Genomic DNA, 57,671 nt, shown 5'->3' with positions numbered 1-57,671 from the left:
ACCTTTCACTATAAGTAATGTAACTCCAACTATAACCAATATCATAAACGCACTTAATTTTTTCATATAACTTTCGATTCTCCACTTCTCTGTTTTATTAGTCAATGTCCCCCTGAATGATGGAATAAGACTCCCTCTAAATCAATAGCAACACTATCACTCATTCTTCCCTAATTAGAAGGTAACCGATATTTTTAATGCCCTTCTAATTAAATTGGCAATAAGATAATAAATTGAATAACCCCATTTTCATATTCCGCTCGAATTTCTCCTTTGTGCAATTCAACAATGCTTTTTGCAATTGCAAGCCCCAAGCCTGAACCTTCTACAGCTCTACTTCTCGATTGATCTTTTTTATAAAAACGCTCAAACAAATTCTCCAATTCTGTTTTTGTAAATTCTTCACTATGATTCGCTATAGAAATTTTGATATGCTGTTCTTCTCTTTGAAGTGAAACTTGAATTTCTGCTTTATCTATACTGTATTTAATTGCATTTATTAAGAGGTTTTCAAACACACGCACCATTTTTTCCGAGTCCACAACGGCATATATACGATCTTCCTGAAATTTTTTCACGAATGAAAGATTATGTTCCTCCGCTTGTGGTACTAGCTCTTCTATTAACTGATCAAGTAGTTCATTCATACACACTTCTTGTGAATCTAACACCATATTTTCATCTGTTAGTTTTGTATACTCAAACAAATCCTCTATTAACATCTTCAACTGCTCTGATTTTGAAAAAGCAATTTTTATATACTCATCATGCTGTTCTTTATTTTCATATTTCGCATCACCTAGTAAGCGTAAATACCCCATAATAGAAGTAAGTGGTGTTCTTAAATCATGTGATACATTTGTAATCAATTCACTTTTTTGTTTCTCTATTTGTTTTTCTTTTTCTATATTAGCCAAAAGCTTTTCTGCCATTTGATTAATATTTGAAGTTAATACACCTATTTCATCTTGACCTGCCTGTTTGATTTTGTATTGTAAGTTCCCTTTCGAAAACTCTCTTACTCCTTCTGCCATTGCTTCAATCTGATTCATCTTCCTTTTCGTTATATAAAAGAAAGAAAGTAGAAAAGTAATAAAACCTAGTAAAGATGGGAATGGACTACTACCGTTCACTACATACTTTACATTTCCTTGTGGTATACCACTTGCAATGATATACATATTTTTCGTATTAACAGTAACTGGATAAAAGGTTGTAAACTCCTTACGCTTTTGTTCAGCTCTATCTTGAATTAAATTCTGTGCCTCTACATATCGTACTTGATCCATTTTAAAATCCATTACATTACGCATCGTCTCATGAAGATTAATCTGTTCTTCCGGTGCTCCCTTTGTTTTATAAACCACTTTCCCATTCTCATCTATTATTAAAACCTTCAATTGATTTTGATGATTCAATTGATCAAGCAGTTCTTGTATATTAATTTCCTTACCCTCTTCTGTCATACTTTCAACAAGCCTTTGTGTCTGTCCATCAATGGCTTCCATACCTGATGCATAATCAATGATAGAAATTTTATTCGTATCCTCGAAAAAGGAAGATGAAGACCACCCTACTAATACACCAAGTAATGTACAGAAAGTAAATGTAGTAATTAGCTGTACACGTATACTCTTTTGCAAATAACTAACTGTTTTACCTATCATTTTTTTTAAAACTTGATTCATCCATATTATCGGTTCAAATATCTTTCTCAATCTTGTAGCCAACTCCCCATATTGTTTTAATGTAACGAGGCTTCCTTGGAATTGCCTCTATCTTTTCACGTATTTTCCGAATATGTACCATCACAGTATTATCGGATTGGAAAGCTTGCTCTTTCCATACTCTTTCATAAATTTGCTCTGCATTTAATACCATTCCTTGATTTCGTGCAAGCAATTCTAATACCTCAAACTCTCTCGGTGTCAATTTCACCTCTTCATTTGCAATAATGACCTGCCGGGTTGCTATATTTATCTTTATATCTCCAACTTCAAATACATTTTCATCTTTTACACTTGCCCCGCTCATTTTCATATATCTCCGAAGTTGTGATTTAATACGAGCAATGAGTTCAAGTGGATTAAATGGTTTTGCTACGTAATCGTCTGCTCCAGTTGTTAACCCTAAAATCTTGTCCATATCTTGCGTTTTTGCCGACAGCATAATAATGGGCATTTCCGCTATTTCTCTCACTTTCATACACATATGAATACCATCTATTTTCGGCATCATAATATCAAGTACAATTAGATGCACGTCTCTTTTCCTTACTATTTCTAACCCCTCTTCACCATCTCTAGCTTGTAATACTTCGTAACCTTCATTCTTCAAATAGATGGCGATAAGTTTTCTAATTTCCTTCTCATCGTCCACGATAAGTATCGTTCCTTTACTCACAAAATCTCCTCCAGCATCATTTACCAAACTATGAATGTTGCTTTATTTCACTCACTACCGCATTCTTCTTATGCATATACACATAAGAAATACTAGAAACTATGATAACGATGCCACCAAAATATATACCATACTCGGTCACAAGGGTTACTATCATTTCTATATGCTTTCCAAATATAGAGCCTAGCACAAAGTAAACTAACGTCCAAATAAATCCTGTTACATATGAATAAATCGCATACGTTTTAAATGACATGTTATTCATTCCTACTAAATACGGTACGATATGTCTCACAACGGGGATAAAATAACTTATTACTAATGCATAATGACCATATTTCCCTACTATCTCTTGTGATTTTAAAAGGTACTTCGCCTTCTTCTTTTTCATCAATTTTTCAAGCACTCTTATGCCAAATATTTTCCCTAGTATGTAACCTAAAGAAAGCCCAGATACAACGCCTAAATATGTTAATAAAAACGCAGGAATGACACTTAATACGCCTAATGAAGATACAAATCCACCACTCATTACAATCATTTCATCTGGAATCGGCATACCGATAATACCAAGCCATAAACAAAAAAATAGTGCCCAATAACCATACTGCTCAATGTATGATATTAATTCATGTAGCTCCATTATGCATATGCTCCCCTTAGCTCTTTTTTACAGCTAAAGACGTAGGCTGGCGGGAAATTAAACCAAACTTTTTCTAGTGTAATTTCAGGGAAGAAATGCTGTATAAATCCTTTTTTTACAAGTGAATATTGAAATGTAATGAATTCACCACTCTCATGTATCGCTTCCATTGCGTTGTTTAAAATGCGTTTTGAAACCTCTTCTGGTAAAGATGTGAAAGGCAATCCTGATAAGACGTAATCAATGCATTCTATATTGAGCTCTTCCATATACGTCTTTATATTTTCAGCTGAACCATGTACAACAATGACATTCTGCTCATCTTTAAATTTTCTCTTTAGCTCTTTGAAAAACACTTCATTAATTTCGATAAGAAGAAACATTGTCTCCTTCTTCTTTCGCTTCATAATTTCTTTCGTAAAGACTCCTGTACCAGGACCTAATTCCACAATGCACTTCGCTCTATTAAAATCAATTACATCTACCATTTTCTTTGCTAATATTTTTGAACTTGGCGCAATCGCACCAGTATGTTTCGGGTGTTTAATAAATTCATGTAAGAATGTTATGAGTTGCATGTAAATCTCTCCCCATTCGTTCAATAGTTTTTAACTTGTGTTTAAGTATAACTATCGTTTCTTAATAAAAATTGAGGAGATTTCTTAAGATTTTATGAAGAAATCAAAAAACAGCTACCGCTTATAGCGATAGCTGCCCCTTTATTACTTCGCGCTCACAATCTTATAATAAGAACGAACTGTTAAGAAGTAATATCCGATATAAATGACACCGTATACTCCGATACTAATTAGGAGCGGAATCATAATTTCAAACGGTAGTATGTTCCCTAAACCTTTTAATGCAAACAAGCTGTGTAGAATTCCGATTACTAACGGAATCGCAAAGATAAAGCTTACTTGTTTTGCGATAGCTTTTTTCATTTCCTGTTTCGTTACCCCGACTTTACGAAGTACAACATAACGCTCACGATCAGCATTTGCTTCTGTTAATTGTTTAAAGTAAATGATAGAACCTGTTGCTAGTAAGAATACAAGTCCTAAGAACATTCCGATGAACATCATTAGTCCAGTTGCTTCAAGTCCCATATGGAAACCAGTATAGAAGTCTCTAAATGGTGGTGCCATTTCTGATTCACCAGCTGGCATCACTTTTGTTAATTTTTCTGTTAATACTTTACTGTTTCTTTCATCTTTTACATCAATATTTTTCACAACACGTGTTCCAAATGCTTGCTTCGCTTGTTCATACATTTCATCTGGAACGACAACAACTAATTCACCTAAGTTCGTAATTGCATTATTATTTGCACCTTGGATCGTCAATGTCTTCGTTTCATTTCCAATTTGGAATACCGCTTTATTTCCTTTATATTCAGGGCTAAACTCATACCCTTCAATATAAGAACTATCATATATAAAGGCTTCACCGGCAGCTATATTCACTGTTTCTACATCGATTTTTTTAGCAAGTTTATTAAATTCAGATTGAGATATAAATTGATATTTCTCTGAGATACTGTAGTTCATATTAAAGATGAAATCGACTTTAACTCCTTCAAACTTTCCTTTTACAGGAACCATCTCAGCTTCAAATTGATCTTTTACAGGATGATTCTCTTTTTCCTCAGCAAAAATCGCATTTACTTTCTTATCTAGTTCTGCATCTTTCTTCTCATAAGAGTAGCTGTATGGTGCAACTGCTTTTGATTGTGTAAATGTATTGTAATACATCGTAACTGACGTACCAACCGCTGTTAATGTTACCGCACTTAAAATAGAAATTGTCGCAAGTGACTTTGCATTCCCTTTAATACGATATAGTAGCTGTGACGTCGTTACCATATTCATACCGTTATAAAACGATGATTTATTATTTCTTGCACGTTTCAATACGAATACAGTAAAGAACATAAATAGTAAGTACGTACCTAATACTGTCGCAAGTAAAATATAAAGTGCAACTGCCATAAAGTTTGCATACATAATTGCCTTCATAAACATTAACGCTAAGAAATAACCTGAACCGATTAAGAAAACTGAAATTAATGCCATAATGACAGATCCTTTTGGCATTGCTTCTCCTTCACGTTCTGCGCGGAAAAGTTCAATTAACTTAAAGCGATAAATTAAACGATACCCTTGGAGTGATGTATATAAAATAATCACAAAGAAAATAATTGCTGTATCAATAATGGCAGCCATCGGTACTTCAAAATGAACGTTTAAGTTTAATCCCATCATACTTACTAATAACTCAAGGAATAATTTTGAAAGGACACTACCAATCGCAATCCCGATTACTAATGACATTAATCCCATTAACATATTTTCATAAAAGAGCATTTTACCAATTTGTCTTTTACGAATACCTAATAAAGAATATAAGCCAACTTCTTTTTTACGTTTACGTGTAAAGAATCCGTTCGAATATATAATGAACACTGCTACGAAAATGATAAGCATCACACTGGAAACTTGAAACGCACCGCTAATCTTTTTAGAGGCTTCCGCTGCTTTTTCCATTTGTGAATTATATTGCAGTGCTTTAAATGTAAAGTAAATGACGATACTAAAAATCATAGATGCAAAATATACAAAGTAGTCTTTAAAGTTCCGCTGTATGTTGCGGAGGGCAATGCTAGATAAGGTCATCAGCCATACCTCCAGAAATGGAAGACATTACGTCAACGACTTTTTGGAAGAACTGTTTACGTGTTGATTCACCGCGGTGCAATTCTTTATATAACTCACCATCTTTAATGAAAATAACTCGTTTACAATAACTCGCCGCAAATGCATCATGCGTTACCATTAAAATTGTAGAGTTATCATATTCATTTAACGACTTCATACTTTCTAATAAATCTGTCGCTGATTTAGAATCAAGTGCTCCAGTCGGCTCGTCCCCAAATATCATACTAGGACTTGTAACGATCGCACGCGATGCTGCGCAGCGCTGCTTCTGCCCACCAGATACTTGATATGGGAACTGACTTAAAATATGATCAATACCGAATTTCTTTGAGATTTCAAGAACGCGGCGATCAATCTCATTCGCTTTCACCTTCGATAACGCAAGAGGTAACGCAATGTTTTCTTTTACCGTTAACGTATCTAATAAGTTATAATCTTGGAAGATGAAACCTAAATGATCACGGCGGAACAACGCCAGCTTATCATCATTCATCTTCACGATATCTTTTCCATCAATTAAAATCTCACCGTCCGTCGCATTATCAATTGTAGAAAGGACATTTAAAAGAGTCGTCTTCCCAGAACCAGAAGGCCCCATAATTCCAACGAACTCCCCTTCTTTTACTTGTAAGTTAATACCTTTTAAAGCTGCAAATTTATTCCCACCTGTGTCATACACTTTTTCAATATTTTTTGCTTCTAACACTGTTTTCATCTCGACATCCCTCATTTCTTCTATTCTCTATTTTCAACTATATACACTCTCTACTCTTGCCACTATCGATGTTTCTTACACAAACATGACAGTTATGTAAGGCACATAAGTAAAGACATAAAAATTTAACCTACTGAATGAAAGTACTTTGTTACTATAGCATTGGGATATCATGCCATCCATTCATTCTCCTTACAGGAACATTACATTTTTGTAAGGTTAAAAATGCACCCTACAAAGTTGTGCATGAAATGTCGGATGGAGCTATTTCATTCCTGCTATTCTAATTGCAAGGGAGGTCATATAATGGATTCACTTAAAAACATGAATGCGGCAATGCGCTATATTGAAGACAACCTTACACACGAAATTAATTTTAAAGAAGTCGCCAAAATAGCTTTCTGCTCCGAATATCATTTCAAAAGAATGTTTTCTTTTTTAGCTGGCATATCACTATCAGAATATATTCGCTGTAGACGCCTTACTCTCGCTGCCTTTGAACTAAAAAACAGCAATATAAAAGTCATTGATGTCGCTATAAAATATGGCTACAATTCACCAGATTCATTTGCTCGTGCATTTCAAAATTTGCACGGCATAACACCTTCAGAAGCTCGGAATAGTAGTCATTCTTTGAAAGCTTATTCACCGATGACCTTCCAACTATCCATTCAAGGAGGAACTGAAATGAACTATCGAATTGAAGAAAAAGACTCATTTCGAATTATAGGTATTACAAAACGAGTACCAATCGTTTTCAATGGTGTAAATGAAGAAATTGCTTCTATGTGGAAAAGTTTAAACCCAGAGTCTATTCAAACATTAAAGTCCCTTTCAAACATTGAACCTACTGAAATTATTAGTGCTTCTACTAATTTTTCTGAAGGAAGAATGGAGGAAAAAGGAGAACTTGATCACTATATTGGAGTAGCCACAACAAAGGATTGTCCAGAGCAGTTTAAACAGCTTGAAGTTGCTGCTTCAACATGGGCTATATTCGAAGCTGTCGGTCCATTTCCTGATGCATTACAAAATGTGTGGGGGCGTATTTATTCTGAATGGTTCCCTTCTTCGAACTATGAACTAGCGGAAGGCCCAGAAATTTTATGGAATGAAAGTAAAGAGGTGTCCTCACCGAATTTCAGAAGCGAAATATGGGTACCTGTTTTGAAAAAGTAATATAAGGGTCTAAACCTTTTCAAAATAAAGAAGCTGCTCTTCCCTCTTTAAAGGAAAAGCAGCTTTTTATTTTATCCCGCTATTTGTGGGCAGTAAGACTCCCACCTCAAAATTCAGCAAATGCGAGGAAGTTAGGTGGGAGATAACTGCCCGTAAACGCCCGATTGGTGAGGGCTAATAATCAGTGGGGGATGGACAAAACCCCCACTGATTAAAGTTTCACTTTATACTTCTTCTCGACTCATTCTTATACAAGAAAATAGTAATAATCGTAAGTACTATAACAACTCCAAAAGTAAACACTCTGTAATTCGAGATCGTAGCAGTACCGATTAACAAAGCAGGTATAACAGCCATAATTAATCCACCAAACATACCGACAAACGATCCTACACTTTGCTTTACTACTTGAGTTTCTGATACCCAGTCATAATAACCAAATCGATTATTAATAAAAATTCCCCATACTGCCGAAAATAATGAATATGTTATCGGTGTTATTACGATTAAAATAGAACTCCAAACATCTAGTTTTAACCCTATTATCAGTAGTACGGCACTAATAAGTGATGCAGGTATACTTAATGAAAGATTCATAAGAATTTTACTGTCATAAATCATCTTTGGCGCTATAGGCAACGACTTAATAATCCATACATTTTTCCCTTCTAATGACAATGACACACATGTTGTACACGTCATCGAAATCGCTGCTGCAATAGCAAATGGCGCAACCTTTTGCAACAGGGTCTCAATTCCAGGGTACGCTATTAATTGACTTGGTCCTACTACAACTATAGCTAGCGAGAAAGCTATCGCCATCACGACTCCCATTCCACTATTTATGACATACACTGTAGAAGAGAAGAAACGTTTCAGCTCTTTTTTATACAATGCGACCAATACACTTTCTTTTCTCATGCTATGAATCTCATAATTTGAAAGCATATGATAAGTGGTAATCTCTGTATTTATTTGCTTATATTTTAACGAAAGTATTTTTACAAAAAGATAATACCAAATAACTGATATCCCAACGAATAGGATGAAAGCTACAATATCAGCATGAACAATTGCTTTTTGAAACATGTTAGCTAGTGGATACACTTTAGTTAATTGCTCCGAAACAATTGCACCAATCCCGTTCATATCATTAAGGCTATATTGAGCATTTCCGTTTTTTAGCATAAAGAAACCGAATGTAATAATTACTATGAAACTTAAAATCGTAGTTATTTTATTCGTATTTTTAAATTTAGAAGCGATTGCCGTAATCGCAGCTCCAAAGACCGCTGCGATTGTTGTTGGAATTAAAGATGCTATAAACATACTGATGAACCACATAAAGTAGAAAGAAACTGATGGCTTCTCATGTATGCCATAAACAACTCCCATTGGTAGCATGATTATGATTGAAAAGATCGTATTCAGCAAATATAAATACAAAAACCTACTTGTAATAACAGTACTTACACGAATCGGTAATGACATTAAAAGGTCGTAGTCCTTAAAAGCAAAAATCTCTCCGTTTGCCTTAAATATAGTGAAAAACAACGTCAATACACTGCTAATAACTAATGCATAAACTGGGATAATTTCACTTATTCCCAAGCTCACCAACCCATATGCTGAGGCACCACAATATAGCATTAACATGACACCCACCAAGGCAATAGACACTGACAACAAAATCTTATTCTGCTTCTTCTTTTTATCTTTTTCGTATTTAAAAGTATTTAAACCAAGCTGTGTTATCAAGCGGATTTTTAAAAGATCTAGACTACTAATATTCATTAGCAAGCTCCTTCATAAAGAGCTCTTCCAATGAACCTTCCTTTATTAAAGAATTCACTTCCCCTGAAAGTGCTAATTTCCCTCTATTAATCATCGCTATTTTATTACATAACTTCTCCGCCACATCTAAAACATGCGTAGAAAAGAAAATCGCACTTCCCTTTTCACAAAGCTCCTTCATAATACCTTTCAACACTACAGCAGCCTTTGGATCAAGACCAACGAAAGGTTCATCTAAAACTAATAATTTCGGTTTATGTAAAACCGCCGATATAATCGCTACTTTTTGTTTCATACCGTGTGAATAAGAAGAAATTAAGTCTCCTAAGTAAGGTGTAATCTCAAAGGCATCCCCATACTTCTGTATCTGTTCTTCCCGATCCTTCGCAGACACTTTAAACACGTCAGCAACAAAGTTCAAATATTGAATTCCTGTCAATTGCTCATATAAATCTGGATTATCAGGAATATACGCCATTACTCTTTTACATGCAATCGGATCCTTTTTTACTGAATGTCCATCAACAAAAATTTCACCCTCTTCAAAATCTATAACTCCTACTAACGACTTAATCGTGGTGCTTTTCCCCGCACCGTTATGTCCAATAAATCCAAAGATATCTCCTGCTTGAACAGTAATATTTAACTGATCTACTGCTTTTTTTCCACCTTTGTATGTCTTACTAAAATTTATAATTTCTAACATGTGATTTCCCCCAAACTATCCTTTTTAACTGAATTTTCAGACCTAAAAGCAAAAAATTTACTCAGCGAGCTTTTTCATTATCCCCACTGAGTATTTAAATCTCTTAACACATAGAAACTATAAAATTTGACTAATACAGCTCACAATTGCATTTCTTTTTTATAAACTACATATGAATATATCATCGTACCAACAACCAGTACAACGACAACGCTTAACAAACAAATCATCTTCCACATTCCCGGAAGAAACGAGGAAAATATGATTACAATACCACCAATCATCATAATCTTTGATCCTATCCTATGCGTTTTTCTCCATACATTTTCACTACTTAAAGTCCATGGTGTCTTAATACCTATGAAGAAATTTGGTTTACATTGCTGCATATAATTGCCGAGTACAACGAAAAGGATACCGACCATTATGTTCACAACAATTCCAATTGGAACGTTATATCCTAAACCATTTGCTAGTGTCATCATATTAATAGTAAATAAGAAAAATAAAATTGCTCCATTTATCCTTCCAAGTGCTTTAGGAAATTTTTTATAGTTATCGTACTTCGGATCGATCTTAGGTAATACAGTCACTAATACATATATAAAAAGCATAATTGCTACATCAAAAATCATCATTCCCATTTTTGACATATATCCATCTACTTCACCAGCAATGTTCCAATGACTCGGAACTTCTTCTGGCAAATGTGGCCAAGCAAACGCCCATGCAATACAAGTTATAAGAATTAATATAATTGCGATAAGATGCTTCCTCATTTCCCCTCTTCCCCCTTATTCGTAAACGTAAACACCCAAGTCAATAAATCCTGAAATACAGTTGTGTTCAAAGAATACACAACGAATTGCCCTTTCTTTTCATCTTGAATAAGTTCAGCATTTTTAAGCGCACTTAAATGATGTGAAATACTTGGCTTTGTCATATTGAACTGTTCAGCAATCTCACCAGCAGTTAAATCGCCTTCTTTTAATAAATCTAAAATTTTTCGCCTTGTTGGGTCTGCTAATGCTTTGAATGCTTGGTTCAATGTCTTTCTTCCTTTCGATAATTAGACATTTAGATATTTATCTAAATGTTAAAATAATTTCAGTTAATTGTCAATTATATATACGGCCCTTATTACTTTTTCCACTTTTGACCTATACTGTTTACTAGCTTATATTTCAACATAATGAAAAGACGTGAAACACATGGTACACTATAGCTACAATTGTTTTCTTGAGGAGGAATATACATATGTATAAAATTTTAATCGTTGAAGACGATCCAAATATTTCATCATTACTGCAATCTCACATTCAAAAATACGGCTATGATGCTGTTGTTGCAGAGAACTTCGATGATATTATGGAATCGTTTAATGCCGTGAAACCACATCTTGTTTTACTTGATGTAAACTTACCGAAATTTGATGGATTCTACTGGTGCCGTCAAATTCGTCATGAATCTACTTGTCCGATTATTTTCATTTCAGCACGTGCTGGTGAAATGGAGCAAATTATGGCGATTGAAAGCGGTGCGGACGATTATATTACGAAACCGTTCCACTACGACGTTGTAATGGCGAAAATCAAAGGTCAATTACGCCGTATTTACGGTGATTATGCACCAAATATTTCTGAACGTATCGTTGAGGTTGAAGGACTAAAACTATTCCCTGAGCGTCCAGAAATTCATTTTGGAGCTGAGCAAGTTCTTTTAACAAAGAAAGAAGCTATTTTAGCAGAAATGCTATTATCTAAATTCCCACGTACAGCGAGCCGTGAAGATTTACTAGCCGCTCTTTGGGATGACGAAAGCTTCGTTGAGGAAAATACATTAAACGTAAACATCACGCGTCTTCGTAAAAAGTTCAATGAGCTTGGTATTGAAAATGCTATTGAAACAGTACGTGGACTTGGGTATCGTTTTAACGCAACTTGGAGTGAATAAACATGAAGCTATTTTTACGTGATCATTTTGCATTTTTCCTACTATATGTATTAAACTTCGGAATCATTTTCGTTCTTTATGATGCAGTAGACGGATTTCAAAATAATAAGTTTTACTTCATCGTTTTAAGCTTATACTTATTCATCTGTTTCCTCGCTTATCGTTACGTTCGTAACCGTAGAATGTACCACAGATTAAGTGAACCACCAGAGAAAATGGAAGATGCGTTTATTGAAAGAGCGACTGCTCCTATGCCCCACAGTGTAAACGAGCTCGTTCGTACGCAATATCGCCTATTCCAAAAAGACCTACAAACATTCGAAGTAAAACAGCAAGAACACCAATTATTTATTAACCATTGGGTACATCAAATGAAAACGCCTGTTTCTGTTATGCAACTTATGGTGCTTGAAATGGAAGATGAACATTTAATCCCGCAATTTAAAAAAGAGTTAGAGCGACTAAATCAAGGACTCGATATGGCTTTATACATGGCAAGATTGAACAACTTCCATGAAGACTTCCATGTTGAGACTGTTTCATTAAAAGATGCTGTAACAAAAAATATTAACGGATTAAAAGAACTATTCATTCGAAACGGAGTCTTCCCCGTTTTAGAAGTTCATTCAGATTTAAAAGTTGCTTCTGATGCGAAATGGCTAAAGTTCATTATCTATCAGTTAATGACAAATGCAGTTCGCTACTCTGGTGAGCGCGGAAAGAAAGTTTTCTTATCAGCTTATCGCAATGGTAAAGATATTATTTTGGAAGTTCGTGACGAAGGCGTTGGTATTCCGCAAGAAGATATTCGAAGAGTATTTGAACCTTTTTACACTGGAAAAAACGGTCGTGCATTCGGAGAATCTACTGGTATGGGACTTTATATTGTAAGTAAAATTTGTGATTATTTAGGTCACTCTGTGAAACTAGACTCTGAAGTTGGTAAAGGAACGACGATTAAAATCATCTTCCACAACGCTGCCAATAACCAAGCTGAAAACACGGAGAAGGTGACCGAAGCATGACCATAACATATGCTAGCAAAATGTATGAGAATTTACTCTCATACATTTTTTGCAATAAAACTACATATTTGCCTTCTAACGGGAGGTACATATTATGACATTTTGGCAGTTTGCATTTAAAAATGTAACACGTAATTCCAAAGCTTATTTCGCTTATTTCGTAAGCAGTTCCTTTTCCATTGCTGTTTTCTTTTCGTTTGCTGTTTATTTATTTCATCCGAAATTACAAAACTCCAATATGATCTCTGAAGTTTCAGGGTTAATGATATTTTCAGAAGTTGTTATTGTTTTGTTCTCGTTCTTTTTTTTACTCTATTCAATCGGATCGTTTTTAAAGGTTCGTAAAAAGCAATTTGGGATTTTAACTGTTTTAGGTATATCAAAAAAGCAATTACATCGACTCGTTTTCACTGAAAATATGCTAATTGGTATTTTATCTATCTTTTTCGGGATGCAATTTGGTTTTGTATTTTCACAGTTTTTCTTATTAGTTACAGCGAAAATTACACACCTACCAGGGATATATTTATATTTGCCTACGAGTGCTTTCATTTTAACAACAATTGTTTTTCTTGGTCTTTTTATCGTTGTATCTACATTTACACCGATGCTCATTCGAACGAAAAAATCAGTACATCTCTTAAAAGCAAATGGCGGAAAACAAAAAGAACGAAAGCCATCCATACTCATTTCTCTATTTGGTGCTATATGTTTAATAGGTGGCTACGCTTTAGCGAGCAAACCAATATATTTCGTATCAATAAGCCCACAAATAGGAATAGTTTATATGCTTTCAAGTATTTTCGTCATTCCGGCACTCGTTTCAATCGGAACGTATTTCTTCTTTTCGCAAATTAGTTTCTTGCTCATTCACCTGTTGAAAAAGAGACGGAATTTTTATATGAAGCGTATTAATATGCTCTGGATTTCTGATTTAGCTAGCCGCATTCGATCAAATATTAATATGCTTTTCGTTGTGGCAATGCTATCTACAATTGCTTTTACGATGATTACATTTTTATATGGGTTCGGGAAATTTATGAAACTTGATGTTGAACGAAATTCACCATTCGCATTTTCATATTTCTCATTTGATGAGAATCCATTTACTTCCCAGCACTTAAATTGGCTAGAAAAACAATTAGAAGATGGGCAATTCTCTTACGACAAAATTAAAGTAGATTTATACGCTACGCCTGTAGAAGCGAAAAATAATACAGAAATTTATTATGACACATATGCCATAAAGCAAAGTGACTATAATAAGCTCGCTACGTCATTACAATTACAAAAACTATTTATAAATGAGAATGAAACATATGTATTATCTAGAGCAGCATATGTCCCACTATTTACTTCACTCGATCCAAATTACAATAGAACACATATTACACTCGCTAATACAAATTATAAGCTACAAATAAAAGGGATCAAAATAGATAATACCCTCCCGTCTACTTTTGCTTATGAAACATTAGTATTATCTGATTCTGTCGTTAACAATTTGCCAACTAACACTAAACATGTGACAGTCTATAATTACAACGTAGAAAACTGGGAGAATACATATGCTATTGCTGATGAGTTTGTAAAACGAGCAGATAAAGACCGCGCGAGTATCAAGCACGAAGGATCTCTCGTTCGTATTTTTGAATCAGGCAACTCTTTATACAGAATCAAATCCGGAAGTGCTTCCTACTTCCTCATTGGTACATTCCTTGGGATCATTTTCTTTATTGGAGCTGGTAGTGTACTGTACTTCCGTATGTATACAGATTTAACAAACGAGCAAGAAAAATATGCAACGATTACGAAGATTGGCTTAACAGAATCAGAAATGAAGCGTTCAGCGACCATTCAACTTGGAATCTTATTTTTCGTTCCATACATTATGGCTTCTATTCATACGATGTTTGCGACAAAGATGTTGCAAGATATTATTAACTTATCATTGTTCGCTGAAATTACGGTTGTACTTGTGATTTTTGGAACGGTTGAGATTATCTTTTTCCTATTAATTCGTTCACTTTATATGCAAAAATTATCGCAACATATTAAGTTTTAAATAAGAAAAAGGTGAGCTTTATGAAAAGAGTATGCGGAAAAATCCCCCATGCTCCTTTCACATTAACTCTATTAGGAGGTCTAGGCGCATGACATTTTGGCAGTTTGCATTTAAAAACGTGACGCGGAACGCCAGAGCTTATTTCGCCTATTTTATAAGCAGTGCGTTTTCCATTGCAATTTTCTTCTCGTTTGCAGTTTATTTATTTCATCCTAAATTGCATATGACAGGCGTGAATGCTGCTCTGAACATATTAATGACAATCTCAGAAGTTGTCATTGTATTCTTTTCATTTTTCTTTTTACTATATTCAATCGGTACTTTCTTAAAAGTACGAAAAAAACAGTTCGGGATTTTAACAGTACTTGGCATATCTCCAAAGCAGTTAAAGAGGCTTGTATTTCTAGAAAACATGTTAATTGGTGGCCTATCCATATTTTTCGGCATTCAATTTGGCCTTGTCTTTTCACAGTTCTTTTTATTAGTTACCGCCAAAATTACGCATGTGCCTGGTTTATATTTATATTGGTGGCCTACAGGTGCTATCGTTTTAACTATAATTATCTTTCTTGGACTCTTCATTCTCGTATCATCTTTTACACCGATGCTAATCCGTACGAGAAAAGCTGTACGACTTTTAAAAGAAGGAAAACAGCAAAAAGAAAGAAAAGCATCCGTGCTTATTTCTTTATTTGGTGCGCTATGTTTAATATCCGGATACGTATTAGCAGCAAATCCGCTATATTTTATGTCGCTAGGTGACATCATTGGGCCTTTATATATCATCTCTAGTATACTTGTCATTCCGTCTCTCATTGCAGCCGGAACATACTTCTTCTTCTCACAAATTAGCTTCTTGCTCATTCGTATATTGAAAACACGAAGAAAGTTTTATATGAAACGGATTAATATGCTTTGGGTTTCTGATTTAGCAACTCGTATTCGAACGAATATTAACATGCTCTTTATTGTAGCGATGCTATCGACGCTCGCTTTTACAATGATTACATTCTTATATGGATTCGGGAAATTTACAAAGTTTGATGAAATTAGGCAAAACCCTTTCCCGTTTACTTATTTATCACATACTGAAAATACGTTAGCTGATGAGCATTTAAACTGGTTAGAGCAAAAATTTAATGAAGAACACTTTACTTATAAAAAATATAAAACGGATATATATGAAGTATCTTCAGCTGAAGATAACACGCAGCTCTATTATGCCATTAAACAAAGTGACTATAATATACTGGCTAAGGCGTTAAATTGGGAAACTCTCACAGTGAATAAAGACGAGTCTTATATATTAATTAAAGATTTAGATGCTCAAGTCATTGGAACGCTTCATAATAAGGAAAAGAAAAACACTCTTACACTTACTCAAAACTCTTTACAATTGCAGGTGAAAGACTATACAAGTTATAGCCCGTTCCCAATTGGCTTAGTACCTCAATTAATCGTACTATCTGATGAACATGTAGAAGCCTTATCAACCATTTCAAAACAAATGAGTGTATATAGCTTTAAAGTTCTAGATTGGGAAAAGGCACATAATATTGGCTCATCATTTATAACTAAAATTAACAACGACAATGCAGCGATTCAAGCAGAGCATCCACCATTCCATGCAAGTGAAGCGAGTAACTCACTATATGAAACGAAACTAAATGTATCTTCCTTTTTCTTAATCGGAACTTTCCTTGGCGTTATTTTCTTTATCGGTGCTGGCAGTGTTCTTTACTTCCGAATGTATACAGATTTAACAAATGAGCAAGAAAAGTATATAACGATTACGAAAATCGGCTTAACAGAAGCCGAGATGAAGCGTTCAGCGACAATTCAGCTTGCTATTTTATTCTTCGTCCCTTACATTATGGCATCCATCCATACGATGTTTGCGACAAAGATGCTACAAGATGTATTAAATCTCTCGTTCTTCGCTGAAATTACAGTCGTGCTTATGATTTTTGGAACGGTTGAAATTCTCTTTTTCCTTTTAATTCGTTCCTTTTATATGCAAAAATTATCACAACATATTAAGTTTTAAAAATAGAAAGGTGATTATTATGGAAGAGGTATTACACATAAAAAACGTCTCAAAAGTGTATGAAGGAAAAGTCCCTCATACTGCTTTAAAAAATATAAATTTACACGTAGATAAAGGTGAATTCGTTGCGATTATGGGACCATCCGGAAGCGGTAAATCTACATTTTTAAACGTTATCTCTACAATTGATTCCCCTACTTCTGGTGATGTCGTTATTAACGGAAAAAAACCGCACACATTTCGTAGAGAGAAGTTAGCTATTTTCCGCCGCCAAGAGTTAGGTTTTGTTTTTCAAAACTTTAACCTACTAGATACACTAACAATCGGTGAAAATATCGTACTACCTTTAACTTTAGATAATGTTCCTTTAAAAGAGATGGACGAAAAACTCGATAACATTTCAAAGAAACTTGGAATTGATCATATTTTGGACAAGCGTATTTTTGAAGTTTCTGGAGGACAAGCACAGCGTACTGCAGTAGCACGTGCCGTTATTCATCATCCGTCACTTTTACTCGCGGATGAACCAACAGGGAACTTAGATTCTAAAGCAGCTATCGATGTAATGGAACTATTTACGAAGTTAAATAAAGAAGAAGATGCAACAATTTTAATGGTTACGCACGATCCTTTTGCAGCTAGTTATTGTAACCGTGTTATTTTCATTAAAGATGGTGGGCTTTACAATGAACTACACCGCGGACTATATCGCGAGAAATTTTATCAAGAAATATTAGATGTTTTAGCATTATTAGGAGGAAGACGTGGATGACATTTTGGCAATTCGCATTTAAAAATGTCTCTCGTAATTCTAAAGCATATTTCGCCTACTTTGTAAGTAGCGCTTTTTCTATCATGGTTTTCTTTTCATTTGCTGTTTATACGTATCATCCGCGCCTACAAAATGTTCAGAGCTATCAAGAACGAGATACCCTGATGAACTTAGCTGGTTCAGCACAGTTTGTCATTGTCTTGTTCTCATTCTTCTTCCTGCTTTATTCACTTGGAACATTTTTAAATGTAAGGAAGCAACAATTCGGGGTATTAACCGTTCTTGGTATATCAAAAAAACAATTAAAGCGACTTTTATTTACTGAAAATATGATAATTGGAATACTAGCTATTTTTGTTGGTATACAAGGTGGGCTTGTGTTTTCTAACTTTTTCTTACTAGTTACTTCTAAATTAACAGGTGCGAAAGGCCTCTACTTATATTGGCCCACAAAGGCAATTATCGTTACAACATTAACTTTTATTATTTTGTTTTTCATCGTTTCTACATTTACACCGATGTTCATTCGTACTCGTAAAACAATTCGACTAATTAAAGTTACTAAAAAAGAAACGGAAGAAAAAAGACCATCAATAATAATCTCGTTGTTTGCCTTAACTTGTTTAGGACTATGCTATTATATTGCTGGTTATCCGCAAGGCTATGTAACGGAAAAAAATGTACAAAATGGATCTGTATTCTTTATCATATTATCTATTTTGCCACTCGTAGTAATCGGGACATATTTTTTCTTTTCACAAACATTTCTTCTCTTCATCTTCATTTTAAAAAAAGAAGAAAGTTTTATATGAAACAAATAAATATGTTATGGATTTCAGATTTAGTTGCTCGTACTCGTAGTAATATTAATGTACTTTTTATCGTTTCTATGTTGTCTGCACTTGCATTTACAATTATTATTGGGCTGTTTGCTGCTAATAACAATACAAAGGCATCGGTATTAGAGCGATATCCTGTCCCCTTTACGTATACATCAGAAGGTGAAAATTCCCTAGAACAAAAGCACATTACTACAATTGAAACTGAGCTTACAAATGCTAATTTTCAATACAATAAGTATAAGTTTACAGTTTTAAAAGATACAGCTTTAAAAGAAGAGATTGCGCTTATGAAAATGAGTGATTATAACTCGATTGCTAAGCAATTACAGAGACCAGAAATAGCTCTTGATTCTACACAAGTTTATATTATTTCTCGTCATTCACCAGCGCTCTTAAATCTTGTATCAAATCCATTTGCAAAACAAGATACAATTGCAATCGGATCTAATAAAAAAGAATTTCATATTAAAGGATTTATTAATAAAGGGATAGAACCATCCTTTGCATTCCCCCATTTAATTGTTGTACAAGATTATGTTTTTGACAATATGATTCCTCATATTGAAACGACCGTAATCTATAACTACTTCGTAGAAAACTGGGAAAATGCAATGGTTCCAACAAAAAATATGTTACGTGCTATTGGTGATGATGCACGTGAGTTCTACGAAAAACATAAAGAAGAGAAAGCGCAAGTTCCTTTCTACATATATACGGCTACTGATGAACTAGTTCACGGTAAAGAAGATGCAATTGCTAATTTCTTTATTTGGGCATTTCTCGGCTTTATTTTCTTTATCGGAGCAGCTAGCGTTTTATACTTCCGTATGTATAACGACTTAACGACTGAAAAACAAAAGTACATTACGATTACAAAACTCGGCTTAACAGAATCGGAAATGTTTCGTTCTGCAACGATTCAGTTAGGAATTTTATTTTTCATTCCTTATATAGTTGCTGGTATTCATACAATATTTGCGATTAAGTTTTTACAAAGCATGTTTTCTTTCTCTTTATTAAAAGAATTAATCATTATACTTACGTTGTTCGGGATTATCGAGATCATTTTCTTCTTCTTAATCCGTTCTCTGTACATTAGTAAATTATCACAGCATATTAGAACGTGAATAAAGTGAAACTTTAATCAGTGGGGGGTTTTGTCCCTCCCACTGATTATTAGTTGAACCAATTGGACTTTTACGGGCAGTTGGGTCTCTCACCTAACTTCTGTGCTTTACACCCAATTTTTAAGGTGAGAGTCTTACTGCCCGTTAATGCGGAATAAAATGGCCTTGTGCGTATTGCACAAGGCCATTTTCAATAGTTTTTAATAATTAGCAGTATCCACCATAGCCGCCGCCATATCCACCATAACCGCCGTAACCACAAGAACCGCCGCCTCCGCCGAAGCAGCTAGCACCGATGATAATTAATAAAATAAACAATACGATTAGAAGCGCAAAACCGCCTCCGCACCCACGTCTGCGGTCGCAATCATCATGTCTGTGTTCACACTTTTCGCTCATTACTCTATTCCTCCTTTAGTATCATTCATAACAAGATCGTCTTGCTCTAAATGAGGGGATTCCATTTATATTATGTTTTCAGGGCAAATAGGAAGCTTGGCACTCCTAAAAACGGGCTTGTTTCATGAAAAGAGCCCCAACACAAAAAGAGGATACCTTTAAATAGGCACCCCCTTCTTCTAAACAAACATATTAAGTAAAAGCGCAAAGCCGAATGCAATAAATGATAACAATGTCTCCAGCACCGTCCACGTTTTAAACGTTTCTTTTACTGTCAAACCTAAATACTCTTTTACAAGCCAGAATCCTGCATCATTTACGTGAGAAAACATTAATGAACCTGCACCGGTTGCAATAACGAGTAATTCTAAATTTACACCAGACATGTGCTGAATAACCGGTGAAACAATTCCAGCTGCTGTCGTTAATGCTACAGTAGCTGAACCTGTTGCAATTCGGATTAATCCCGCTACCATGAACGCTAAGACGATTGGTGATAATGAAATGTGTTCTGCCATTTGAGCGATGGCTGTTCCAACGCCGCTTTCAATTAATATTTGTTTAAATCCACCGCCTGCACCAATTATTAAAATAATGGAACCGACAGGTAGTAAACTTTCATCTGTTAATTTTTTAATCATCTTTTTATTAATTCCTTGTTTTATACCAAGCAAATAAAACGCTGCGAAACATGAAATAAGTAAAGCGATTACCGGACTTCCTACAAATACTAAAAATTCAGTTATTTTTTTCGGTAATGAAATATATGGTGCGACTACTGATAAAATCATTAAAACTACTGGCAGTAAAATAATAAAAAATGAAACTTTACGACTCGGTAAATCAGTTGATACTGTCGTAACTCGAACAAGCTCCGGTTCATTTTCAGGTATAACCCTCTTATGTACCCACTTTGCAAATACCGGTCCTGCGATAATTGCTGTTGGTAACGCGATAATTAATGAATACAATAGTACCTTTCCTAAATTCGCATTATAAATACCGATTGCTGTCATCGCACCTGGATGCGGCGGCACTAGCCCATGTACAATCGATAATCCAGCAATAACAGGTAACGCAATTAATAATATATTTTGCTTCGTCGTTTTTCGAATTGAAATAACAAGTGGTAATAAAATGACGATTCCCACTTCAAAAAACACTGGAATACCTATAACAAATCCGGCGAATAACATTGCCCAAGGTAATTTTTTCACCCCGAAGAATCGAATGAAGAAATCTGCTACTTGCATGCCAGCCCCTGAATCGGACATCATTTTCCCTAAAATTGTTCCGAGAGCCAAAATACCAACTAAATGCCCTAGTACACTACCAACACCAGTTTCATAGGCAGTAACAATTTTGGTCAAGTTCAACCCAGACATAATAGCTAAAAATAGACTAGCAACTGTTAAACTAATAAACGCATGCCATTTCCACCACGATACCCCTAAAATAACAATTGCGATCGCAATTAACGTGACGATTAATAAGTATATATCCATATCCCATTCCCCTTCGATATGAAAATTTTTTACAGAAAAAGAGGGAATTAGTCCCTCTTCATTTTTTACACATCATAATTTACAACGTAATGCTGCATTTCCGTATTGTAGTAGCCTTCACTATATTCAATTACTTCTCCAACTTCATCGTAAGAATAGCGCATACGTTTTAATAACGCTGTTCCCTCTTTTTCTCCTAACGCTTCTGCAACGAAATTAGGCGCAAATCCAACAGCGAATTCATCTCTGAAGTTTTCTAAATGTATACCACGGTCCTCGACTAGATCATAAAGCGATTGTAAGTCAAAGTCCGCTAAGTCTGTACTTGCCATTTGTGCTGAGAAATAGTGCGTATAATGAATGTACGGAGTATCATTTAAAGCATATAGGCGCTCAATACGAAAACTCTCTTTACCAAACAAACGAAATGGTACTGTTCCTTCTTCATTATGAACCACTTCTGCCTTTAGCAATTTCTTTTGTACTTTATAGCCTTCTTCCACTAACACTTCTGTAAATTTCTTTCCCTTTGAAAGCTTTGTCGCAGAAGTATTTCGAATGACTTTCGTTCCTTTACCACTTTTCTTTTCCAAATATCCTTCTTGAACGAGTTCTTTAATTGCGTTTCGCACTGTAATTTTACTCACTTTGAACTCTTCTTCTAATTGTGGTTCAGAAGGAATATTTGTATGAATGGCATAAACACCATGTAATATTCGATCACGAATAATATTTTTAATTTGTAAATATAATGGACCTCTTTTTCTCGTTACGTTCACCGTTACACCCACTACCTTTCTACATCACCTACTGATGCCGTCATTGCCCGAAGTATATCTTTCTCTGATGACATTGGCGTATCACCGACGATTGTATGTGCAAGCATTCCAGCTGCTGACGCGAATGAAACAGCTTTCTCTGGTGCAAACTCTTCTATCTCGCCATGAATAATTCCGCTCGTATAAGCATCTCCAGCACCTATTCTATCATATACAGAAAACGTAAGTGTTTTGGCAAAAGTGAACGTCCCATCTTTACATATGAATCCGCGAAGTGAGTGTGTATTATCGCTATTAATAGAACGATGTGTCCCAGCAATTGTAGCGATATTATATATTTCAGCGACTTTTGGAATAAGATCAACAAGCTGTGCTTCTCGCTCCGTCTCTTCCGTTTTCATTCCGAGAACAAACATCGCATCTTTTTCATTCATCATTACAATATCGGCAAGGCCTAGCATTTCTTCATAATGAGGTTTCGCCTGTTCATACCCATCTTCTCCCCAAAGCGATGGACGATAGTTGCAATCGAAAACGACAGTGCCTCCATTTTCTTTAACTGCCTTCGCCAAAGATTTCATATGATGGCGCACAGTATCATTCATCGCAAGGGTAATCCCGCAAAAATGAACGATATCAATTTCTTTTGCGATTTCTTCAAATTGGTACATCTCTTCACATGCCGTATTGAAACTACTTTCTAATCGGTTCGAATATGTAACGCGGCTTGCGCGTGCTCCAAATCCATTTTCTAAAAAGTACATACCAACATATTTACCGCCTCTTGAAACAAACGGTGCCTGAATGCCTAACTTTTGAATATGTGATACCGCAGCATCCCCGACAGAGTTTTCCGGTAAAGTTGAAATAAGAAAACCTTCATGCCCTAGATGAGAAAGTGCTGCTGCAACGTTCACACCTGTACCAGAAAATGAGTAATTTAAGGAGTTTGCTTGCGATAGCAATTCATACCCTGGCACTTGCAGGCGCATCATAACTTCACCGAATGCTGCAATTTTCTTACGCATATTGATCAACTAACTTCTTCACGACCGCTAGTAATTCACGAACATCTTCTGTTTTCGTATTGCCAGTTTCTTTATCAATAATAGAAGAGTACACGTGCGGGATAACTTGCTCTACGTTTGCTTCTAATGCAATACGTACAATTGTTTCAAAGTTTTCTTTATCAATTCCGCCCGTTGGCTCTAATGCAAATCCTTCTTCCGCACATGCTTTCGCAACAGCGCGATATTCTTCTTCATGCGCTAAACCTTTCATTGGGAAGTATTTCAATGAATTCCCGCCCATATCACGTACAAGTGCGATCGCTGTTTTAATTGGAACGATTGCTTTTTCTTCTCCAGCTGCACTAATTGGACCAGTAGAAATATTTACGTACCCTACTTTTCCTGTAGGTGATACTAAACTATTAATCCAGCTATCTTTTCCGCCAAGATTTGCGCGCGTTGCTCCAACTGAAGGGAACACTTGGTTAATATGACTACCTGGATAATGTTTCGCAATTTCAGCCACAACTGCCGCTTGACGATTATCTCCTGCTCCTAGTCCGATTGATACAGCGTCATCAATTTCTTTTCCGTATGCTTTCATCGCAGTTACTGCTTCTTCTACTGTCGGATAGTCTTTTGATAACACACCGACTACTACATAACCTTCTGCTGCTTCAAAAATGTCTTTCGCATTTCGGATATTGTTCGCTAATACATTTAATGCTACGCGGCCTTTATAAAAACGTTTTTGAATGTTTGTCATCTTAGTTTCCCCCTACAATTTCTCTCATTTTTTCTTCAATCACATGTATGTCATCGCCTTGAAGTGGACGTGGATCAATATCAAAGAACCCTTGTCTTACTCCGTAATCACGTGTGTAAATCGCGATTTCCCCTTCGCGTAACGCGGTCACAACATCTTTTGCAGTTTTATTTAATTCGTTCTCGTTAATATGAATACGCGCTCTAAAAATTGCTCTTCCTGCTTCATCTTGAACGATTGTTACATTTACACCGTTTAACTCTTTCAGCGGCATAAGTACTTGTAACAACTCTTTTTCTTGCTCACTCTTATCTTCTTTCACTCCGTACTCATCAAGCGCTTGAAGTAAGCCGAAAGTCGTCTCTTTCCCAACTTTCATACTTCTTCCGATGCAATGTAATTGTACTTTTAGCCATTCAATATATTTTCGTTTACCTCCGACAATACCAGAAGTAGGTCCTTCAATTGCCTTTGAACCGCTATAAATGGCTAGGTCTGAATACTTCACGTATTTTTGAATATCTTCTTCAGCTGCCGCATCGACGATAAGTGGTACGTTATTTCGCTGCGCAACTTCCCATGCTTCTTCAACAGAAATCATATTTTTTTGTACTGCATGATGGGATTTCACATATAGAATCGCTGCTGTATTTTCGCCAATTGCATCTTCAATATGCTCCGCTTTCCCTTCATTTGCGTAACCTACTTCAACGAGCTTACCACCACCTAAATAAATCATCGTTTCAACAGGAGCACCGTATTGAACGTTATGACCTTTTAACATAATCACTTCGTTTTTCGCGATTACTTCTTGATGAAGTCGTTCACTTTTACGGCGATTTCCCTCTGTAACGATACCAGCAATAGAAAGCGCAATTCCACTCGATGCTGAGTTCACAACGACCGCTGCCTCTGAATCTAAAATTCTCGCAATATGGTCTCCCGCTTTATCTACTAAATCGGCAATTTCCACATAATTTTGTCCACCATGTTTCATCGCATCCATGACTGTATTTGTCGGAGCGGATACACCTAAAATACTCATTCTACCGCTCGCATTAATAACTCTTTTTAATCCGTACTTAGCATTCAATGAATGACCCATTGATTACAACCCCTTTCGTATCAATTCTTCTTTCAGCAGTGCGCTGATCCCCTTCTGAATCAATTAACGTAATCGGTTCATCTTTCACCGTAAATAAAGTTAAGTTTGCAATATCCCCTTCTTGAATGCGGCCAAGCTCTGGTTTCTTCAGCCACTCTGCCGCATTTTTCGTCACCGCATCAATTACTTCTTCTAGCGGATAACCTAAGTAAAGGAATTTCGAAAGAACGTGAGCCATACTATACACTGGACCGTGTATACGATTCTTCCGGTAAATATCTGTACTAATTGTATTAAAGGCAATACCGTGACGCTTCGCCGCCTCTGCTACTTTAAAAGAAAAACTAGCATTACCGTGACCAACATCTAAATGCACACCGCGTTTCACTGCATCTAATAACACAGATATCGGTTTTCCTTCTTCATCAAATAAATTATTTTCTTTCCCGTTTAAGTAATGTGTAATGACATCATCTTTTTCTAAAAGAGGTACAACTTCCTCTATACGTGGAGGCGCTGAACCGATATGTACCATAATCGGCAATGATGTTTCACGAGATAAAGAGCGCGCTACGTGCAGCGGTTCAATTCCGCTATCACAAACGACACTTTTACTCATTCTCGCTTTTAATCCAACGATTACATCTTTATACTTTTCTACTGCATCTATTACTTTCTCTTTATCTATCCATTCCATATTGGATAATTCATCAATTCGTTTCAAACCGATGCGAGAAATATTTAAAAAGGCAAATAAATTCGTTTTTGCCTGCTCTCTACTTTGTACTAAATCTGCAATACGATCAGCTCCGCAGCTACCCGCATCAACAATTGTCGTTACCCCTTGCTTAACGCCAATTTCATCTACCTCATCGCCATACGGATCAAACTCTGGAAAAGCATGAACGTGTAAATCAATCCAGCCACTCGATACGTAAGTACCTAAGTAATCAAGAACCTTTCCACCCTCGCCAGCACCAGCTTTCGTCACCTGTGCGATTTTATTATTTTCAACTACAATGTCAATCTCTTCCCCGTTCACACGCTTCACATTACGTAGCACGAATCGTTCTGTCATTGTATTTCCACCCTTTTCTATAAGAAGCCATAAGAATACGCTTACATTAAAGTTTCATTTTATATCTCTTTCACATATTTAGAGTATCATGAAAAAAAAAAAAAGTAAATATAACGTTATAATGTTTAATGGTAAATAAAAAAACAATCCACAAAATGTTGATAGTACAGGAAATTATATCAATGATTCGACAAGGAATATCGATTTACCGACAAAAAACGGCAATCTATTTCTTATATGCCAAAAGACTGACCCAAAACGGACCAGCCTTTTTCTCTATTCTTGAACCGTCACAATAACCCCGTCCATATTGTTCCCCGAAATTTCATACTGCTTATTCACCGGAACATTCACGTTCATACGATCTGAAACTTTATAATAAGAAACCGTATATTTCTTACCTTCAACCTCCGTTGAAACTTCTTTTTCCTCTTTTAAGAAGTCCAAATATTCCTCTAACGTAATCTTCTTTTTTTGCATAATTGCGCTATGTGGTAAGCCGACATAACGTATGTGCCACGGCTCATATTGAATGCCCGTAATATCACTTTTATTTTTCGGATAACGTAAAACAAATCCGTGCTTCCATACGTTCTCTTCAATCCATTTTCCTTCAGGAGCTTTCTCCATTTTCTTTTGAGTAGACCCAACGTCGAGTGATAACCCTAAATTATGTTCACTATATCCTGCTGGAAGTGCATAATCAGATCCCATTTCTTTATATAATTTACTTTGTTCTTGAAAATCTCGGTAACCGCTACTCATTAAGAAATGCTGTACTCCATCTTTGCCAGCTGCATCGACAACGTTTAAAAACTTTTTTACAATATCCTTTGATAAGCGAAGATTTCTATCAAATACCACATAACCTCTTACTAATTCACTATTGTGATTTACATTTATAATGTCGGACCTAATGCTATCTTTTTTAACTGGGTAATCTTTATTAACTAATAATAGATTTCCCTTATAAATCTCTTCTTTTGTAACCTCTACCTTTTCAATATTCGCCGATTTTACCTTATTATCTTTTTCTGCAATTTTAACATCGATATCCTTTTGAAATAATGGTGATATATAAAAGCCTACACAGACTGTACATAATATAAAAAGAGAAATAAATACCCACTTTTTCATTTCTAGTTCCTCCTTAACGTAACTTACGTATAGAATAGAAAAAACTATTAAAATAAAAAGTGGGGTAAAGTTTAAATTTTTATTAAATCGCCTGATTCTCTTCTTTTGGTAATCTCACTTCAAATATCGTTCTAATTACATTACTTTCAGCAGAAATGGTACCGTTATGCTGCTCGACAATATTTTTCGCAATAAATAACCCAAGGCCTGTACTACCTTGCTGCTCTGATCTTGCCTTATCACCTGTATAAAACATATCAAATAAATATGGTAAATCCTCTTCTGGAATGCTATCTCCGTAATTAATAATTTGTACAACTACCTCTTCATGATCAATATATCCGTTCATATCAACAAAATTCCCATCATATCCGTAACGAATCGCATTCGTTAAAAGATTTTCAAAGACTCGAGCTAATAATTTCCCATCACCATTAATATGTAAGTGGGGCGCAATATTCAATCTCGCTTCTAAATCCTTTTTTTCTAATGACGGATACAATTCTTCCTCTAACTGTATAAGTAGTTCACTTATATCAATTGGTCTTTTTTCCAGCTGCAACATGCCATAATTCATTCTCGTTATTTCAAATAATTCATCAATTAAGCTTTCAAGCCTTTCCGATTTCGTAAAAGCAATTGTGGAAAAATGTTTAATTTGTTCCTTCGTCAAATTCTCATCTTTAAGAATTAAATCTAAATAACCTAAAACAGAAGTTAATGGTGTTCTTAAATCATGAGCTAAGTTAACAATGAGCTGATCCTTACTACTTTCCGCAAAGTCTCCTCGTTCAACTGCTTCTTTTAATTTCTCACTCGCTACATTTATTTCACGAGCAATATATCCAAACTCGTCATTTGATGAAACGCGAACTTGATTTGTAAAATCACCGTTCGCCAAATGATGAATCCCGTTCGAAATCTCATCAAAATATTTTAAGTATGGTCTAGTAAGGAAGAAGAAAAACATAATGGATAGAGGGATGAAGATAATTAAAAAGAAATTAATATCCCCAATTTGTCTTACCATTGAACGAAATTGGGCTAAAGGATCCTCATAACGAACTACTAGCTTATAATAAATCCGTAATCCTTCATAAAGTAAATACGTTATGCCCGCAGCAAATATCATACTTAACGCAAATAGCATAACCATCTTCGATCGAAAGCTTCTCATCTTTTTAGCCATTGAAAGTATACCCTACTCCCCACACTGTTTTTATTAACTTATTCTTTCTTTTATCTTCTCCAAGTTTTTTCCGCAAAGTACGGATATGTACCATAACTGTATTTCCACTTTCGTAATACCCTTCAGCCCATACTTGCTGAAAAATATTTTCCACACTGTACACTTTCTTCGGATGACTCGCTAATAAATATAAAATATCAAACTCTTTTGGGGTTAATTCAATTTTCTCATCGTACACATTTACCGTTCGGCGCTCAGGATCAATAACAACTCCGCCAATTTCTAAAGCAGATTTACTCTCCGCTACTTTCGGCTGATTTAACGTAAGAAATCTACGCAGTTGTGCGTTTACACGTGCAACTAATTCAATCGGTGTAAAAGGTTTCGTCATATAATCATCTGCGCCTAATACAAGACCGGTCACTTTATCAAAATCAGACGTTTTCGCACTTAAGAATATGATTGGCATATGGTGCTTCGCGCGAATTTGACGCGTCACTTCATATCCATCCATTTTCGGCATCATAATATCTAAAACCACTAAGTCGATTGGTTGAGTTTGAATAATATGCATGGCTTCTTCTCCATCAGCTGCTTTAACGACGTGGTAACCCTCTTTTTCTAAATGTATCTCAATTAAATCAGCAATTTCCGCTTCATCATCAGCTATTAAAATTGAAATGTGCTTCATTTTAGTCCCCCTACTTTATTCTGTTTTCATACGCTCGATTTTAAACTAGTCTATCCAATTTGTACAATAAGAAAAGGCTACCCGTAAGAGTAACCTTGATAAATGAAATTATATCGGCGATTTTCAAAATATATCAACTGTAATTTAAATTATATCAGCGATTTTTTAAATATATCGACTTACCAACAATTAACGACAAAATCATCCCGCTATTTGCAGGTAGTCAGTATTAATAAAAGCTCCCATTCATCGCTCAAAAATAATCCGCTGCTTTGTTATTTCTTCCAACCTGCCTCGATCTACTTCATACTCACGTTCAATACTTTGCGGTACCCTTACTTTTCCGCCTTCAAGCATCACTTCTGGTGAAATGATATCCTTCTCCCAATGTCTACTAGAAGCAGATATATCTCCAGGAATCGTAAAGTTCGGCAATGAAGCAAGCGCAACGTTTTGCGCTCGTGAAATCCCCATTTCCACCATACCGCCGCACCAAACCGGGATATTATGCTCCATACAATAATTATGGATTTGAATGGATTCTGTTAATCCGCCCACTCGCCCTGGTTTAATATTAACGATTTGGCAACTACCAAGCGTAATCGCAACACGTGCGTCTTCTAAACTATGGATGCTTTCATCTAGACAAATCGGTGTTTCAATTTTCTTTTGCAGTTGTGCATGATCAAGAAAATCATAATCCGCTAACGGTTGTTCAATCATCATCAATTGAAATTCATCTAGTCGTTTCAACTTCTCCGTATCCGCTAATGTATAAGCTGAATTTGCATCAGCCATTAACGGGATATGCGGAAACTCTTTGCGAATTTCTTTCAGTAATTCGTAATCATGTTCTGGCTTTATTTTCACTTTAAAGCGCTCGTATCCTTCTTGCGCGTACTTCTCGAGTTGTTTTAACATAACCGGAATCGTATTGATCCCAATCACAACGCCGACTTCAATTTCAGACCTATTTCCACCAAGCAATATCGCTAACGACTGCTTTTGACGATTCGCATATAAATCCCAAACAGCACCTTCAATTCCGGCCTTTGCCATTCGGTTTCTCTTTATATGTTGGAACAAAGACGGTACTTCATTCGGATGAGAGATTTCAGCTTTCAATAAATCTGGTAATAAAAAATCCTGAAGTACATGCAGCGCTGTCTTCACCGTTTCTTCCGTATACCACGGTTCAGAAAATGCAACGACTTCACCAAAACCAATGTATCCATCTGTATCTTCTAATTCAATGACGATACTTTCACGCTTTTCATAAGTCCCGTAACTTGCCGCAAACGGGATAATGAGCGGCATTTCCGTTATATAAAGTGTCGCTTTTTTTATTTCCACCTACATCTCCTCCACTAATTGTCTTAACTCTCGTCTTAACAATTTCTTCGAAGCATTTCGTGGTAATTCCTCTAAGAAACATGCTTTCTTCGGCACTTTATATTTCGCTAATTTCTCTTCGCAAAAACGAAGAATTTCTTCTTCTGTTACGTCTCCACTTTTTACAACAAAAGCAGCTGGTACTTGTCCCCAACTTTCGTCAGCCATACCGACAACACCCGCTTCTACTACCGCCGGATGAGAGAGCAATACTTCTTCAATTTGAGCTGGATATATATTTTCTCCGCCAGAAATAATTAAATCACTGCGTCGATCTAATACGTATAAAAATCCTTCCTCATCTAAATAACCGAGGTCACCAGTATGAAGCCATCCATTTCTGATCGCCTCATGCGTCGCATCTTCACGGTTAAAGTAGCCACCTGTTACGTTTGGTCCTTTTACTACAATTTCTCCTTCAGCACGGGGCAGCACAACTACACCGTCTTTTTCAATACGAAGCTGACACTGAAATAGTGGTTTTCCGGCTGATCCTACTTTCGTTAACATATAATCTGCTGATAACGTACAAATTTGCGATGATGTTTCTGTCATACCGTACGTTTGATACACAGGAATTCCTTTTTCCACACATGTTTCTAATAACGGCTTCGGTGCTGGTCCTCCCCCAAGTAACATGCATCGTAAAGAAGATGGATATATCTCTTCTCCAAGTCGTTCTAATAAATCTGTTAGCATTTTAGAAACGACAGAAATAATCGTAACGCCTCTCGTTTGAAGTGCTTTATGAATAAAATTAGCATCATATTTTGGAACGAGTAAAATGCGCATACCGTACATAATATTTTTCATTAAAAGAGATAACCCGCCAACGTGGAACATTGGCATACAAGCTAACCAACAATCATCATCACGAAGCCCTAAATTAAGCGAAGAACCGACTGCACTTGCCCAGTGGTTACCGTATGTTAAAATAACGCCTTTCGGTTTCCCTGTCGTCCCTGACGTATAAATAATTGTCATCGCTTCTTCTAAAGAGAATTCTTCTTGTATAGATGCTTCCGTCTTCGGTCCTTGCATCACTTCAGCAAATGAACATACTGGAACATTTTCCGTCTCAAACTCTTGGTCCGTCACTAAACAAACAACTTCCGCATCATCCATTTGCCAAAGTAGCTCTTCTCTTGAAAGACGCGTATTTAAAAGCACAGCTACTGCACCTATATAAGATAGGGCGTGAATAACTGTAATCATCTCCATACCATTTTTCATCAGAACAGCCACCTTTTGCGCCCGCTTCACTCCTACATGCGTGAGGTGTTCACAAACAGATACTACTTTTTCATGCAGCTGCATGAAAGTAACCTTCTCCTCTTCAATTTCAATTGCAGTGCGATCAGGTGTTAAAAATGCACGTTGCATTAACCAATTCGGCATCGTCTCCATCACTCATTCTCCTTTCATGAAAGAAAGAGACCTGATATGACATCAAGTCTCTTAGTTGTTTTGTTTCCGGTTTTGATCTCATCTAGCTACAGCGGCTAGAACAGTCGGTCGTTTCACGCCTTCCTATGAGGCAAAAAGCGCCTCTACGTCAGGAGTTCCAACGCCCTCTTGTTCTGAACGAGCCGCTTCCGCTTTTGAGACATCCAGCTACAGCGGCTAGAACAGTCGGTCGTTTCACGCCTTCCTACGAGGCAAAAAGCGCCTCTTTGTCAGGAGTTCCAACGCCCTCTTGTTCTGAACGAGCCGCTTCCGCTTTTGAGACATCCAGCTACAGCGGCTAGAATGTTCGGTGGCTTCGCTTCTTCCTACGAGGCAAAAAGCGCCTCTTTGTCAGAAGCTCCATCCCCCTCACATTCTGAGCGAGCTGCTTCCGCTTTTGGTCTCATCCAGCTGCGCCTCCTAGCCCCTTCCGTCTAAGAACCTTCCGCACGAGAAAGTAAAAAACACTTTCTGTGCGAAAGAACCTTAGCCTACGGGGCTAAACAGTCGGCTCCGCTTTTGATCACGGGAAACGAGGGAATTGACCGAAGTCCGGACTGCGTTTTTCTTTGAACGCGTCGCGGCCTTCTTTTGCTTCGTCAGTTGTGTAGTACAATAACGTTGCGTCTCCAGCTAGTTGTTGAATACCAGCTAAACCGTCTGTGTCTGCGTTGAATGCAGCTTTTAGGAAACGAAGTGCCATTGGGCTGTTTGCTAAAATTTCTTGTGACCATTGTACTGTTTCTGCTTCAAGTTCTTCTAATGGTACTACTGTGTTTACTAAGCCCATATCAAGTGCTTCTTGTGCACTATATTGACGGCATAGGTACCAAATTTCACGAGCTTTCTTATGGCCTACCATACGAGCTAAATAACCAGCTCCGTATCCACCGTCAAAGCTTCCTACTTTAGGACCTGTTTGTCCGAATACAGCGTTGTCTGCAGCGATTGTTAAGTCACATACGATATGAAGTACGTGTCCACCACCGATTGCATAACCTGCTACCATTGCGATAACCGGTTTAGGGATTGCGCGAATTAGACGTTGTAAGTCTAATACGTTTAAACGTGGGATTTGGTCGTCACCTACATAGCCACCATGACCGCGAACTTTTTGGTCGCCGCCAGAACAGAATGCACGTCCACCTTCACCTGTTAAAATGATAACGCCAACATTTGCATCATCACGAGCGTGTGCAAAAGCATTGATTAACTCCATTACCGTTTTAGGACGGAATGCATTATGTACTTCAGGGCGGTTAATCGAAATCTTTGCGATGCCATTGTATGTTGAATAAATAATATCTTCGTAATTGCCTTCTTTTACCCATTCAATAGTCATTACTATTACCTCCTTTTATATTTCTGATCTCCGCTATAAGTGCAACTTCCTTCTTGCTGAAAAAAGTATCACTGCATAGTTTTTAGAAATCCCTTTACTATTGTATCAAACTTTTCCGGTTGTTCCACATGAATTGCATGGCCAGCCCCATCAATTTTGACAAATTTCGCATGAGGGATGCATTTTTCGATATTTTTTAATAGGCGAAAGAACTTTTCATCACTTTCTCCATTCAGTAAAAGGACAGGCATTTTTAGGTTTTGCAATTCGTTCCACCATGAAGGCTGAGCCCCTGTTCCCATGCCGCGAAGACTATTTGCAAGTCCTTTTGGATTATTAGCAAGTCGTTCTTTTCGCACCGCTTCTTTTACGTTTTGCACTAAACGTTTTTGCGTTTCAAATAGCGGAATATTTTCCCACATCGATACAAAAATTCGGATGCCTTCTTGCTCAATTTTATCGGCAAGTCGTTCATCTTTTTCCTTGCGTTCTTTTCGCTCCTTTGCACTCTCAAGTCCAGCTGTACAGTTTTCTAAAAGAAGCGAACGCACATATTCTGGATATAAGCATGCCATCGTAATCGCAAGTCTACCACCCATTGAATAGCCAAGTATGTGCGCATTTTCAATATGAAGATGATCCAGTAGTTCTTTCATTTGCAATGCCACATTTTGAATATCATAATGCGTCACATCTTCAGGACTTTCCGTTTTCCCGTGTCCAACAATGTCTACTAGAATGACTTGAAACTGCTCGCTCCAAGAAGGAATAAAGGAACCCCACGTTTCCATGCTTCCCGTAAAACCATGAAGAAGTAGAAGTGGTTCCCCGCTTCCGGCTACTTCATATTCATACGATACACCTTGCAATGTTACTTTCATTTTGATTCACCTTGCAAAGATGTAGTAATAACGTCCATTGTTTTTGCCCATAGTTCACGATGTAATTTCAAGTTTTCTTCGCGATTCGTACAAATTTCCACAACGTGTAATCCATTCGTTTTCGTTCCAGTTTGTACTTCTTCTCGGAAGTTTTCCCAACCATTTACACGGCTAAATGAACCACCATACATTTTGACAACATGTTCATAATCAAGCCCAATTGGTGTTCCAAATAATGATTCGAAATGTTCCTTTTTCTCGTATTGTGGTAAGAATGAGAAAATACCTCCACCATCATTATTTACAACAACAATCGTTATATTTAACTCATGTAGTTTCGCGGCTAATAGTCCGTTTAAATCATGATAAAATGATAAATCACCGATTACTAATACGAGCGGATTACAAATAATACTCGCTCCTAAAGCTGTTGAAATGATTCCATCAATACCATTTACACCGCGGTTCGCCATTACTTGAATGTTTTTATCCGATGTGAAGAAGAATGAATCGGTATCGCGAATTGGCATACTATTACTCGCAAATAACGTTGCCCCTTCTGGTAATACACGTACAATATCCGTAATTACTTTTCCTTCAAACGCCGTTTCATATGCTTCCATCTCACGAAGCGTTTCTCTCGTTTTCTCGTTTATATGTTTCCACATTCCGAACCAATCATTATTTTTCATAACTGGCATTTTCTCTAGTAATGCTCTGCAAAATTCACTGTCACTAGCTTGTACAACTTCTGTCGCAACTAGAGCTGGATCTCTCCATTGTCCAGATTCATCAACAACGATATGAACAGCTTTCGTTTGTTTTTTGATGAACTGCGTTAATGCTTTAGAGACAGGCATTCCTCCGAAACGAATTAAAACATTCGGCTTCCACGTTTCTTTTAACAATTCATTTCGTAAAAATGTATCGTAACAATCTATAACCATCGTTTTATCATGATTACCACTACGGAGGTTAGAAAGTGGATCTGCTAAAATTGGATACCCTGTTTTCTCAGCTACTTTCATAACAACTTCTGTTATTTCTGGATGACTGCCGTCTCCACAAATAATAAGCCCCTTTTCCATATGTGAAAGGCGCCCTACAAGAGAATCTACATATTCACCCGGCATCGTCACGTTCCCTTGCTGAACTACTCCTGTATATTCACCACGCCCTTTATCCCATAAACTTTCTAATGAGAAATCCGGTATAAGCGGCTCGCGAACTGGAAAATTAAGATGAACAGGTCCTTGCGGCGCTAGAAGTGCGCTTGCTATCGTACGCTGCGTTGTCATTCGAGCGTAATGATACATTGCTTCACTCGCTTCAGGAAGTGCCATCTCTGTAAATTGCTTCACAAAAGTACCGTATAAATTAAATTGATTCATCGCCTGTGGTGCACCCACATCTCTTAATTCATGCGGTCTATCCGCTGTTAATACGATAAGCGGCACTCGTGAATGAAACGCTTCACATACAGCTGGATAATAGTTCGCTGCTGCCGTCCCTGACGTACATAATAGCGCAACAGGACGTTTTTTTGCTTTCGCAATACCGAGCGCAAAAAATCCTGCTGATCTTTCGTCTACATGTAAATATGTTTTCATTCCTTCATGTTGTTCCATTAGTAAGGCAATCGGCGTTGACCGTGAGCCAGGACTAATGACAACATCACATACATTTAGACGCGTCAGTTCGTCCACGAACGCGCCTAAATAATATGATAATGCTTCTATATGATTGTTCATCTCATTAATTCCTCCAAAGCACCAAGCATCGGTCTAAACTTCAAACTTGTTTCTTCATATTCAAGCTGCGCTACTGAATCAATTACGATACCACAGCCGGCAAATAAGGATGCCTTCTCGCCATTTAATAATCCGCAGCGAAGTGCAACCGCAAATTCACCATTTCCTTCATCATCTATAAAGCCAATTGGTGCACCATATAATCCTCTATCTAAAAGCTCTACATCACGGATTAATTTCAACGCCTCATGACGAGGTGTACCACCAAGAGCTGGTGTTGGATGTAATTCTTCTACCATCGTTAAAAGACTTGCATCACCTTTTGCTTCTACTGGCGTATATAAATGGATTAAATTTTTCGTCGTTAATAAGCCTGGGCTCTCCGGAATATTAACAGATTCGCAATGCTCACTTAGCACACCTCGAATCATGTTAACTACATAACCGTGTTCAGCCAAATTCTTTTCATCATGAAGAAGCGTCTCACCATTTTGTTTACTTTCTTCTATAGAATTGCCATGACCAATTGAACCAGCAAGGCACATCGATGTGAACTTCTCGCCTTCTTTTCGAATCAATCGCTCAGGTGTCGCCCCTAAGAAGCATGCTCCTTTATAATCAAAAGAAAATACGTAACAATCCGGTTGCCCAATGCGAAGCGCTTCTAAAACAAGAACGGAATCAATATGCTGATCCATCGTTAATTTTAGCTCCCTTGCTAATACAACCTTCTGCACGTTCCCTTGCTTCATTTCATCTTGCACTTTTCCAATCGCGTTCATCCAGCCACTCGGATCAACTTCTACTTTAGAAGTAACTGTTAATTTTGATCCTACTAGTGCACATTTACTCTCTTGTAAAATTCTCTCTTCTACAGAAATAATTTCGTTATAAAGAGTTTCTGCACAATCTTCAGCTGAAACGAACTTATTAATCGTTAACCACGCCTTTTCATTTTTTACAGTTAATAAAAATGCTGGTAGTGAAAATGTGGTATCATCAAATTCTTTCCAAAGATTCGTTTTTTCTTTTTCTTGGTCAAATGAAAATCCACCAAATAAAAGAGGACCTGTTCCAAATTCGTATCCTTCTCTTTGTACGAATGCTTTCTCTTTTACTTTATCCCACTCGTCACGAGCAGTTTGAAAGCGTTTGTGAGAAGAATTTACTATAGTGAAAACAGAGCCAATTCCAGCAAATATTACATGCTGAGCTGGGTCTGCAAAATAACATCTATTTTCGAATGCGATCCTTTTTCCTGCTGCATAAAACAGAAGTGGATCCACCCAATCTATTTGTTTTACAAAACTAACTAATGTTTTTTCATCAGTCGCATGCTTAATAGCTGTAACAAGAACTTCTTGTAAGCCTTTTCGTTTCGTTTGAATCACAATTGTCTCCCCCCTATGGGCGAAAAATAGTCATAATTACGCTTGATTTTAAGATACACCTCAAAGGAAAGGCCTGTCAACGTTTAGCATTTCTGAGAAATTCACCTTCTCTTCCTAGAAAATAAACGTTGACACTAAATGATGCTTTTTCTACACTTAATTGTGTACAATATGTGACCAAGGAGGGTTCAACATGGAAATGAACGTCGAAACGAATTCCTCTCCTACAGCGCAAAAGCCAAGTAAACAAACCGGCTGGCGCATTTGGTGGAGTTTATTACGTCCCCATACATTAACAGCAGCTTTCGTTCCTGTTTTCATCGGAACAGCTTTTGCAATGCAGGTCGGAGGTATAAATCAAATACATCTTCCTCTTTTCTTTATGATGCTTCTTGCTTGCCTTCTCATTCAAGCAGCAACGAACATGTTTAATGAATACTTTGATTATAAAAGAGGACTCGATCATGAAGGTTCAGTTGGAATCGGCGGTGCTATCGTCCGCGATGGCATTAAACCAAAAACCGTGCTTAACTTAGCATTCGGATTTTTAGGCATCGCAACGCTATTAGGTGTTTATATTTGTATGAACTCTAGCTGGTGGCTTGCTGCAATCGGTCTTGTTTGTATGGCCGTTGCTTACCTTTACACTGGTGGCCCCATTCCAATTGCGTACACACCATTTGGGGAGCTAACAGCAGGATTATTTATGGGTGTCATTATTATTGGTATTTCATTCTTTATCCAAACAGGCGCAGTAACATCAGAAGTGATTTTATTATCTATTCCAAGCTCCATTTTAATTGGTGCAATTTTACTATCTAACAATATTCGTGATTTAGATGGTGATAAAGAAAATGGTCGTAAAACGTTAGCAATTCTCGTTGGACGCGAAAGAGCCGTTGGTGTACTTGCTTCTATGTTTATCGTTGCCTACATTTGGACAATCGCTTTAATCATCGTTAACATCGTATCACCATGGATGCTTATCGTATTCTTAAGTGTACCGAAAGCATTTAAAGCGACGAAAGGCTTTATCGGCAAAAGCATTCCAATGGAAATGGTACCTGCGATGATTTCAACAGCAAAAACAAATACAATTTTCGGTCTCCTAATGGGAATCGGATTATTGCTTGGATACTTCCTATAGAAAGGAGCTGCTTATGCGGCTCCTTTTTTCATATACCGACTTCCCGGCTGAAATTCACCTCATAATTCCTACTCTCAACGCTCATACTATGTAAAGAAACTGAATTGTAGGAAGGTGGACGACTATGTTAACTCCACAACAAATAAATCAATTTAAATCTATTCTAGAAAAACAACAGCAAGAAGTTGAACAAACGATACAAACTCATGAAGATGAAAACCGTGCATCTGAACGTGATTCAGTAGGAGAATTGTCTAGCTATGACAACCATCCAGGTGATATGGCTACAGAATTGTACGAACGTGAGAAAGATTTCGGACTCATCGAATTTTGGCATAAACAGTTAGAAGATACGAAACATGCTCTGCAAAAAATTGAAGCTGGTACGTACGGAATTTGCGAAGTGTCTGGTGAGGAAATTCCATTTGAAAGATTAGAAGCAATGCCAACTGCTACAACGTGTATTCAGCACACTACAAATAAATTAGATATGCAGACGCGTCCAGTTGAAGAAGAGGTGCTAGATCCTTCGTTTCATAAGCACGACGAAGATTATTCTGTAGAGTACGATGCTGAAGATGCTTGGCAAGACGTCGCAAATTACGGAACATCAGAAACACCATCCGATTTAGAAAGACAGGATTCAAAAAACTATAATGGCATGTACGTAAATAGTGAAGAAAATGTTGGGTATGTAGAGGATTTCGAAAACTTTATCGGAACAGATATGTATGGAAAAAACCCACAAGTTTTCGCAACAGAAGAACATGAAGAATATGAACAATCGCTTGATGACTTTGAAGAACGCACCTTTAAAGGTGAATTATCTTCAGATGAGTCTGGTTCTAAAGCATAAAAAAAGCATTCCGAAATTCGGAATGCTTTTTTTCGCTAGCTAATTAGTTTTTTGTAACGTTAGCTGCTTGTGGTCCGCGGTTTCCATCAACGATTTCGAAAGAAACTTCTTGACCTTCTTCTAAAGTTTTGAAGCCGTCGCCTTGAATAGCTGAGAAATGTACGAATACGTCTTCTCCGCCTTCAACTTCGATGAAGCCAAAACCTTTTTCGCCGTTAAACCATTTAACTTTACCTGTTTGCATGTCATGTACCTCCTAAATAAAAATGAAACTATGAATCCACATGAAAAGGTGGATATAAAGGACATGAATGTATAACAAGCTTACAGCCTTTAATACAACGTGCTTTATTTCCGTACCACATTATGTAGCTCAATAGTGTTCTCACTATATCATGCTATATCAAAAACGTCAAATGAGAACACTTTCGTCCCATCTTTTTTTATAATCCTAGTATAATCATAAATTTTCATTCTATTTTTATTCAAAAATTAATAAAACTACAGTATTCTAATTTCTTTAATTTTTGTACAATATAATTAATACATATGATGAGGTGAAAAAATGCAAGCACATGAAATCGAGTATAAGTTATATGGCGATGATATGCAGTTTGTTGAAATTGAATTGGATCCAGAAGAAAGCGTTGTCGCAGAGGCTGGCGCAATGATGATGATGGAAGATCATATCGAAATGGAAACGATTTTCGGTGATGGTTCTGGACCATCTAGTGGTCTATTCGGTAAATTAATGGGCGCAGGTAAACGTCTCGTTACAGGTGAAAGTATGTTTATGACTGTATTTACAAATACAGGTCATGGCAAACGACACGTATCATTCGCCGCTCCTTATCCTGGAAAAATTATTCCTGTTGATTTAACAGAATATCAAGGAAAAGTAGTCTGCCAAAAAGATGCATTTCTTTGTGCAGCAAAAGGTGTTTCTATCGGAATCGAATTTACAAAGAAAATTGGAACTGGTTTCTTCGGTGGTGAAGGTTTCATCATGCAGAAACTTGAAGGTGACGGACTAGCTTTCATGCACGCAGGCGGAACAGTATATAAGCGCGAATTAAAACCTGGCGAGAAACTTCGCATTGATACAGGTTGTCTCGTTGCAATGACAAAAGACGTTAACTATGATGTTGAATTCGTTGGAAAAGTAAAAACAGCTCTATTTGGCGGTGAAGGTTTATTCTTCGCAACGTTAGAAGGTCCTGGAACTGTTTGGATTCAGTCCTTAACACTTAGCCGCTTAGCAGCACGCCTTACAAGCCCAGCAGCGCAAAGTACTGGTGAAGGTAGTGTATTAGGTGGACTTGGTCGCCTTTTAGATGGGAAAGAGTAAAACACTAAAAACAGATAGTCCCCTTCATAGGGAACTATCTGTTTCTTTTGGACTGTATAAATCATTTTTAATCATATAATATTCCATCACTTCATTAAGCCATAACTCTTCCTCCACTGTATAAGGAGAGGGCATTATCTTATTATATTGTTCTTCTATATCCTCTATTTCTTCACTTAAAGAATACATCGTTTCTTCTCCGACATACTTAAGGGTTGCCTTCATATGCTGATTGGCAAGCTTTTGTACTTCTGGATCATCAACATGTTTTCCAAATAGCCTTTTTACTTCTTTTGATAAGCGTACAAACTCTTTATCTAGTTCTATCATCTCTTCTTCAGGCTTATTATATAATCCATCAACCATTTCCTTCGGTATATATTCTTCCAGCCATAAGCGTTGTTCGTTTTCTTTTTGAATACTGTTAATTAGACTCATTAATATGTCACTATCTACCTGCTCTTCTTCTTCAAGACATATTATCGTTCTTTCAATTGCTGTTATCGAAACTTCAATTTGTTTTTTCTTTTCTTCAAAAGCTACTCTTTGATTTTGTAATGTTTCTTTTAAGCTTATATTCAAACTTTTCACATTGAGCATGACACGAATTTCTTCTAAACTATATCCTAATACTTTAAGACTCACTATTTTTTGGAGCGCTAATATATCTCTATCTTTATATACACGGTGTCCTGAACTCATATTTTTTTCAGGTTTAAGCAATCCAATTCCATCGTAATACTGTAGTGTCCGTATTGATGTGCCTGTTCTCTTTGAAAACTCACCAATTGAATAGCCTTCCTTTTTGCTCATCCTACACTCCTCCTAACGATATGTTTATAAAAATCATACTTCCTCACGTAACTGTAGGTTCAAGCCTTTTTTCAAAAAAGAATGAATCAAGTCCCTCACTGCATATATTGAACTATACCTTTTCTTAAGGAGGGCTTGCTTGATGCGTACTCCTTTATCCTTTGATAAAGATACTGCCATATTGTTAGCATCTTGCTGCGATCTAACGTATGAACAATATAAACAAAATGGGATTTTTGAAATACCTGATGGATTCCAATATGTACAAGGCTTTCAAGGAAAAGCGATTCAAACGATGGAATGGTTTGGGTTCATATTAGAATCTGAAGATACGATTATTGTAGCTTTTAGGGGCACACAAACAGATACAGATTGGATTATCGATTCACTCGTCAACCAAAGACCATACCCATACGCTTTAAATAGCGGAAATGTTCATAACGGCTTTCTTTCAATTTATGAATCTTGCCGGGATTCTATTATGGATATGCTCGTGTCATTACCAGCCCATAAGAAACTTCTTGCAACAGGCCATAGCTTAGGCGGTGCACTCGCTACACTACACATACTAGATGCACGTATAAATACTGCCTTCGCACAGTACGGTCTTTATACCTTTGCCTCTCCAAAAGTTGGAGATATCGCCTTTCGAAATTATTATAAACTGCAAGTAGCTAGTAGCTTTCGTTTTGTCAATTTATTCGATGTCGTTCCTCTTCTCCCTCCAAGAAATATCCATTTTAATGAGAAAGACTGGGAATATGCACACGTCCATCACAACATGACATTTACGAAAAATACAAAATCCATTACGAATAATCATTCCATTACAACATACAAAACATGTCTGACCTCTCATTTTTAACCAGTAAACAATTGGAAATTCAATATTTATATACTATAATAATCTATGAAATTACTTTCGGATGAGGGGACCTTACATGCTAAAATTTTTCTTTGCACTTTTTCTTATAATAATTTTTTCGTTTACAGGTTTCTTTACATTTTCATACTTTGCGACAGGGGAATATGACGGAACAGCTATAATATATACCGCTATCCCATTTCTTTCTTAAGCAACATAAGTAAAACGAGCTTAATCTCATTAAGCTCGTTTTATTTTTCTAAGCAAGCGTATCCCTGTTTTAAAAATAAATAAAAGCCCCTTCAACAGGGGCTTTCATCTAAAATAGTTTAACAGTATTACCAATTCCCCAAATTTCATTACTGTACTGCAAAATTGTTCGATCACTCGCAAAATGCCCAGATTGTGCAATGTTCAAAATCGACATTTCCAGCCATTTCTCCCTATTTTCATAGGCCCTTCCGACAGCTTCTTGTCTTTCAGCATATGGGCTAAAATCTCGAAGAACGAAGTATTCATCATTTTGAATAACGAGAGAATCATAAATCGCCTCAAATTCAGCTCCCGACTGTGCAAAGAAACCATTCGTTAACTGATCTACTACTTTTTTAATGTGCATATTGTGGTGATAATAGTCACTTGCACGATATCCACCGTTTTGGTAGTAATGAAGAACCTCATCCGCTGTTAAGCCGAAAATGAAGCAGGCATCATCACCGACCCGGTCTTTTATTTCAATATTAGCTCCATCTAATGTTCCGAGTGTAATTGCACCATTCATCATGAATTTCATGTTACCTGTTCCCGATGCTTCTTTACTCGCAGTTGAAATTTGTTCACTTACATCTGCCGCCGGGAATATATCTTCAGCTAAAGAAACTCGGTAGTTTTCTAGAAAGATAACTTTCATAAATTGACTTACGTACGGATCGGTATTCACTTTTCTTGCAAGCTCATTTATTAATTTAATAATTTTCTTCGCATAATAATAGCCAGGTGATGCTTTCGCTCCAAAAATAAAAGTACGCGGGTAAAATGAAAAACTAGTATCCTCTTTTAAACGGTTATACAAGTACAAAATATGAAGAACATTTAATAACTGTCGTTTATAGGCATGTAACCTTTTCACTTGCACATCAAAAATAGAATTTGGATCAATAGTGATCCCCATTTTATTATGAATGCTCTCCGCTAAAATAATCTTACGCTCTTGTTTTACCCCTGCAAGCTTTTCTTGAAAACTAGTATCATGTATGAAGTTTTGCAGTGCTTGCAGCTTAATTGGCTCTTTCTTCCATTCTTCTCCAATCGCTTCCGAAATAAGATTCGTCAGCTGTGGATTCGCCTTCATTAGCCAGCGCCTATGAGCAATTCCATTCGTTTTATTATTAAACTTATCTGGATAAAATTCATAGAACAATCGCATTTCACGCTGCTTTAAAATTTCTGTATGAATTTTCGCCACACCGTTAACGCTATGGCTACCAACAATCGCTAAATGAGCCATTTTCACAAGGTCATGCGCAATAATGGCCATGTCCTCAATACGCTTCCAATCGTACGAATAACGGTCCCAAAGCTCATGACAGAAACGTTCATTAATTTCTTCAATAATCATATAAATTCTCGGTAATAACGGTTTAAAAATGCGAATTGGCCATTTCTCAAGCGCTTCCGATAACGTCGTATGATTCGTATAGGAAATCGTCTGCGTTGTTATGTGCCAAGCTTCTTCCCATGTCAATTTTTCTTCGTCTAATAAAATACGCATAAGTTCTGGAATTGCTAGAACCGGATGTGTATCGTTTATATGAATCGCGATTTTTTCATGTAACTGACGAAGACTACCGTGTCTCTCCCTATGCATACGAACGATATTTTGCAAACTTGCTGATACGAGGAAATACTGTTGTTTTAAACGAAGTATTTTCCCCTCATCATGCGTATCATCTGGATATAAAAACTCCGATACGGCCTCTGTTTCACGCTTATATTTCAAAATATCTTTACAATTTTGCGGGAAAGGAACTGGCTCCGCATTCCAAAGCCGAAGCGTATTTACAGTACTCGTTTCATACCCTACAACTGGAACGTCATATGGTACTGCCATAATAACTTCTGCATTTGTATGCCTGAACTCTAAACGTCCATCAATTTCTAGTGGTTCAACGTTTCCAAAATAACTTACTTCTACGGCTTGGTCATACCTTCTTACTTCCCAAACGTTTTCATGAAGAAGCCACTGTTCTGGAAATTCTACTTGATAGCCATCAACAATTTTTTGATCAAACAGACCATGCTTATAACGAATACCACAGCCATGTCCTGGTAAGTTTAAAGAAGCGAGTGAATCGAGGAAACAGGCTGCTAAACGTCCAAGTCCGCCGTTACCAAGGCCAGCATCTGCTTCAATCTCTTCTAACTCGTGCAAAGAAATTCCAAGTTCAAAAAGTCCTTTTTCACATACATCTCGAATGCCTAAATTTAATATGTTACTGCCTAGTAAACGCCCAAGTAAAAATTCAATGGATAAATAATACATTTGTTTTTGATCTCCAGAACGATAACTTTCATTCGTTGCAATCCATTGACTATTCATATACTCACGTACCATATGACCGAGCGTATTATACTGATCACGAGTTGTAGAATCTTTGAAACTTTTCCCATACATCGTTTCTAATTTTTCTAGAAAAGCGGATTTGAAGCTTTCAACATGAGTAAACATTTTTTCACCACCTCAATGTTATTCCATGAGACTTTTATACAATTTCTTGTATGCAAGAGCAGATTTCCCCCAGCTATAATCTTCAGTCATCGCTTGCTTTACAAGCTTATCCCATACCGGTTTATCTTGATAAAACTCAATTGCACGAAGAATCGTATGTAACATGTCATGCGCATTAAAATTCGTAAAGCTAAAGCCATTCCCAATTCCAGTTTCCTCATCGTAAGAATGTACAGTATCATTTAATCCGCCTGTTTCTCTTACAATTGGAATCGTGCCATATGCTAGCGCAATAAGTTGTCCAAGTCCACACGGTTCAAACAGCGATGGCATTAAAAACAAATCGCTTCCCGCGTACACTTGGTGCGCTAACGCTTCATTAAATCCAATATATACTTTTACCTTTTCTGGATATTCGTATGCCATCCATTCAAAGAACTGCTCGTATTCAGAATCGCCTGATCCCAAAATAATACATTGTACATCTTCTTCCATTATTTCACGGAATACAGTACGTACTAGATCAAGCCCCTTTTGCTTCGTCAATCGTGTTACCATCGAAATAACTGGTGTATCTTCTTTTTCTGGTAAACCAAAATAACGCTGCAATGCGCGTTTATTTTCACTCTTTTCCTCTAATGACTCTGCACTATACTGAGCCGTAATATATGGATCTGTTTCTGGATTATATACACTCGTATCAATTCCATTTACAATGCCACTAAGCTTATCGTTATGCTTTCGTAGCAATCCATCTAACTTCTCACCGAAAAACTCATATTGAATCTCTTCTTTATATGTCGGGCTAACCGCTGTAATTTGGTCAGATGCGATAATACCGCCTTTCATAAAGTTCACGTTTCCATAAAACTCAAGCTGTTCACTATGAAAATATTCATGACCAAGCTCCAGTAAGTCGTACATCACTTCAGGAGGAAATACACCTTGGAACTGCAAGTTATGAATCGTATATACCGTTTTAATATGCTCATATAACGGGTTATCTTGATACTTTTCACGAAGTAAGAAATTAACCATAGCTGTATGCCAATCATGGCTATGAAGAACATCTACTTCGAAATCAAGATGCGGAATACACTCTAAAACTGCTTTTGAAAAATAAGAAAAACGCTCCCCATCATCATAATGGCCATATAGAGAATCTCTCTTAAAATAATATTCATTATCTATTAAGTAATACGTAATCCCGTCCTGCTCACCTTTTAAAATCCCGCAATATTGATTTCTCCATCCAAGGGGAACGCTAATTACTTTATGAAGCGTACATCCTTCTCTTAACTCTTTCGGGATAAGACTGTAGTTTGGAAGTATAATGCGAACATTCATTCCTAATTTTTTTAATTCTTTTGGAAGCGCTCCTGCTACATCAGCTAGACCTCCGGATTTAATAAACGGTACACATTCTGATACTGCAAATAAAATATTCACCTGTTGTTCCACTGCACGAAAAGCGTATACATCATAAATCGCTCTTCTTACAGCTTCCTCCCTTCAAGTTTTCATATAGAGTAAAACCTTAATTAGTGGGGGGTTTCTAAATCCCCCACTAATTATGCACCTGCTATTTACGAATAACTGTTGATTGTACTATTTTGTACACTACCTTTTTCTACAACATATGGCTCATCGGCATTTCCTTTTAACACTACGCCGTCGCCAATTTTCACATCTTTATCGATAATAACACCGTCTATTATGCAATTATCTCCAATTTGGCTCTTTTGCATAATAATACTATTACGAACAATTGAACCTTTTCCAATTTTAACAGAACGGGAGACAACACTATTTTCTACTTCACCCTCAATAATACTGCCGTTTGCAATCATCGTATTTTTTACTACTGCACCCTTCATATAACGAGTTGGTGGCTCATCTTTTACTTTCGTAAAGATTGGTGCTTCTTTCTTAAATAATTGCTTCCAAATAGAAGGCTGCAAAATTTCTAGGCTATGTTTATAGTAACTTTCAATAGAATCAATAATAGCTACATATCCTGTATGTTCGTACGTAGTAATATGCAGTGATTTCCCGCTCTTTTCTCTCACTACATCAAATAAACTGTATTGCTCCACATCTTTATATGTCTCAAATAAGTCTAGCAATAATTGTTTCTTTAACACATATGTTTGAAGCGAAACCCCTTCATGACAAACTTCAGTAATATCTGCAGACGTATGTATATGTCGCTCTAACACCGCTTGAAAGTTTAACGCTGTTACAAGATGGCTATTCGTAATAACAACATATTCTTCTCTGCTTCTTAGAAAATAATCAATATGTCTTCTAAAATGTGCAAAAGATCCAAATTCGTCATGATCACATTGGCAGTTCGGTGGGAATAAAAACAGTCCATCACGCTTTCTATCTAAATCCCACTGTTTTCCTGAACCGACATGATCCATTAAAGAACGATTTTTATGACTTGTAAAAACCGCCACGCTATGAATATTAGAATTCACCATATTTGAAAGCATGAAATCAATGAGGCGGTAACGGCCTCCAAACGGTAACGCCGCTAATGAACGATGCCCTGTTACTTTCTTTAAGGAAGGAAAACTTCCCGTTGCATTAATAATTCCTAACATTTTTTCTCCCATTCATTTCATCCCCCTTTTCTATTTTCCTTCAGCAATTAGTACTACATCATCAACATTTTTTTCTGGACGAATTATTGTTCCATCTTCAATAACCATTTCCGATCCAACGATCGCTCTTTCAATCACAACGTTTTTACCAATCTTTGCCCCCGGCATAACGACAGAATCGATTACCATACTACCTTCTTCCACCGTCACTCCTTGGAATAAAACAGAATGCTTCACGTCCCCTTCAATGACGCACCCTTCATTAATAAGTGACTCTTCTACTTTTGCCTGTTCTGCAATATATTGAGGCGGCTCGTTTGGATTTACAGAATAAATGCGCCAATTACGATCGTTCAAGTTCAACGATGTTTCATCGCGAAGTAAATCCATATTCGCTTCCCATAAGCTTTTCACTGTTCCAACATCTTTCCAATATCCTTCAAACGGATACGCCATCAACTTCTTCCCTTCATCTAATAAAAGCGGAAGTACATCTTTTCCGAAGTCATTACTAGATTCAGGGTTTCTTGCATCCATCTCTAAATATTCTTTTAAAATAGCCCAGTTAAAAATATAAATTCCCATTGATGCAAGATTACTTCTTGGAAATTGCGGTTTCTCCTCAAATTCAACAACTTCCATCTCTTCATTTGTATTCATGATGCCAAAGCGACTTGCTTCATCCCACGGCACTTCAATAACAGAAATCGAAACGTCCGCTTCTTTCTCAATATGGTAATCTAGCATTTTGCTGTAATCCATTTTATAAATATGATCGCCTGATAAAATAAGGACATATTCTGGTTCATACTGACTTAAATAGTTTAAGTTTTGATAAATAGCACTTGCCGTACCTGTATACCACTTCACACCTGAAGACTCCGCATAAGGAGGTAACACAGTGACTCCACCGTTTACACGATCAAGATCCCAAGCATTTCCGATTCCAATATAATTATGAAGTTCTAACGGTTGATATTGTGTTAAAATCCCCAACGTTTCAATACCGGAGTTTGCACAGTTACTTAACGTAAAATCAATAATGCGATATTTACCACCAAATGGAACAGCTGGCTTGGCTAAATTTTTTGTTAATGCACTTAAACGACTACCTTTTCCCCCTGCTAGTAACATTGCTACGCACTTTTGTTTTTGAGCCATCTTGTTTTTTGCTCCCCTTTCTCGTCTTCACTGGTCGTAATATGGATACGCCAAATGGTGGAATTGTAATTTCTACATGTGCCGCTTGATTATGATATGGCTCTAGAATCGTCTTGAGACGTTTCTTATTAACTTGCCCCGATCCGCCATATTGCGCCGAATCACTGTTTAAAATTTCGTTATAGTACTCGAAATCTGGTACACCTACTTTATAGTTTTCATATGTAGCTTTCGTAAAATTACATACGACAACTAACGCATCTTCCTGCTTATCCCCTTGGCGGATAAACGAGAAAATACTTTGCTCATTATTATTAGCATCAATCCACTGAAATCCTTCAGGCGAGTGATCTAACTGCCAAAGTGGTTTTGAGCGCTTATACAATGCTATGAGCTCTTTAAAGTAATCATGCATATTACGATGCATTTCAAAATCATGTAAATTCCAATCTAAATCTTCAAGGTCTTTCCACTCATCAAATTGCCCGAATTCTCCACCCATAAAGAGTAATTTCTTACCTGGATGAGTAAAGAAATATCCATATAATAAACGAAGCTGAGCAAACTTATCCCAGTAATCTCCCGGCATTTTATTTAATAACGACTTTTTCCCATGAACGACTTCATCATGAGAAAGCGGCAATATGAAGTTTTCAGAGTGAGCATATATTAAAGAGAATGTCATTTTCTCATGAATGTATTTCCGGTACTCTGGCGCACATTCCATATATTTCAGCACGTCATTCATCCAACCCATATTCCATTTATAATTGAATCCAAGTCCACCCTCGTATGTTGGAGCTGTTACAAGTGGCCAAGCTGTTGAATCTTCCGCTGTCATAAGAAACTCTTCATCTTCTGCAAACACGGCTTCATTTAACTCTCGTAAGAAAGAAACGGCGTGTTCATTACTTTGCTCTTTTCCTTCTTTATTCCAGTACAGCATATTCGCAACTGCATCTACCCTGAAACCATCAATATGGAAATGCCTCATCCAAAATAACGCATTTGAAATTAAGAAATTACGTACTTCTCTCTTCCCTAAATCAAAATTAACAGTTCCCCATACCAGGTTTTCTTGTACGTCTCTATCTTTATATTCATAAGTCGGTGTCCCATCAAACAAATATAAACCGTGAGCATCTTTACAAAAATGCCCCGGCACCCAATCTAAAATGACACCGATTCCATATTTATGACATTCATCGACAAAATACATCAAATCATGTGGCGTGCCGAATCTACTTGTCGCTGCATAATATCCTGTTCCTTGATATCCCCAAGAACGGTCATAGGGATGCTCAACAAGCGGCATAATTTCAATATGTGTAAATTGATGTTCCACCACATACGGAATGAGCTCCTCGGCCATTTCTCTGTAAGAATACAGAGCGCCATCCTCTTTCTTTTTCCAAGAACCGAAATGTAATTCATAAACTGTCATCGCTTCTTTATAAATCGATTTTTTCTTTCTCTTACGAATCCAGTTTTTATCATTCCATTCATATCCCTCTATATCAAAAACTACAGATGCCGTATTTGGTCTTACTTCTGCATATACTGCATAAGGATCCGCCTTTAAAATAATGTCACCGTCCATCGTTTCAATCGCATACTTATATATATCATTCTCTTCAATATGCGGTACAAACAAGGACCAAATCCCCTCTTCTGTCACTTGTAGCATCTTATGTTGCTCATAATCCCATTCATTAAAATCCCCAACAACACTCATTGCTTTCGCATGAGGAGCCCATACTGTGAATCGTACACCTCGCATCCCATCCTCCGTCACAATATGTGCCCCAAAGATGTTATAACTGTCATAGTACTTTTCTGTATGAAACTCATCTCGTTTCACTTCTTCACAATTTATTACATCCAATATGTTCACCTCACTAAGATGACAGAAATTTTTTACTCTTTATCATTTCTGCGAAAAACTTAAATATCCTTGTTATTTTTTAAAAAATATTCGTTTTTTTCTTAAATTTCACTTAAAATGTTTACATTTATCGTGTAAAATATCGAATTTTGACGAATATTCATTGTAAACGCTTCATTTCCCTTACTATTTCTCGCCCTTCATTGTTGCTCAATATTTATTTTATTGGTTTCTCTCCATTTTTCACGCTATTTCTCACGTAAAATACAAGCGAAATAATCTATTGTTTAAAAATATTTCTCAACATTTTTCGTCACAAATTTTATCATTTCCCGACGAAAACTCCCACCTCAAGGAATAGGTAGGACATGGTCTAATGAGTATGCAGGAGATGAATGGCGTTTAGGAAAAATTGCCACAAGGTTAACTCCTAAAGAATAAAGTGAAATTCTGCTCGCAAATAGTGGGATAACGCACAAAAGCACTCTATTCGAAAATAGAGTGCTTTTTTCTATAAATGACCCTTATCCAGCAAAAGGGGTATATTGGGGATATACAAGGGAAACCGGAAAGGAATTTATATTAATTTATATTAACTCAGAGGTAGGAAGCAGTTTCCCGCCTCTGAATTATTAGCAGTTATTATAGTACTGGTGCCATTGTTTCTTTTAATACTTTTACAGAATGAGCGAACTTCACTTTTTCTTCTTCGTTTAATTCAAGTTCTACGATTTCACGTACACCTTCGCGGTTAATAACAGCTGGAACACCTACGTAAGCATCTTTCTCACCATATTGACCTTCAAGGTATGCAGATACAGTTAATACGCTGTTCTCGTTGCTTAAGATCGCTTTAGTTACACGAAGTAGTGACATACCGATTCCGTAGTAAGTTGCGCCTTTACGTTCAATAATGTGGTAAGCTGCATCGCGTACATTTTCAAAGATTTTATCTAAATCTTCTTGGTTATACTGTTCGTTGTTCGCTAAGATTGTTTCTAGTTTTTGTACACCTACAGTAGCGTGGCTCCATACTGGAAGTTCAGTGTCACCATGCTCACCAACGATGTAAGCATGAACGTTACGTGGATCTACATCTAAGTAGTCACCTAACATGTAACGGAAACGAGCAGAGTCTAAAGTAGTACCAGAACCGATTACGCGCTCTTTCGGTAAACCAGATTCTTTCCAAGTTACGTAAGTTAAAATATCAACTGGGTTAGTTGCGATTAAGAAGATTCCATCGAATCCGCTATCCATAATACCGCGAACAATTTGTTTAAAGATTTTTGTATTTTTCTCAACTAAGTCTAAACGAGTTTCGCCTGGCTTTTGTGGTAATCCAGCAGTGATAACTACTAAATCTGCATCTTTACAATCTGCATAGCTACCGCTCCAAACTTTTGTTGGTGCTGGAGAGAATGGTACCGCATGGCTTAAGTCCATTGCTTCTCCTTCTGCTTTTGCTTCATTAACATCTACTAGTACGAATTCTTCAGCTACACCTTGGTTGATCATTGAGTAAGCGTAACTGCAACCTACAGCTCCTGTTCCTACTAATACTACGCGATTGATACCTTTTTTCATGTTAATTTCCCCTTTCAATTGTTTACATCTATTTTTTATTATTGTTTAAGTAATTAATTAAAATACTAATTTAATGTTGTTTAACTTCTTTACATACATATTGTAGCACGGATTATTGTGAATTCCTTCACAAATTATGACCTATTTGTGAATTTTTTCACATAGAGTGTAAAATGATTAGATCAAGTGTGGAATCAATACCAATGAAGATGTTTTATAAAGATTGTGAATCGAAATAAACAAGTTTAATTACCACTTTAAAAATATTTTTACCCCTCTCCATTTTTAGCAACGTACAGATAATATCGTTTCATCAATAGAAGAAATAAAAGAGTAGCCTCAAACTACTCCTCATGCGGTAACACACTATATAAACGAAGCTGGGCATTTCTTCCCTGATGCCCTAGCATATGGGAATCTATTCTACAAACCATTTTCCAAGATACAAGTAAGCAAAACGTAACATATTAAACTTCCAGCTGATCTACTATGAGAAGAATAAATACAACAACAATATCTACCCCAGCTAAAATACCAAAGTAAAATCCCTCAACGTTGAAGAAAAATGCAACTGGTGGAAACAATATTGTTTCTACTCCAAATAGAATAACTACTACACCTACTCTTCTTGCTAACACCCTTTCATTCTTTGGATGGAATACAGTATTATATCCAAAGAATGAAAGGTGTTCTTTCTTTTTCAATATATTACTTCCTATCCATATAAATAAACAGCCTGCTAATGCGAAAGGAGCAAATAAATTAACATGCGCTGTATCACCTCCATTTTAACAATTACTGTATATCAATTTTAAAAATATCCGTTAAGATCATGCATTCATTTCTAACACCAAACCATTCAATATAAGTGATAGGCTATGTAAAGCTTTAGACAACTGTGCCTCGGCATCTTCAGAATTCGCAATCCAACAAGCGAGGTCCACTAATCCCCCATTTATGAGCCGTGCTAAAGCTTCACAGTCTGTTTTTTCAATAATATGCTCCTGCATCAATTGCAGAAGCATATTACCCATTGTTGCTAAACATTGTGATTGCGATGATTGATAATAGCTAGTTCCTAATACTGCTGGTGCATCCCGAAGTACGATTCTCTGAATTTCTGGATCAAGTGCCATCGTTAAATAAGCTCGACAGCGCCCAACAAATCCTTCCCAATTTCCTTCCGCCTCATCTGATACTTTCCGTAATTTATTATCCATTTCCATATCAATTTCTTTTACAACTGCTTCTAGCAATCCTTTTTTATCGCCAAAATGATGATAAATTGCACCACGCGTTAAACCGACAGATGCAGTAAAATCATCCATAGATGTGTTTACATATCCAACTGTACCGAAAGCCTCTCTTGCTGCACTCAGCAATTTAGCGCGTGTTTCAATGATCATTTCTGCTCTTGTTTTTTTAACCATCTTTTCCTCCTACTTCTATTCATTCCCTTTATTCAAAATGAATCCCATTATAGTATCGTTCTCTATATAAAAGAATAACTCCTTTTAACGTTAGCTCCCCATCCAGAGATAAAATATTTCAATTGACATACGCACCGTATGTTAATATGATATTGGCATACGGTGCGTATGTCAATTTTTTCCAGCTTACAAAATAATATAACTTCTTACTTATACCCTAAATTGACTCACTGTCCCTTTTTATAGAAGGTATTAACGACACAGAGGAGGAGTTACAAGAATGAAGAATGTATATGTAAACGTCAAATACTTTGGTGATTATTATGTTTAATTCTTACCGTGAGATTTTCAGTGCTTCTGGTACAAAAGGATTCTCATTAGCAGGCTTTATAGCTCGGATGCCCATATCAATGATGGGGATTGGTATTGTTACAATGTTATCTCAGTTACGTGGTGACTATTGGCTTGCCGGAGCCGTTGCAGCCACCTTCACATTATCATCAGCTTTACTAGCTCCTCATATTTCTCGTATGGCTGATCAATTAGGGCAATCTCGTATACTTCTTCCGACTACAGGTATCAGTGTTTTCTTTACGATTCTCTTACTTCTATGTACGAAATATGAGGCTCCTTATTGGACGCTATTTCTATCCGCCTTATGTGCGGGTTGTATGCCAAACATGTCGGCCATGGTACGTGCACGTTGGACTAAACTATACCGTGGATCTCATAAATTGCATACAGCATTTTCCTTCGAATCGGTCGTCGATGAAATTTGCTTCATCATTGGTCCTGTATTATCCGTCAGTTTAAGTGTTATGTTCTTCCCAGAAGCAGGGCCACTTTTATCATGTGTTTTTCTTACAATCGGGGTATGCCTATTCACCATGCAAAAAAGCACAGAACCACATGTACATCCCCACGACATTACAAACAAAGGAACAGTATTTAAAATTGGTACATTACGAGTGCTTGTATTCACACTCATCGCTATAGGTACTATATTTGGCACAATAGATGTAGTTAGTGTGGCTTTTGCTGAGCATCAAGGAAACACAGTAGCTGCTAGCTTTGTGCTTTCCGTCTATGCAATCGGTTCATGCCTGGCAGGTCTTATTTTCGGCACTCTTAAACTCAGTACTCCACCATATAAACAATTTTTAATAGCAGTCACACTATCAATGGTAACAATGCTGCCACTAGTTTTCGTAAACACTATTGCTTGGCTAGTAGTTATTGTTTTCTTTGCAGGCTTATCTGTTGCCCCTACTATGATTATTACTATGGGACTGGTGGAAAAAATCGTACCTGAATCAAAAATAACCGAAGGAATGACCTGGGCAATTACAGGACTTGGTATTGGAGTCTCTCTAGGATCAGCGGTAGCTGGTTTAGTTATTGATACCTTTGGAGCTCGCGCAGGATTTAGTGTGGCTATTATTGCAGGAGGCCTTGCCTTAATTATTGCACTTTTAGGATACAAAACTCTCCACTCCGCATATAGTCATGCTGTTATGAAACCGGATGGGCATTCAGCAGAAAGTTAAAACATATTCAAAAAATGGGATTACCTCTTCTTATGTATAAGAAGAGGTAATCCCATTTAAATTAATATAACTTTTTTGTATCGTATCTTGAACGATATTCTCTGCTTCTGCTGGTGTTATTCCAATTTTAAGCAAATATCTATAAATACTTTTTGATGTTTCTATAATGACCTTTTCATACTCCATCGCTCTCTCCTTTCTATTAGTTAGACGGTTCAAATAGAAAAAAGTATACAAAAATCTATAAAAAAAAGCAGACTATCAAAAGTCCACTTTTATACAACAAAAAAGAGATAGCAGATTATGCTATCTCTTTTATTATGACCCGTACGGGATTCGAACCCGTGTTACCGCCGTGAAAGGGCGGTGTCTTAACCACTTGACCAACGGGCCAAAATCTGGCAGAGAAGAAGGGATTCGAACCCTCGCACCGCGTTCGCGATCTACTCCCTTAGCAGGGGAGCCCCTTGAGCCACTTGGGTACTTCTCTATAATATGGCTCCGCAGGTAGGACTCGAACCTACGACCGATCGGTTAACAGCCGATAGCTCTACCACTGAGCTACTGCGGAATAATTATGGTGGGCCTAAATGGACTCGAACCATCGACCTCACGCTTATCAGGCGTGCGCTCTAACCAGCTGAGCTATAGGCCCATAAAAAGCGGGTGAAGAGAATCGAACTCTCGACCAGAGCTTGGAAGGCTCTTGTTTTACCACTAAACTACACCCGCATTAAATTAAAAATGGTGAGCCATGAAGGATTCGAACCTTCGACCCTCTGATTAAAAGTCAGATGCTCTACCAACTGAGCTAATGGCTCATTTTGAAAGTGGTGCCGGCTAGAGGACTTGAACCCCCAACCTACTGATTACAAGTCAGTTGCTCTACCAATTGAGCTAAGCCGGCTTGCGATTTCAAAATGGTGGCTCGGGACGGAATCGAACCGCCGACACGAGGATTTTCAGTCCTCTGCTCTACCGACTGAGCTACCGAGCCTTTATGTAAAAAAATGGCGGTCCCGACCGGGGTCGAACCGGCGATCTCCTGCGTGACAGGCAGGCATGTTAACCACTACACCACGGGACCATTTGGTTGCGGGGACAGGATTTGAACCTGCGACCTTCGGGTTATGAGCCCGACGAGCTACCGTACTGCTCCACCCCGCGATGATATAATATTTAATTTAGAAAAAATGGAGGAGGTAGAGGGATTCGAACCCCCGCGCGACTCTCGCCGCCTGTCGGTTTTCAAGACCGATCCCTTCAGCCGAACTTGGGTATACCTCCGAGATATGAACTTTGAGTGGTGGACCTTGTAGGACTCGAACCTACGACCGGACGGTTATGAGCCGTCTGCTCTAACCAGCTGAGCTAAAGGTCCTTTATGGTAGCGGCGGAGGGGATCGAACCCCCGACCTCACGGGTATGAACCGTACGCTCTAGCCAGCTGAGCTACACCGCCATAAGTTATATTCAAATAAGTGGAGCCTAGCGGGATCGAACCGCTGACCTCCTGCGTGCAAGGCAGGCGCTCTCCCAGCTGAGCTAAGGCCCCATATTTTGAAAATATCGGGAAGACAGGATTTGAACCTGCGACCCCCTGGTCCCAAACCAGGTGCTCTACCAAGCTGAGCCACTTCCCGTTAATAAAAAACGCGCCCGAGAGGAGTCGAACCCCTAACCTCTTGATCCGTAGTCAAACGCTCTATCCAATTGAGCTACGGGCGCATATGGTGCCGAGGGCGGGGGTCGAACCCGCACGGTGGTCACCCACCGCAGGATTTTAAGTCCTGTGCGTCTGCCTGTTCCGCCACCCCGGCATGTCATACTGAAAATTGGAGCGGAAGA

At 37.2% G+C, this 57,671-nt stretch carries 49 protein-coding genes, 17 tRNA genes and 1 pseudogene (1 of these 67 running past the window's edge); 12 read left to right on the top strand and 55 right to left on the bottom strand.

Annotated elements, in window-relative coordinates; genetic code table 11:
• The 7 genes from JFT89_RS24095 to JFT89_RS24065 all read right to left on the bottom strand — a co-directional run.
• A protein-coding gene (locus tag JFT89_RS24095; protein WP_016095916.1) for a YxeA family protein crosses the window boundary here: on the bottom strand, positions 1–66 show its beginning. 300 nt of this gene lie to the left of the window's left edge; the window shows 66 of its 366 coding nt (coding positions 1–66); it begins with the start codon at positions 64–66; its stop codon lies off the left edge, out of view.
• A 143-nt stretch (positions 67–209) separates the two neighbouring features.
• Positions 210–1,718 (bottom strand): sensor histidine kinase, encoded by a 1,509-nt coding sequence (locus tag JFT89_RS24090; protein WP_016095915.1) that lies wholly within the window; start codon positions 1,716–1,718, stop codon positions 210–212.
• Positions 1,702–2,403, bottom strand: a complete 702-nt coding sequence (locus JFT89_RS24085; RefSeq protein WP_016095914.1) for a response regulator transcription factor — start codon at positions 2,401–2,403, stop codon at positions 1,702–1,704. Before JFT89_RS24085 ends, JFT89_RS24090 begins: the two co-directional genes overlap by 17 nt.
• A gap of 28 nt (positions 2,404–2,431) precedes the next feature.
• Positions 2,432–3,046: a DedA family protein gene (locus JFT89_RS24080; RefSeq protein WP_201040796.1), complete on the bottom strand. Its 615-nt coding sequence runs from the start codon at positions 3,044–3,046 to the stop codon at positions 2,432–2,434.
• On the bottom strand, positions 3,046–3,624 hold the full coding sequence (locus JFT89_RS24075) for a class I SAM-dependent methyltransferase (RefSeq protein ID WP_002067767.1): 579 nt from the start codon (positions 3,622–3,624) through the stop codon (positions 3,046–3,048). The genes JFT89_RS24080 and JFT89_RS24075 overlap by 1 nt, the downstream gene beginning before the upstream one ends.
• A 144-nt stretch (positions 3,625–3,768) precedes the next feature.
• Positions 3,769–5,718, bottom strand: a complete 1,950-nt coding sequence (locus tag JFT89_RS24070; protein WP_201040793.1) for an ABC transporter permease — start codon at positions 5,716–5,718, stop codon at positions 3,769–3,771.
• On the bottom strand, positions 5,705–6,475 hold the full coding sequence (locus JFT89_RS24065) for an ABC transporter ATP-binding protein (protein WP_002067765.1): 771 nt from the start codon (positions 6,473–6,475) through the stop codon (positions 5,705–5,707). Before JFT89_RS24065 ends, JFT89_RS24070 begins: the two co-directional genes overlap by 14 nt.
• 306 nt (positions 6,476–6,781) lie before the next feature.
• On the opposite strand from JFT89_RS24065, the gene JFT89_RS24060 reads away from it, so the two are divergent.
• Positions 6,782–7,654 (top strand): AraC family transcriptional regulator, encoded by an 873-nt coding sequence (locus JFT89_RS24060; protein WP_201040790.1) that lies wholly within the window; start codon positions 6,782–6,784, stop codon positions 7,652–7,654.
• Between the two features lie 219 nt (positions 7,655–7,873).
• Here JFT89_RS24060 and JFT89_RS24055 read toward each other — a convergent pair whose 3' ends face one another.
• From JFT89_RS24055 to JFT89_RS24040, 4 genes are all read right to left on the bottom strand, one after another.
• Positions 7,874–9,448 (bottom strand): permease, encoded by a 1,575-nt coding sequence (locus tag JFT89_RS24055; protein ID WP_201040787.1) that lies wholly within the window; start codon positions 9,446–9,448, stop codon positions 7,874–7,876.
• Positions 9,438–10,154 carry an ABC transporter ATP-binding protein gene (locus tag JFT89_RS24050; protein WP_002067760.1) on the bottom strand — a complete coding sequence of 239 codons (717 nt, stop codon included), beginning with the start codon at positions 10,152–10,154 and terminating at the stop codon, positions 9,438–9,440. The genes JFT89_RS24055 and JFT89_RS24050 overlap by 11 nt, the downstream gene beginning before the upstream one ends.
• 140 nt (positions 10,155–10,294) lie before the next feature.
• On the bottom strand, positions 10,295–10,933 hold the full coding sequence (locus JFT89_RS24045; RefSeq protein WP_016095908.1) for an SdpI family protein: 639 nt from the start codon (positions 10,931–10,933) through the stop codon (positions 10,295–10,297).
• Positions 10,930–11,202 carry an autorepressor SdpR family transcription factor gene (locus JFT89_RS24040; protein ID WP_002067754.1) on the bottom strand — a complete coding sequence of 91 codons (273 nt, stop codon included), beginning with the start codon at positions 11,200–11,202 and terminating at the stop codon, positions 10,930–10,932. The genes JFT89_RS24045 and JFT89_RS24040 overlap by 4 nt, the downstream gene beginning before the upstream one ends.
• 209 nt (positions 11,203–11,411) lie before the next feature.
• Between JFT89_RS24040 and JFT89_RS24035 the strand changes: the two genes are divergently transcribed.
• From JFT89_RS24035 to JFT89_RS24010, 6 genes and pseudogenes are all read left to right on the top strand, one after another.
• Positions 11,412–12,107, top strand: coding sequence for a response regulator transcription factor (locus JFT89_RS24035; protein WP_000276730.1), 696 nt, complete (start codon positions 11,412–11,414; stop codon positions 12,105–12,107).
• A gap of 2 nt (positions 12,108–12,109) precedes the next feature.
• Positions 12,110–13,132 carry a sensor histidine kinase gene (locus JFT89_RS24030; protein WP_002067753.1) on the top strand — a complete coding sequence of 341 codons (1,023 nt, stop codon included), beginning with the start codon at positions 12,110–12,112 and terminating at the stop codon, positions 13,130–13,132.
• A gap of 94 nt (positions 13,133–13,226) precedes the next feature.
• Positions 13,227–15,197 (top strand): FtsX-like permease family protein, encoded by a 1,971-nt coding sequence (locus JFT89_RS24025; RefSeq protein ID WP_201040784.1) that lies wholly within the window; start codon positions 13,227–13,229, stop codon positions 15,195–15,197.
• Between the two features lie 88 nt (positions 15,198–15,285).
• Positions 15,286–17,244 carry an FtsX-like permease family protein gene (locus tag JFT89_RS24020; protein WP_201040781.1) on the top strand — a complete coding sequence of 653 codons (1,959 nt, stop codon included), beginning with the start codon at positions 15,286–15,288 and terminating at the stop codon, positions 17,242–17,244.
• A 19-nt stretch (positions 17,245–17,263) separates the two neighbouring features.
• Positions 17,264–18,016, top strand: coding sequence for an ABC transporter ATP-binding protein (locus JFT89_RS24015; protein WP_000393251.1), 753 nt, complete (start codon positions 17,264–17,266; stop codon positions 18,014–18,016).
• Positions 18,013–19,985: pseudogene (locus JFT89_RS24010) on the top strand (FtsX-like permease family protein). The gene JFT89_RS24015 and the pseudogene JFT89_RS24010 overlap by 4 nt, the downstream one beginning before the upstream one ends.
• A gap of 207 nt (positions 19,986–20,192) precedes the next feature.
• Here JFT89_RS24010 and JFT89_RS24005 read toward each other — a convergent pair.
• The 16 genes from JFT89_RS24005 to JFT89_RS23930 form a co-directional block, all read right to left on the bottom strand.
• Positions 20,193–20,384 carry a YjcZ family sporulation protein gene (locus tag JFT89_RS24005; RefSeq protein WP_002069940.1) on the bottom strand — a complete coding sequence of 64 codons (192 nt, stop codon included), beginning with the start codon at positions 20,382–20,384 and terminating at the stop codon, positions 20,193–20,195.
• 179 nt (positions 20,385–20,563) lie between these two features.
• Complete coding sequence (gene gntP, locus JFT89_RS24000) at positions 20,564–21,889, bottom strand: gluconate permease GntP (RefSeq protein WP_002167483.1); 1,326 nt, start codon at positions 21,887–21,889, stop codon at positions 20,564–20,566.
• A gap of 65 nt (positions 21,890–21,954) precedes the next feature.
• Positions 21,955–22,680: a GntR family transcriptional regulator gene (locus JFT89_RS23995; RefSeq protein WP_002015828.1), complete on the bottom strand. Its 726-nt coding sequence runs from the start codon at positions 22,678–22,680 to the stop codon at positions 21,955–21,957.
• Positions 22,680–23,696: a sugar kinase gene (locus JFT89_RS23990; RefSeq protein WP_002191029.1), complete on the bottom strand. Its 1,017-nt coding sequence runs from the start codon at positions 23,694–23,696 to the stop codon at positions 22,680–22,682. The genes JFT89_RS23995 and JFT89_RS23990 overlap by 1 nt, the downstream gene beginning before the upstream one ends.
• Positions 23,689–24,444, bottom strand: a complete 756-nt coding sequence (dagF, locus tag JFT89_RS23985) for a 2-dehydro-3-deoxy-phosphogluconate aldolase (RefSeq protein ID WP_000181936.1) — start codon at positions 24,442–24,444, stop codon at positions 23,689–23,691. The genes JFT89_RS23990 and dagF overlap by 8 nt, the downstream gene beginning before the upstream one ends.
• Position 24,445: 1 nt before the next feature.
• Positions 24,446–25,549, bottom strand: a complete 1,104-nt coding sequence (locus tag JFT89_RS23980) for a DgaE family pyridoxal phosphate-dependent ammonia lyase (RefSeq protein ID WP_016095904.1) — start codon at positions 25,547–25,549, stop codon at positions 24,446–24,448.
• Complete coding sequence (locus tag JFT89_RS23975; RefSeq protein WP_002067829.1) at positions 25,527–26,627, bottom strand: amidohydrolase/deacetylase family metallohydrolase; 1,101 nt, start codon at positions 26,625–26,627, stop codon at positions 25,527–25,529. The genes JFT89_RS23980 and JFT89_RS23975 overlap by 23 nt, the downstream gene beginning before the upstream one ends.
• A 276-nt stretch (positions 26,628–26,903) precedes the next feature.
• Complete coding sequence (locus tag JFT89_RS23970; RefSeq protein ID WP_002067826.1) at positions 26,904–27,764, bottom strand: D-Ala-D-Ala carboxypeptidase VanY; 861 nt, start codon at positions 27,762–27,764, stop codon at positions 26,904–26,906.
• 82 nt (positions 27,765–27,846) lie between these two features.
• The gene (locus tag JFT89_RS23965) at positions 27,847–28,953 is read right to left on the bottom strand and encodes a sensor histidine kinase (RefSeq protein ID WP_016095903.1); all 1,107 of its coding nucleotides are present in this window, start codon (positions 28,951–28,953) and stop codon (positions 27,847–27,849) included.
• Positions 28,946–29,644 carry a response regulator transcription factor gene (locus tag JFT89_RS23960; RefSeq protein WP_002067824.1) on the bottom strand — a complete coding sequence of 233 codons (699 nt, stop codon included), beginning with the start codon at positions 29,642–29,644 and terminating at the stop codon, positions 28,946–28,948. The genes JFT89_RS23965 and JFT89_RS23960 overlap by 8 nt, the downstream gene beginning before the upstream one ends.
• Before the next feature lie 246 nt (positions 29,645–29,890).
• The gene (menC, locus tag JFT89_RS23955; protein ID WP_201040778.1) at positions 29,891–30,997 is read right to left on the bottom strand and encodes an o-succinylbenzoate synthase; all 1,107 of its coding nucleotides are present in this window, start codon (positions 30,995–30,997) and stop codon (positions 29,891–29,893) included.
• On the bottom strand, positions 30,998–32,443 hold the full coding sequence (locus tag JFT89_RS23950) for an o-succinylbenzoate--CoA ligase (RefSeq protein ID WP_201040775.1): 1,446 nt from the start codon (positions 32,441–32,443) through the stop codon (positions 30,998–31,000).
• Positions 32,444–33,005: 562 nt separating this feature from the next.
• Positions 33,006–33,824 (bottom strand): 1,4-dihydroxy-2-naphthoyl-CoA synthase, encoded by an 819-nt coding sequence (menB, locus tag JFT89_RS23945; RefSeq protein WP_002034513.1) that lies wholly within the window; start codon positions 33,822–33,824, stop codon positions 33,006–33,008.
• Between the two features lie 68 nt (positions 33,825–33,892).
• Complete coding sequence (gene menH, locus JFT89_RS23940; protein WP_033707265.1) at positions 33,893–34,705, bottom strand: 2-succinyl-6-hydroxy-2,4-cyclohexadiene-1-carboxylate synthase; 813 nt, start codon at positions 34,703–34,705, stop codon at positions 33,893–33,895.
• Positions 34,702–36,456: a 2-succinyl-5-enolpyruvyl-6-hydroxy-3-cyclohexene-1-carboxylic-acid synthase gene (gene menD, locus JFT89_RS23935; RefSeq protein WP_201040774.1), complete on the bottom strand. Its 1,755-nt coding sequence runs from the start codon at positions 36,454–36,456 to the stop codon at positions 34,702–34,704. The genes menH and menD overlap by 4 nt, the downstream gene beginning before the upstream one ends.
• The gene (locus tag JFT89_RS23930) at positions 36,453–37,847 is read right to left on the bottom strand and encodes an isochorismate synthase (protein WP_201040773.1); all 1,395 of its coding nucleotides are present in this window, start codon (positions 37,845–37,847) and stop codon (positions 36,453–36,455) included. Before JFT89_RS23930 ends, menD begins: the two co-directional genes overlap by 4 nt.
• Positions 37,848–38,040: 193 nt before the next feature.
• On the opposite strand from JFT89_RS23930, the gene JFT89_RS23925 reads away from it, so the two are divergent.
• Positions 38,041–38,994: a 1,4-dihydroxy-2-naphthoate polyprenyltransferase gene (locus tag JFT89_RS23925; protein WP_002067873.1), complete on the top strand. Its 954-nt coding sequence runs from the start codon at positions 38,041–38,043 to the stop codon at positions 38,992–38,994.
• A 124-nt stretch (positions 38,995–39,118) separates the two neighbouring features.
• Complete coding sequence (locus tag JFT89_RS23920) at positions 39,119–39,850, top strand: yteA family sporulation protein (RefSeq protein WP_002067870.1); 732 nt, start codon at positions 39,119–39,121, stop codon at positions 39,848–39,850.
• A gap of 43 nt (positions 39,851–39,893) precedes the next feature.
• Here the strand turns inward: JFT89_RS23920 and cspD are convergent, their stop codons facing one another.
• Positions 39,894–40,094 (bottom strand): cold-shock protein CspD, encoded by a 201-nt coding sequence (gene cspD / locus JFT89_RS23915; RefSeq protein ID WP_001193051.1) that lies wholly within the window; start codon positions 40,092–40,094, stop codon positions 39,894–39,896.
• 321 nt (positions 40,095–40,415) lie between these two features.
• Here cspD and JFT89_RS23910 point away from each other — a divergent pair, with 321 nt between their 5' ends.
• Positions 40,416–41,198: a TIGR00266 family protein gene (locus tag JFT89_RS23910; RefSeq protein ID WP_201040771.1), complete on the top strand. Its 783-nt coding sequence runs from the start codon at positions 40,416–40,418 to the stop codon at positions 41,196–41,198.
• 24 nt (positions 41,199–41,222) lie between these two features.
• Here the strand turns inward: JFT89_RS23910 and JFT89_RS23905 are convergent, their stop codons facing one another.
• Complete coding sequence (locus JFT89_RS23905; RefSeq protein ID WP_016095895.1) at positions 41,223–42,011, bottom strand: MerR family transcriptional regulator; 789 nt, start codon at positions 42,009–42,011, stop codon at positions 41,223–41,225.
• A 142-nt stretch (positions 42,012–42,153) separates the two neighbouring features.
• Between JFT89_RS23905 and JFT89_RS23900 the strand changes: the two genes are divergently transcribed.
• On the top strand, positions 42,154–42,876 hold the full coding sequence (locus tag JFT89_RS23900; RefSeq protein ID WP_002067862.1) for a lipase family protein: 723 nt from the start codon (positions 42,154–42,156) through the stop codon (positions 42,874–42,876).
• Positions 42,877–43,195: 319 nt separating this feature from the next.
• Here JFT89_RS23900 and glgP read toward each other — a convergent pair whose 3' ends face one another.
• The 8 genes from glgP to JFT89_RS23860 all read right to left on the bottom strand — a co-directional run bounded on the left by glgP (position 43,196) and on the right by JFT89_RS23860 (position 54,276).
• Positions 43,196–45,604: a glycogen phosphorylase gene (gene glgP / locus JFT89_RS23895; RefSeq protein ID WP_016095894.1), complete on the bottom strand. Its 2,409-nt coding sequence runs from the start codon at positions 45,602–45,604 to the stop codon at positions 43,196–43,198.
• A gap of 18 nt (positions 45,605–45,622) precedes the next feature.
• Positions 45,623–47,053, bottom strand: coding sequence for a glycogen synthase GlgA (gene glgA / locus JFT89_RS23890; RefSeq protein WP_201040769.1), 1,431 nt, complete (start codon positions 47,051–47,053; stop codon positions 45,623–45,625).
• A 137-nt stretch (positions 47,054–47,190) separates the two neighbouring features.
• Complete coding sequence (glgD, locus tag JFT89_RS23885) at positions 47,191–48,225, bottom strand: glucose-1-phosphate adenylyltransferase subunit GlgD (protein ID WP_002067855.1); 1,035 nt, start codon at positions 48,223–48,225, stop codon at positions 47,191–47,193.
• Positions 48,226–48,243: 18 nt separating this feature from the next.
• Positions 48,244–49,374 carry a glucose-1-phosphate adenylyltransferase gene (glgC, locus tag JFT89_RS23880; protein WP_201040767.1) on the bottom strand — a complete coding sequence of 377 codons (1,131 nt, stop codon included), beginning with the start codon at positions 49,372–49,374 and terminating at the stop codon, positions 48,244–48,246.
• Entirely contained in the window at positions 49,322–51,259 is a 1,938-nt protein-coding gene (glgB, locus tag JFT89_RS23875; RefSeq protein ID WP_201040765.1) for a 1,4-alpha-glucan branching protein GlgB, read from the bottom strand. Before glgB ends, glgC begins: the two co-directional genes overlap by 53 nt.
• Positions 51,260–51,901: 642 nt before the next feature.
• Positions 51,902–52,846 carry an L-lactate dehydrogenase gene (locus JFT89_RS23870; protein ID WP_002089250.1) on the bottom strand — a complete coding sequence of 315 codons (945 nt, stop codon included), beginning with the start codon at positions 52,844–52,846 and terminating at the stop codon, positions 51,902–51,904.
• 467 nt (positions 52,847–53,313) lie between these two features.
• Positions 53,314–53,550 carry a hypothetical protein gene (locus JFT89_RS23865; RefSeq protein ID WP_242488428.1) on the bottom strand — a complete coding sequence of 79 codons (237 nt, stop codon included), beginning with the start codon at positions 53,548–53,550 and terminating at the stop codon, positions 53,314–53,316.
• Positions 53,551–53,676: 126 nt separating this feature from the next.
• Complete coding sequence (locus JFT89_RS23860; protein ID WP_002067839.1) at positions 53,677–54,276, bottom strand: TetR/AcrR family transcriptional regulator; 600 nt, start codon at positions 54,274–54,276, stop codon at positions 53,677–53,679.
• Between the two features lie 323 nt (positions 54,277–54,599).
• Between JFT89_RS23860 and JFT89_RS23855 the strand changes: the two genes are divergently transcribed.
• Positions 54,600–55,823, top strand: coding sequence for an MFS transporter (locus tag JFT89_RS23855; protein WP_016095890.1), 1,224 nt, complete (start codon positions 54,600–54,602; stop codon positions 55,821–55,823).
• A gap of 30 nt (positions 55,824–55,853) precedes the next feature.
• Here JFT89_RS23855 and JFT89_RS23850 read toward each other — a convergent pair whose 3' ends face one another.
• The 18 genes from JFT89_RS23850 to JFT89_RS23765 all read right to left on the bottom strand — a co-directional run bounded on the left by JFT89_RS23850 (position 55,854) and on the right by JFT89_RS23765 (position 57,643).
• Complete coding sequence (locus JFT89_RS23850) at positions 55,854–56,009, bottom strand: hypothetical protein (protein WP_016095889.1); 156 nt, start codon at positions 56,007–56,009, stop codon at positions 55,854–55,856.
• Positions 56,010–56,144: 135 nt separating this feature from the next.
• Positions 56,145–56,216, bottom strand: a tRNA-Glu gene (locus tag JFT89_RS23845).
• Between the two features lie 6 nt (positions 56,217–56,222).
• Positions 56,223–56,313 (bottom strand) — tRNA-Ser (locus tag JFT89_RS23840).
• Positions 56,314–56,319: 6 nt separating this feature from the next.
• Positions 56,320–56,394: transfer RNA gene (locus tag JFT89_RS23835), tRNA-Asn, on the bottom strand.
• 7 nt (positions 56,395–56,401) lie between these two features.
• Positions 56,402–56,478, bottom strand: a tRNA-Ile gene (locus JFT89_RS23830).
• Between the two features lie 6 nt (positions 56,479–56,484).
• Positions 56,485–56,555, bottom strand: a tRNA-Gly gene (locus JFT89_RS23825).
• A gap of 13 nt (positions 56,556–56,568) precedes the next feature.
• Positions 56,569–56,644 (bottom strand) — tRNA-Lys (locus tag JFT89_RS23820).
• 10 nt (positions 56,645–56,654) lie between these two features.
• Positions 56,655–56,730: transfer RNA gene (locus JFT89_RS23815), tRNA-Thr, on the bottom strand.
• Between the two features lie 14 nt (positions 56,731–56,744).
• Positions 56,745–56,820, bottom strand: a tRNA-Phe gene (locus tag JFT89_RS23810).
• Positions 56,821–56,834: 14 nt separating this feature from the next.
• Positions 56,835–56,910 (bottom strand) — tRNA-Asp (locus JFT89_RS23805).
• A gap of 3 nt (positions 56,911–56,913) precedes the next feature.
• A tRNA-Met gene (locus JFT89_RS23800) sits at positions 56,914–56,990 on the bottom strand.
• A 27-nt stretch (positions 56,991–57,017) separates the two neighbouring features.
• Positions 57,018–57,110: transfer RNA gene (locus tag JFT89_RS23795), tRNA-Ser, on the bottom strand.
• Positions 57,111–57,127: 17 nt separating this feature from the next.
• A tRNA-Ile gene (locus JFT89_RS23790) sits at positions 57,128–57,204 on the bottom strand.
• Between the two features lie 4 nt (positions 57,205–57,208).
• Positions 57,209–57,285: transfer RNA gene (locus JFT89_RS23785), tRNA-Met, on the bottom strand.
• A gap of 20 nt (positions 57,286–57,305) precedes the next feature.
• Positions 57,306–57,378, bottom strand: a tRNA-Ala gene (locus JFT89_RS23780).
• A 14-nt stretch (positions 57,379–57,392) separates the two neighbouring features.
• Positions 57,393–57,466, bottom strand: a tRNA-Pro gene (locus JFT89_RS23775).
• Between the two features lie 11 nt (positions 57,467–57,477).
• Positions 57,478–57,551: transfer RNA gene (locus tag JFT89_RS23770), tRNA-Arg, on the bottom strand.
• A gap of 3 nt (positions 57,552–57,554) precedes the next feature.
• Positions 57,555–57,643 (bottom strand) — tRNA-Leu (locus tag JFT89_RS23765).
• Positions 57,644–57,671 lie beyond the last annotated feature (28 nt).

The sequence above is a fragment of the Bacillus sp. TH25 genome (assembly GCF_016650935.1).
GTDB classification, from domain to species: Bacteria; Bacillota; Bacilli; order Bacillales; family Bacillaceae_G; genus Bacillus_A; species Bacillus_A mycoides.
This window is presented reverse-complemented; position numbering and strand designations above follow the sequence as displayed.

What these genes read in the sequence shown, in the direction of transcription:
- JFT89_RS24035 (WP_000276730.1), top strand. Translation starts at nt 11,412, where the DNA reads ATGTATAAAATTTTAATCGTTGAAGACGATCCAAATATTTCATCATTA.
- JFT89_RS23965 (WP_016095903.1), bottom strand. Translation starts at nt 28,953, where the DNA reads ATGGCTAAAAAGATGAGAAGCTTTCGATCGAAGATGGTTATGCTATTT.
- JFT89_RS24070 (WP_201040793.1), bottom strand. Translation starts at nt 5,718, where the DNA reads ATGACCTTATCTAGCATTGCCCTCCGCAACATACAGCGGAACTTTAAA.
- JFT89_RS24060 (WP_201040790.1), top strand. Translation starts at nt 6,782, where the DNA reads ATGGATTCACTTAAAAACATGAATGCGGCAATGCGCTATATTGAAGAC.
- menB (WP_002034513.1), bottom strand. Translation starts at nt 33,824, where the DNA reads ATGACTATTGAATGGGTAAAAGAAGGCAATTACGAAGATATTATTTAT.
- JFT89_RS23870 (WP_002089250.1), bottom strand. Translation starts at nt 52,846, where the DNA reads ATGAAAAAAGGTATCAATCGCGTAGTATTAGTAGGAACAGGAGCTGTA.
- glgD (WP_002067855.1), bottom strand. Translation starts at nt 48,225, where the DNA reads ATGGGAGAAAAAATGTTAGGAATTATTAATGCAACGGGAAGTTTTCCT.
- JFT89_RS23925 (WP_002067873.1), top strand. Translation starts at nt 38,041, where the DNA reads ATGGAAATGAACGTCGAAACGAATTCCTCTCCTACAGCGCAAAAGCCA.
- JFT89_RS23990 (WP_002191029.1), bottom strand. Translation starts at nt 23,696, where the DNA reads ATGCGTAAGAAAATTGCAGCATTCGGTGAAGTTATGATGCGCCTGCAA.
- JFT89_RS24075 (WP_002067767.1), bottom strand. Translation starts at nt 3,624, where the DNA reads ATGCAACTCATAACATTCTTACATGAATTTATTAAACACCCGAAACAT.
- JFT89_RS23910 (WP_201040771.1), top strand. Translation starts at nt 40,416, where the DNA reads ATGCAAGCACATGAAATCGAGTATAAGTTATATGGCGATGATATGCAG.
- JFT89_RS23920 (WP_002067870.1), top strand. Translation starts at nt 39,119, where the DNA reads ATGTTAACTCCACAACAAATAAATCAATTTAAATCTATTCTAGAAAAA.
- JFT89_RS23960 (WP_002067824.1), bottom strand. Translation starts at nt 29,644, where the DNA reads ATGAAGCACATTTCAATTTTAATAGCTGATGATGAAGCGGAAATTGCT.
- JFT89_RS24025 (WP_201040784.1), top strand. Translation starts at nt 13,227, where the DNA reads ATGACATTTTGGCAGTTTGCATTTAAAAATGTAACACGTAATTCCAAA.
- JFT89_RS23950 (WP_201040775.1), bottom strand. Translation starts at nt 32,443, where the DNA reads ATGGAGACGATGCCGAATTGGTTAATGCAACGTGCATTTTTAACACCT.
- JFT89_RS24080 (WP_201040796.1), bottom strand. Translation starts at nt 3,046, where the DNA reads ATGGAGCTACATGAATTAATATCATACATTGAGCAGTATGGTTATTGG.
- glgP (WP_016095894.1), bottom strand. Translation starts at nt 45,604, where the DNA reads ATGTTTACTCATGTTGAAAGCTTCAAATCCGCTTTTCTAGAAAAATTA.
- dagF (WP_000181936.1), bottom strand. Translation starts at nt 24,444, where the DNA reads ATGACAAACATTCAAAAACGTTTTTATAAAGGCCGCGTAGCATTAAAT.
- menH (WP_033707265.1), bottom strand. Translation starts at nt 34,705, where the DNA reads ATGAAAGTAACATTGCAAGGTGTATCGTATGAATATGAAGTAGCCGGA.
- JFT89_RS23855 (WP_016095890.1), top strand. Translation starts at nt 54,600, where the DNA reads ATGTTTAATTCTTACCGTGAGATTTTCAGTGCTTCTGGTACAAAAGGA.
- JFT89_RS23980 (WP_016095904.1), bottom strand. Translation starts at nt 25,549, where the DNA reads ATGGGTCATTCATTGAATGCTAAGTACGGATTAAAAAGAGTTATTAAT.
- gntP (WP_002167483.1), bottom strand. Translation starts at nt 21,889, where the DNA reads ATGGATATATACTTATTAATCGTCACGTTAATTGCGATCGCAATTGTT.
- JFT89_RS24055 (WP_201040787.1), bottom strand. Translation starts at nt 9,448, where the DNA reads ATGAATATTAGTAGTCTAGATCTTTTAAAAATCCGCTTGATAACACAG.
- cspD (WP_001193051.1), bottom strand. Translation starts at nt 40,094, where the DNA reads ATGCAAACAGGTAAAGTTAAATGGTTTAACGGCGAAAAAGGTTTTGGC.
- JFT89_RS24020 (WP_201040781.1), top strand. Translation starts at nt 15,286, where the DNA reads ATGACATTTTGGCAGTTTGCATTTAAAAACGTGACGCGGAACGCCAGA.
- JFT89_RS23905 (WP_016095895.1), bottom strand. Translation starts at nt 42,011, where the DNA reads ATGAGCAAAAAGGAAGGCTATTCAATTGGTGAGTTTTCAAAGAGAACA.
- glgC (WP_201040767.1), bottom strand. Translation starts at nt 49,374, where the DNA reads ATGGCTCAAAAACAAAAGTGCGTAGCAATGTTACTAGCAGGGGGAAAA.
- JFT89_RS23970 (WP_002067826.1), bottom strand. Translation starts at nt 27,764, where the DNA reads ATGAAAAAGTGGGTATTTATTTCTCTTTTTATATTATGTACAGTCTGT.
- JFT89_RS24005 (WP_002069940.1), bottom strand. Translation starts at nt 20,384, where the DNA reads ATGAGCGAAAAGTGTGAACACAGACATGATGATTGCGACCGCAGACGT.
- JFT89_RS23900 (WP_002067862.1), top strand. Translation starts at nt 42,154, where the DNA reads ATGCGTACTCCTTTATCCTTTGATAAAGATACTGCCATATTGTTAGCA.
- JFT89_RS24030 (WP_002067753.1), top strand. Translation starts at nt 12,110, where the DNA reads ATGAAGCTATTTTTACGTGATCATTTTGCATTTTTCCTACTATATGTA.
- menD (WP_201040774.1), bottom strand. Translation starts at nt 36,456, where the DNA reads ATGAACAATCATATAGAAGCATTATCATATTATTTAGGCGCGTTCGTG.
- JFT89_RS24015 (WP_000393251.1), top strand. Translation starts at nt 17,264, where the DNA reads ATGGAAGAGGTATTACACATAAAAAACGTCTCAAAAGTGTATGAAGGA.
- JFT89_RS23860 (WP_002067839.1), bottom strand. Translation starts at nt 54,276, where the DNA reads ATGGTTAAAAAAACAAGAGCAGAAATGATCATTGAAACACGCGCTAAA.
- JFT89_RS23850 (WP_016095889.1), bottom strand. Translation starts at nt 56,009, where the DNA reads ATGGAGTATGAAAAGGTCATTATAGAAACATCAAAAAGTATTTATAGA.
- JFT89_RS24065 (WP_002067765.1), bottom strand. Translation starts at nt 6,475, where the DNA reads ATGAAAACAGTGTTAGAAGCAAAAAATATTGAAAAAGTGTATGACACA.
- JFT89_RS24050 (WP_002067760.1), bottom strand. Translation starts at nt 10,154, where the DNA reads ATGTTAGAAATTATAAATTTTAGTAAGACATACAAAGGTGGAAAAAAA.
- JFT89_RS24045 (WP_016095908.1), bottom strand. Translation starts at nt 10,933, where the DNA reads ATGAGGAAGCATCTTATCGCAATTATATTAATTCTTATAACTTGTATT.
- JFT89_RS23975 (WP_002067829.1), bottom strand. Translation starts at nt 26,627, where the DNA reads ATGACAGAACGATTCGTGCTACGTAATGTGAAGCGTGTGAACGGGGAA.